General features: G+C 39.1%; 29 protein-coding genes. 22 read left to right on the forward strand and 7 right to left on the reverse strand.

The annotated features are described in order from the left end of the window. Positions 1-150: 150 nt before the first annotated feature. Entirely contained in the window at positions 151-441 is a 291-nt protein-coding gene (locus tag EZ456_RS23390) for a transposase (RefSeq protein ID WP_131534381.1), read from the reverse strand. A 325-nt stretch (positions 442-766) separates the two neighbouring features. Here EZ456_RS23390 and EZ456_RS23395 point away from each other — a divergent pair, with 325 nt between their 5' ends. From EZ456_RS23395 to EZ456_RS23430, 8 genes are all read left to right on the forward strand, one after another. Next, complete coding sequence (locus EZ456_RS23395; protein WP_131534383.1) at positions 767-1579, forward strand: phosphatase PAP2 family protein; 813 nt, start codon at positions 767-769, stop codon at positions 1577-1579. Between the two features lie 593 nt (positions 1580-2172). After that, the gene (locus EZ456_RS23400; RefSeq protein WP_205945160.1) at positions 2173-5325 is read left to right on the forward strand and encodes a SusC/RagA family TonB-linked outer membrane protein; all 3153 of its coding nucleotides are present in this window, start codon (positions 2173-2175) and stop codon (positions 5323-5325) included. 11 nt (positions 5326-5336) lie between these two features. Continuing rightward, positions 5337-6812 (forward strand): RagB/SusD family nutrient uptake outer membrane protein, encoded by a 1476-nt coding sequence (locus tag EZ456_RS23405; RefSeq protein ID WP_131534384.1) that lies wholly within the window; start codon positions 5337-5339, stop codon positions 6810-6812. Between the two features lie 25 nt (positions 6813-6837). Then, the gene (locus EZ456_RS23410; RefSeq protein WP_131534385.1) at positions 6838-8493 is read left to right on the forward strand and encodes an arylsulfatase; all 1656 of its coding nucleotides are present in this window, start codon (positions 6838-6840) and stop codon (positions 8491-8493) included. Positions 8494-8511: 18 nt separating this feature from the next. Then, positions 8512-10161, forward strand: a complete 1650-nt coding sequence (locus EZ456_RS23415; protein ID WP_131534386.1) for an arylsulfatase — start codon at positions 8512-8514, stop codon at positions 10159-10161. A 652-nt stretch (positions 10162-10813) separates the two neighbouring features. After that, on the forward strand, positions 10814-11077 hold the full coding sequence (locus EZ456_RS23420) for a beta-galactosidase (protein ID WP_131534387.1): 264 nt from the start codon (positions 10814-10816) through the stop codon (positions 11075-11077). A 171-nt stretch (positions 11078-11248) separates the two neighbouring features. Further along, positions 11249-12598, forward strand: a complete 1350-nt coding sequence (locus EZ456_RS23425; protein ID WP_131534388.1) for a Gfo/Idh/MocA family protein — start codon at positions 11249-11251, stop codon at positions 12596-12598. 115 nt (positions 12599-12713) lie between these two features. Beyond that, the gene (locus tag EZ456_RS23430; RefSeq protein WP_131534389.1) at positions 12714-13805 is read left to right on the forward strand and encodes a phosphotransferase enzyme family protein; all 1092 of its coding nucleotides are present in this window, start codon (positions 12714-12716) and stop codon (positions 13803-13805) included. A 923-nt stretch (positions 13806-14728) separates the two neighbouring features. Here the strand turns inward: EZ456_RS23430 and EZ456_RS23435 are convergent. The 4 genes from EZ456_RS23435 to EZ456_RS23450 form a co-directional block, all read right to left on the reverse strand. Further along, on the reverse strand, positions 14729-15199 hold the full coding sequence (locus tag EZ456_RS23435; RefSeq protein ID WP_131534390.1) for a GtrA family protein: 471 nt from the start codon (positions 15197-15199) through the stop codon (positions 14729-14731). Further along, positions 15196-15885 carry a CDP-alcohol phosphatidyltransferase family protein gene (locus EZ456_RS23440; protein ID WP_131534391.1) on the reverse strand — a complete coding sequence of 230 codons (690 nt, stop codon included), beginning with the start codon at positions 15883-15885 and terminating at the stop codon, positions 15196-15198. Before EZ456_RS23440 ends, EZ456_RS23435 begins: the two co-directional genes overlap by 4 nt. 157 nt (positions 15886-16042) lie before the next feature. Next, entirely contained in the window at positions 16043-16849 is an 807-nt protein-coding gene (locus tag EZ456_RS23445; RefSeq protein WP_131534392.1) for a phytanoyl-CoA dioxygenase family protein, read from the reverse strand. Positions 16850-17638: 789 nt separating this feature from the next. Further along, positions 17639-18400, reverse strand: coding sequence for an SDR family NAD(P)-dependent oxidoreductase (locus EZ456_RS23450; protein WP_262712025.1), 762 nt, complete (start codon positions 18398-18400; stop codon positions 17639-17641). A gap of 231 nt (positions 18401-18631) precedes the next feature. On the opposite strand from EZ456_RS23450, the gene EZ456_RS23455 reads away from it, so the two are divergent. Beyond that, the gene (locus tag EZ456_RS23455; RefSeq protein ID WP_225876610.1) at positions 18632-20941 is read left to right on the forward strand and encodes a TonB-dependent receptor; all 2310 of its coding nucleotides are present in this window, start codon (positions 18632-18634) and stop codon (positions 20939-20941) included. Between the two features lie 3 nt (positions 20942-20944). Next, positions 20945-22054, forward strand: a complete 1110-nt coding sequence (locus EZ456_RS23460; protein ID WP_131534397.1) for a PepSY-associated TM helix domain-containing protein — start codon at positions 20945-20947, stop codon at positions 22052-22054. A 109-nt stretch (positions 22055-22163) separates the two neighbouring features. Here the strand turns inward: EZ456_RS23460 and EZ456_RS23465 are convergent, their stop codons facing one another. Continuing rightward, the gene (locus EZ456_RS23465) at positions 22164-22580 is read right to left on the reverse strand and encodes an SRPBCC domain-containing protein (RefSeq protein WP_131534399.1); all 417 of its coding nucleotides are present in this window, start codon (positions 22578-22580) and stop codon (positions 22164-22166) included. Between the two features lie 453 nt (positions 22581-23033). Between EZ456_RS23465 and EZ456_RS23470 the strand changes: the two genes are divergently transcribed. Then, positions 23034-23315: a SelT/SelW/SelH family protein gene (locus EZ456_RS23470; RefSeq protein ID WP_131534400.1), complete on the forward strand. Its 282-nt coding sequence runs from the start codon at positions 23034-23036 to the stop codon at positions 23313-23315. A 77-nt stretch (positions 23316-23392) separates the two neighbouring features. Here the strand turns inward: EZ456_RS23470 and EZ456_RS23475 are convergent, their stop codons facing one another. Then, on the reverse strand, positions 23393-23575 hold the full coding sequence (locus EZ456_RS23475) for a hypothetical protein (RefSeq protein ID WP_131534402.1): 183 nt from the start codon (positions 23573-23575) through the stop codon (positions 23393-23395). A gap of 427 nt (positions 23576-24002) precedes the next feature. Between EZ456_RS23475 and EZ456_RS23480 the strand changes: the two genes are divergently transcribed. From EZ456_RS23480 to EZ456_RS23530, 11 genes are all read left to right on the forward strand, one after another. Beyond that, positions 24003-27998 carry a two-component regulator propeller domain-containing protein gene (locus EZ456_RS23480; RefSeq protein ID WP_165501399.1) on the forward strand — a complete coding sequence of 1332 codons (3996 nt, stop codon included), beginning with the start codon at positions 24003-24005 and terminating at the stop codon, positions 27996-27998. Positions 27999-28140: 142 nt separating this feature from the next. After that, positions 28141-29466 (forward strand): BNR repeat-containing protein, encoded by a 1326-nt coding sequence (locus EZ456_RS23485; RefSeq protein ID WP_131534406.1) that lies wholly within the window; start codon positions 28141-28143, stop codon positions 29464-29466. Positions 29467-29481: 15 nt separating this feature from the next. After that, complete coding sequence (locus tag EZ456_RS23490) at positions 29482-31653, forward strand: family 43 glycosylhydrolase (RefSeq protein WP_131534408.1); 2172 nt, start codon at positions 29482-29484, stop codon at positions 31651-31653. Continuing rightward, positions 31653-32786, forward strand: a complete 1134-nt coding sequence (locus EZ456_RS23495) for a glycoside hydrolase family 88/105 protein (protein ID WP_131534410.1) — start codon at positions 31653-31655, stop codon at positions 32784-32786. Before EZ456_RS23490 ends, EZ456_RS23495 begins: the two co-directional genes overlap by 1 nt. A gap of 12 nt (positions 32787-32798) precedes the next feature. Beyond that, positions 32799-34046 carry a DUF2264 domain-containing protein gene (locus EZ456_RS23500; RefSeq protein ID WP_131534412.1) on the forward strand — a complete coding sequence of 416 codons (1248 nt, stop codon included), beginning with the start codon at positions 32799-32801 and terminating at the stop codon, positions 34044-34046. Positions 34047-34122: 76 nt separating this feature from the next. Beyond that, positions 34123-35244 (forward strand): glycoside hydrolase family 43 protein, encoded by a 1122-nt coding sequence (locus EZ456_RS23505; RefSeq protein ID WP_131534414.1) that lies wholly within the window; start codon positions 34123-34125, stop codon positions 35242-35244. Positions 35245-35354: 110 nt separating this feature from the next. Further along, positions 35355-37196, forward strand: coding sequence for a glycoside hydrolase family 35 protein (locus EZ456_RS23510; protein WP_131534416.1), 1842 nt, complete (start codon positions 35355-35357; stop codon positions 37194-37196). A gap of 472 nt (positions 37197-37668) precedes the next feature. Further along, positions 37669-40683 carry a SusC/RagA family TonB-linked outer membrane protein gene (locus EZ456_RS23515; RefSeq protein ID WP_131534418.1) on the forward strand — a complete coding sequence of 1005 codons (3015 nt, stop codon included), beginning with the start codon at positions 37669-37671 and terminating at the stop codon, positions 40681-40683. An 11-nt stretch (positions 40684-40694) separates the two neighbouring features. Beyond that, a complete protein-coding gene (locus EZ456_RS23520) occupies positions 40695-42395 on the forward strand; it encodes a RagB/SusD family nutrient uptake outer membrane protein (protein ID WP_131534420.1) in 1701 nt (566 codons plus the stop codon). 33 nt (positions 42396-42428) lie between these two features. Continuing rightward, complete coding sequence (locus EZ456_RS23525; RefSeq protein ID WP_131534422.1) at positions 42429-45509, forward strand: SusC/RagA family TonB-linked outer membrane protein; 3081 nt, start codon at positions 42429-42431, stop codon at positions 45507-45509. A 9-nt stretch (positions 45510-45518) separates the two neighbouring features. Continuing rightward, on the forward strand, positions 45519-47261 hold the full coding sequence (locus EZ456_RS23530; RefSeq protein ID WP_131534424.1) for a RagB/SusD family nutrient uptake outer membrane protein: 1743 nt from the start codon (positions 45519-45521) through the stop codon (positions 47259-47261). The last annotated feature ends 290 nt before the right edge of the window (positions 47262-47551 follow it).

Here is a 47551-nt window from a genome sequence, read left to right on the forward strand (position 1 = left end):
CTGCGTAAATCTTGCTTATCTCTATCATAAGATGATTATCATCGATAAGCCGCTTACCCTGAGGGTTTTTTAACCAGTAATAAAAACTACTGTTGTTTATTCCAAATACCCTACACATCCTTTCAACAGAAAATATCCTTCGGTAATCTTTTATAAATCCGAATATCTCCCGTCTCCCTTGGAAAAGATGCCTACCGCCTTTTTTAATATATCACGTTCCAGCTGGGCTTCTTTAAGCTCCTTTTGAAGTTTCCGGATCAATTGCTGGTCCTCGCTAAGGCTTGTAGTATCAGCTTTTGYAATTCCTTCGCGCTCTTTCCATTTACTTAAAAGGTTCGAACTTATACCCAATTCTATTGCAACATCCTTTATCGAACCGCGGGCATGGGCCAGATCCAAAGCCATTCTTTTAAAAGGCTCATCAAATATTCGTTTGCTCATATATTCAAATTTAAAGTTTAATGTTTAAATTTGACAAATAAATCCCTCTAGTCAAATGTAGCAACTCCAGTTGTATCATAAATATAGATTTGTCATCCTGAGCCTGTCGAAGGACCCACTTAAATACTCTTTATGGTGTTTCGACAGGCTCTCCGTAGGAGTCCTTTGGACAACATGACAGCATCTAAGGTGAAATCGCCTTTATGATACACCCTCATCTTAATAGGACTTATTCTCAAACACCCAATTTGGAAAATAACTGTACCAACCGATAACTTCAGAATTTCTCCATAATTCGATTATAGTTTTGATTAAAATTTAAGCAATGAAGAGGTTTTTAGGAGCGCTGTTGATTATGGTAACTTACACAGGTCAAACTTATGCCACAGCCGTTATTGAGTACACTCAAAATATAGATTCGGTTAAAAACATCCCTACAGATTCTCTGGGGCGATGGTACACTGGCCATCCGATCCCAAAAAGAAAGTTTCAGGCAACGGCATTCATTGCGCCAGTTCTGCTTGCCGGCTATGGTTTTGCCGCCGTTTACGATCATGATGCATTAAAACAATTGGATGTAAGTACCAAGGCAGAATTACAGGAAGATCATCCTTTATTTGCTGCTCATGTTGATGATTATCTCCAATTTGCACCTGCTGCAGCGGTGTATGCATTGAATTTATCAGGTATAAAAGGTAAACACAATTTGTTTGATGCTTCGATGTTATATGTTACATCAGCTGCAATTATGGGTGTTTCTACCCATTTTGTGAAACAGGGCGTTGGTAGAGAGCGGCCAAATGAAAATGGTCAAAATTCTTTTCCCTCCGGGCATACCGCATCTGCATTTATGGCAGCAGAATTTCTGCGCCAGGAGTATAAAGATGTTAACCCATGGATTGGTTATGCAGGTTATTTTGTCGCCACTGCCACCGGAACACTGCGGATGTATAATAACAAACACTGGTTTAGTGATGTTGTGGCTGGCGCTGGATTCGGAATTGCGTCCACAAAAATATCTTATTTGGTATATCCATATATCAAAAGCCTTTTTACTACAAAAAAAGATAGGAATTTTACGTTTATGCCTTTCCATCAACAAGGCAGCACGGGTTTAATGCTTTCTGGCAGATTTTAGGTTATACCGCCATATTAATTGCGTAATATCTTATCAATTTAAATATTAATCTATAAATTCTATAGGATTTATAGAATTTAATATTATATTTGCCCACCACTGCAAATAACGATATGAATAAATTTTACTTTCTTTCATTTTCTACCTACGCTATCCACTGTTCGAATTACCACGAATCAATGCGAATGTGTTGTTGTTATGCGTAAACTTATTGTAACTATGGCTTTCTAAATGGCCAGGCGCTCAACAATAATGCTTTGACCTACCAGTCATAAACTAAAATATATCCTTATTATGAACCTTGCCTTATTTTACAGGACATCTCTTGTAATCATTCCTTTGTCTGGTTTTTTCAAGCCAGATCCGATAACAGATATGCAGAATAAAGTTTCATTTGGTAGGAAATGAGCAGGTATGGTATTGATAAAGGATAAACAAACCATTAAACAATAGGAGGATAGCATATATGAATTTTACAAACTAATAAGAATCGGGGAAACACAAATGTATCTCCCCTGGATTAAATCATCGAAACAGGTCTTCAATTGGCGTTGGCACCTGAATCAATTTACCACTTAACCTTAAACAAAAGTATGCAAAAATTTGAAGAAGTCAGGTGGCCCTATGGGTCGGCTTCGCAAGTCTCATTACCAGTTTTCGGACAGGAAAAGCCTGTTCGATCCAGATTATCAGTTCATTCCCTACGGATGTTGCGCCATTTAGGAATGTTGATTATCGCTCAATTTATTTTTTCAATTGCGGTTAAAGCACAAACCGTACCGCTCATTAACTCTACCCTCACCGGTTTGGTTACCGATTCAAAAACAAAAGAACCCATTCCAGGTGTTGTAATCCGAATCAATGGAACTACCCACTCTGCAGCAACCGACAATGAAGGTAAATTTAGGTTCGTAACCGGACAGAAGTTTCCTTATACCTTAACAGTAAGTTACATCGGTTATAAAACCATCGAAATTATTGCAAATGGAAGTCCGATTGAAATTAAACTAGAAGAAGCTGCCAACCAGCTCGATAATGTGGTGGTAGTGGGTTATGGAACGCAGAAGCGAAGCGATATTACAGGTTCCGTTTCTTCCATTTCTAAATCGGCATTAAAACAACCCTTGAGTTCGGTCGATCAATTGTTAAAGGGCGCTGCTGCGGGTGTGCAGGTAACCCAAACATCTGGCCAGCCGGGTGGCGGTGTAAGTATCCGTGTAAGGGGTGGAAGTTCTGTACAGGGCGGAAATGAACCCCTATATGTGCTTGATGGATTTCCTTTGTACAACAGTTCGGCTTCGGCAGGCACACTGAGTGGTACACCGCTTAACCCATTGGCCAGTATCAATCCTTCCGATATTGAAACGGTTGATATTTTAAAAGATGCTTCTGCAACTGCGATTTATGGTTCGAGAGGAGCCAATGGTGTCGTGATTATCACTACTAAAAAGGGAAAAGCAGATCGTAGTGCGGTTACTTACGAAGGCAGTTATGGTACGCAATCGCTTAGAAAGAAATTAGACCTTTTAAATGCACACGATTTTGCTTTGCTCCGAAACGATGCCCTGTATGATACCGATCCAACAAAAGGCCGTTTCCAGTATGTAAGTCAGGCGCAGATCGATCAATTGGGTGCAGGCACAGATTGGCAAGCTGAAGCATTCGAACGTGCATCAACACAGAACCATCAACTCACTATAAGTGGTGGTAACCCAAAAACACGTTACCTCATTTCGGGGAACTATTTTGATCAGGATGGTATTTTAAAGAACACCGATTATTCGAGGATCAGTATCAGGGCTAATGTAGATGCCCAACCTTTCGAAAAATTTAAAGTAAGCGCAAGTATTACCGGAAGTAAGGCAGATGCCAATGTATCTCCTTCGGGGATCATCAATGGCCTGTTAATTATGCCTGCTACCGCTTCTATTTATGATGCTTCTGGTGCTTACACCCTCCGTAATCCATTCGAAAATATATTTGCCAACCCAATTGCCTCATTAAAAGAGCAGATCAATAAATCAACCACCAATAAATTTTTAGGAACAGCATTTGGAGAATACACCATTATTGAAGGACTCAATTTAAAAGTATTACTTGGTGCTGATGTAAACAGTGTAAATGAAAAGAATTATATCCCATCAACCATTTATGAAGGAAGTACCATTGGTGGTTCTGCCGGAAAGGGAACTTATAATTCTTATTCCTGGTTAAATGAGAATACCCTTTCGTACAATAAAGCTTTTGGTAAACATGCTTTAGATGCTGTAATCGGTTTTACGCAACAGGAATTTTCGAGCGAAACCACCAGGGCAAATGCACAAAAGTTTGTAACCGACGATTTAACCTTTAACAGCCTGCAAAGTGGCGCAACTTTGGTAGCGCCCTATTCTGATGCCTCAAGATGGGTATTACATTCTTACCTGGCCAGGGTAAATTACAGTTTCGATAACCGTTATTTCTTAACCTCCAGTATCCGTGCCGATGGTTCATCACGTTTTGGCAAAGGAAACAAATGGGGTTATTTCCCTTCAGCGGCGGCTTCATGGAAAATCAGTAACGAGAAATTTTTTGAGTCCTTACAAAAAACAGTCAGTGAGTTAAAGGTACGTGCCAGTTTCGGTACAACAGGAAACCTGGAGATAGGCCAATACCAGTCTTTGGCAACCTTATATAGTCTTAATTATGTATTCGGTGGTGCTACCGCAACTGGTTTTGCACCTAACCGCATTGCAAATGATAAACTGGGCTGGGAAACTACCCATCAATACGATGCTGGTTTAGATATCGGTTTTTTTAATAACCGGATCCAATTAACCTTAGATGGCTACTACAAGAAAACCAAAGATTTATTGTTAAATGTAGAGATCCCCTGGACAACAGGTTATGGTACATCGCTACAGAATTATGGATCGGTATTGAATAAAGGATTCGAAATTGGCCTGAATACCCGCAACCTTACCGGAGCATTGATCTGGAATACCAATTTAAACTTTTCTGTTAACCGGAATGAAGTGCTGAGTATTGGTAATGGCGCACAGTCCTACATCAGCGGGAACTACATTGTAAAAGTTGGCGAGCCATTGGGTAGCTTTTATGGTAATGTAACTGATGGAATTCTACAAACTGGCGAAGAAGCTACTAAAGGTAAATATACCGGTAGCGCCGTGCCCAAACCTGGCGATAGATTGTACAAAGATATTAATGGCGATGGCCAGTTTACCACTGCTGCAGATAAAGCCATTATTGGCAATGCACAACCCGATTTCATTTTTGGCGTAACCAATAATTTCGAGTACAAAGGTTTCGATCTGTTAGTATTTGTACAAGGCTCGTACGGCAACAGTATTTTGAACTCGAATATGCAAACCTTAGAGCTGTTTACCGGGCAACAAAATGCCTCGGCTACCGCTTTAAACCGGTGGACACCAAATAATCCAAGTCAAACCATTCCAAGAGCCAAATTAGATCCTGCACCTGTATTTTCTGATCGTTTTATAGAGAGCGGTTCTTTCTTAAGGTTAAAAGATGTATCACTGGGTTATACCTTGCCAAAAAAGATCTCTGCTAAGGCAAAGTTATCAAATGTATATTTCTATGTAGCCGGGCAGAACCTCCTTACCTGGACAAACTATTCAGGCTTCGATCCTGAAATTACCTCTGGAAGTAATGTATCGCCAGGAACTGATGCGGGGATTTATCCCATCGCCAGATCGGTTAGGGCTGGCTTAAGGTTAACATTTTAATCTATATCTCAATGAAAAAGATAAACTTAATATATGCATCTATTTTAGCAGTGGCACTCTCGGCCTGCTCTAAGCTAGAAGAAGATCCAGAATCTGTACTGGTTACGGCACAGTTTTACCAAAACGAAGGTCAGGCGGTTTCTGCTGTTACGGCCAATTACCGCAAACTTTACGAAAGTGGCCAGTCGCTCTACAACAGTTTGATACAGATTGGGGTAGAAATGGCTACCGACGATTATGAAGCAGGCCCAAGGGCCAGAAATGCACATGTTAGGGCCATATCAGGCCTAACCCACGATTCATCAAACGATAGGATGGAGCAGTTATGGAAACAAAGTTACGATGCCATTAATGCTTCAAACATTGCCATAGATAAAATTGCTTTAATTGATGAGGCGAAAATTAGCTCATCCGTTAGAAAACGTTTAATTAACGAATCGAAGTTTTTAAGGGCTTTACATTATTTTAACCTGGTACGTTGGTTTGGCGATGTACCCATTGTACTGCACGAAAATACTTCTTTAGCGCCCGAAGATTTATATGTACCCAATGCGCCCGAGGCTGCGGTATATGCACAGATAATTCAGGATTTAAAAGATGCAGAATCGTTGCCTGCACCGGCTGAATATAGCAGCAAAGATTTGGGAAGGGCAACTTCAGGCGCAGCCAAAAGTCTGTTGGCAAAAGTATACCTTACCCATAAAGAGTGGGCTAATGCCGTACAAAAAAGCAAAGAGGTAATCGATAGTAAATACTATTCACTGTTTGCAAATTTTGCCGATGTATTTAATGTAGCCACCAAAAATGGTAAAGAGCATATCTTCTCGGCACAGTTTGTAGGTAACGCTGGCTTTCAAGGCAATAGTTTGGCCAGCCGTTCGGCACCGGCAGATGTACCCGGTATTAATGGCGATTATGCTGATGCCTTGCATACCACGGGCGGTTTGTATGCCAGCTTTGCCGATAACGATACCCGAAAGGCGATCACCTTTGTTACGCAGATGGTGAGCCCTACAAATGGTCAGTTATATACCTTTTCGCCGCAGTTTAATAAATATTACGATCCGGCTGTAGTGGGCAATCAATCTCAGTCTTCTAAAAATTTACCCATTATCCGTTATGCAGAAGTGCTTTTAATTTATGCTGAAGCATTAAATGAAGTAAACAATGGGCCAAATGCAGCAGCCTATGCCGCAATAGATGAAGTACGTCAGCGTGCAGGTATTGCCAAACTAGCCGATATTTCTCCGGCATTAACTGCAGATCAGTTTAGGGATGCTGTTTTTCAGGAGCGCAGAAAGGAGTTGGTTTTCGAATATCAGCGCTGGTTCGACCTGGTTAGAAGAGGAGCCGATTATTATGTGGCCACACTTAAAGCAGCCGGAAAAACTTTAGCAGCCAAGCGACACATCCATTTTCCGATTCCACAACGCGAGCTTAATCTCAACCCTAAATTAAAACAAAACCCAGATTGGGTAAACTATTAATCGTTTTATACTAAAATTTAATCACATGAATTTTAAACAAAAATATTTCCGGTTGCCCATCCTAAAGGCATGCCTGTTGGCTGCTGGTTTATTGGGGGTGCAGGTTGCATCTGCGCAGAAAAAGCAAAAACCCAATATCGTGCTGGTACTGGTTGATGATCTTGGCTTTTCAGATATTGGTCCTTTTGGCGCAACAGAAATAGAAACACCCAATTTAGATAAACTGGCTGCTGGTGGCCTAAAGCTGAAAGAATTTTACAACAATTCGATCTGTGCGCCTACCCGGGCATCACTGCTTACCGGGCAGTACCAGCATAAGGCTGGTGTTGGCTTTTTTAACAATAACCTGGGCCTGGCAGCCTATCAGGGTTTTTTAAACCACGAATCGCTAACCCTGGCCGAGGTACTTAAATCAGGCGGTTACACCACGCTCATGGCGGGTAAATGGCATGTGGGCGACGATCGGAACCAATGGCCAAACCAACGTGGTTTCGATCATTTCTTTGGCTTTATTGGGGGTGCCAGCAACTATTACGAAATCGGAGAAAAAGGAACTGAAACAGTACCATTGGTTAAAGATAATGAACCCTATTTCCTGGAGCCAGGGAAATATTTAACCGAAGAGATTACCAATAATGCATTGGGTTTCTTAGATGATCAGCAAAAAGCTAAAAAGCCTTTCTTTTTATACCTGGCCTACAATGCACCACATTGGCCACTCCAGGCACTGCCTGCTGATATCGCTAAATATAAAGGGAAGTACAAATTAGGCTGGGATTCGTTGCGCGTACAACGCTACCGCAATGCCATTAAAAAAGGACTTATTGGTGCCGATCAGAAAATTGCCGCGCACGATGACCAGGTAAAACCCTGGAACAAGTTAACGTATGATGAGCAAGCGTATTGGCAAACCCGCCAGGAAGTTTATGCAGCCATGATCGATCATGTAGATCAGGGTGTTGGCCGTTTGCTGGCTAAACTAAAGGAACTGAAACAGGACGAAAATACCATCATTATTTTTATTTCAGATAATGGCGCTCAGGGTGGCAACGGCACCAGGCCATACACCCAACGCATCACTGGTCCTGTTGGTACCGCCGGATCGTACGAAACGCAAAATAGCAATTGGTCGCAAACGGGTAATTCGCCCCTTCGCAATTATAAGGGCGCACCCTATGAAGGCGGCATTAGTGCACCCTTTATTGCCTGGTTTCCGAATAAAATTAAAGCCGGAACCATTGCCAAAGGAACAGGCCACCTGATCGACCTTGCACCAACGTTTTACGAACTGGCGGGTATTAACTATCCAAAACAGTTAAACGGCATAACCAGCAATGCCCTCGCCGGAAAAAGCCTGTTGCCTCTACTTAGTGGCATAACCGATACCGTGCAACGTTCAGTGCCCTTGTTTTGGGAACGTGGAGGCAATAAAGCCGTACGATGGGGTAAATGGAAACTCGTTTCTCCGGCAGGCTTAACCGAAAAATATGAGCTTTTCGACATCGAAAAGGATAGGGGTGAAAATGCCGATGTTGCCGCTCAGCACCCAGAGGTAGTAGCACAGTTAAAAGCCGCTTACGTAAAGTGGGCAGCAGAAAATGGAGTAGTAGATTACGAAACGCTTAAAACAGCACCTGCCCGCCCTGCTCAGGGAAACAACCGCGGCAATCAGAACTTTTAATATTAAATAAAGAAAAAGATGAACAAAGTAATATTAACCTGCATAGCTGCGCTAATGGCCATTGAAGGTTTTGCGCAAAATGCCAGGCCGGCAAAGCCTAATATTATTCTGATCCTGGCCGATGATCTGGGGTATTCAGATCTTGGCGCCTTTGGCTCAGAAATTAAAACACCCAATTTAGATCGACTCGCCAACGAGGGCCTTAGGCTAAAAGAATTTTACAACAACTCCATTTGTGCACCAACCCGCGCTTCCTTATTAACAGGCCAGTACCAGCACAAGGCAGGAGTGGGGTATTTTGCTAACGATTTGGGGCTTCCGGCTTACCAGGGTTACCTTAATAAAGAATCGCTCACCCTTGCCGAAGTTTTAAAAACCCAGGGTTATAATACGTTAATGTCGGGTAAATGGCATGTGGCCGGTAAAGAGGTGAGTTTTCCCTGGCAGCGTGGTTTCGATCACGTAATGATGTCGGAAAATGGAAGTTATTTCGATCAGGGCGATTACGAAGGGGGTAAAAAACGCGCCTATACCATTGATGGGAAACCTTACCCATTGGAAGCGGGTAAATTTTACCAAACCGATGTAATTACCGAGAATGCGGTAAATTTTTTAGATCAAAGTACTAAAGATAAACCCTTCTTCCTGTATTTAGCCTATACCGCACCGCATTGGCCTCTACATGCACTGCCTGAGGATATTGCCAAATACAAAGGCCGCTATGATAAAGGCTGGGATGTACTCCGTGCCGAAAGAATTAAAAAGCAAAAAGAACTGGGTATTATTGATGGTAATTCTACCATCTCAGAAAAAGATGCCGATATCTACAACTGGAACAAACTATCATTCGATCAGCGCAGCCAGTGGGCCAAAAAGATGGAGATTTTTGCCGCCATGGTCGATCGTTTAGATCAGGGCATTGGCCAGGTTTTAAATAAGTTAAAAGCAACCGGAGCCGATAAAAATACCATCATCCTGTTTATTTCTGATAACGGTGCCCCTGCAGAAGATCTGGTAAAATGGTATAAAGGTGCCGTGCGCAATTCGGGCCCAGTAGGTACTATTGGTTCTTACGAGTCGCAAAGCAAAAACTGGTCTTATGCTTCAAATTCGCCATTAAAAGCCTTTAAAGATTACATGTACGAAGGTGGCATAAGTTCGCCGTTTATTGCCTGGTATCCGGCTAAAATTAAACCGGGCAGCATTAAAAAAGGTACAGGCCATATTATCGATATTGCTCCAACTTTTTACGATCTGGCCGGGGCTACCTATCCGAAAAGCTATCAGGGCATTACGCCGAATGCATTGGCTGGTAAAAGTTTGTTGCCGGTGTTGTTTGGTAACGATAACGAACTGAAACGTGATGAACCGCTATTTTGGGAACGTGCGGGCAATCGCGCCGTACGCGCTGGTAAATGGAAATTGGTATCTACCTGGCCAGGCTACAATTGGGAACTGTACAATTTAGAAACCGACCGCGGCGAAACCACCAACGTAGCCAGGCAAAACCATGAGGTGGTGAGCAGGTTATCGGTAGCCTATTTCGACTGGGCAAAAAGAACAGGTGTGGTCGATTTTGCTACGCTTGAGGCCAAAGAACCACAGTCGATGAAAGAGTTCAGGAAAAGTAAGGTACAAGAAGTTGTATCAGAAGGTTTTGGTTTTTAATATTTTATCATAACATCAACTCCCCTCCTAATTTAGGAGGGGTTGGGGGTGGTCTGCAATTAGTTTGTGTATTTTCATTTGAAAACGAACGTTCGTACCGCTGTAGGTACTGCAGCCCCGTTATTCACTCCAATCTTTTTATTGCAAAATCTACGCAACCAGCGGTAAGTATAGGAAGGATTACCCTTAAGCAATAAAAAGGATTTCCGTTGCTACTGGGTTTATGAACCAAGGGTTTGTGGTTTTTACGCCCATGAACATTATATTCATGTGTTCAATCTTTGTTTTATAGCGATTGCCAAAGATTTTTTGTCATCTGCTCAATGATTTTACGGATTTTTTCTTGTAGCTGCAAATTTTTAATGCGTTCTCTAAGTCACGAACAATTTCTTTTGTTGTCTGTAACTGCAATCAATTTGTCGTCTTAAAATTTCTTCGTCTTTTATAATCATCAGCTGATGATTTTTTATTGTAAGGTAAGATGTAGTAACTAGAATATAGTTGTATTACACTTGGTGTTATCATGGAATAAACTTTAAACAGTTTCTAAAAATTAGTCAATCGTTTGCGCTGTTATTTATGTTGTAATGCTCATTTGCTTATTCTACTTTTAAAGAATACAAATCAACAAAACCGAAAAGAACCAGCACAAATGCATACCCATTTGCTTAAAAAAACATTTGTTTTAGGGCTATTAATAACCATATCCATTAATAGCTGGGCTCAAAAACAAAACACCTTTATAATAGGTGCCGAATCTTTTGAGCTTAATGGCAAGCCAAATGTAATACGCTGTGGTGAAATGCATTTTGCCCGTATACCAGAAGCCGATTGGAAACAACGTTTGCAAATGGCCAAAGTAATGGGTTTAAATAAGGTTTGTGCTTACTTATTTTGGAATATACACGAAAAATAACCTGGTCAGTTTACCTGGGGCAAACACTTTTTAAAAATCTTTATCCCATTAATGCGCTGTGGATGAATGCGTTTTGGTGTATAAAAGTACGAAAGAATAGCAAGTAAAACGTTTGTTCAGTATTAACCGGATCAATTAAAAAAACTAAACAATAAATATTAAACAACACAAATGGAACGTAGAGATTTTATCAAAAATGGTGCATTTACGGCTGCGGGTTTAACCATCCTGCCAACTGGAAGTTTATTTGCATCATCAGACAGTGGAAAAGTAAGAGTAGGTTATATCGGTGTTGGTGCACGTGGTATGAGCCATATTTCTGAAGGTGCCTTAAGAGACGACGTAGAAATTGTTGCAATTTGCGATACCCAAGAAAGCTCACTTAAAGTTTGCCGTAATTTTATAGCCAAAAAAGGCAGACCAGCAGCAACAGAGTATACTGGTGGCTTAGATGCTTATAAAAAACTTTTAGACCGTAAAGATATTGATGCCGTAATTATTGCAACACCATGGCAGTTTCACAGAGATCAGGCAGTTGATGCGATGAAAGCTGGTAAATATGTAGGTTGCGAAGTAATTGCAGGTTTAAGTGTTCAAGATCACTGGGATATTGTAAACACTTCTGAAAAAACAGGAATGCCTTACATGACCTTAGAAAACGTTTGTTACCGTAGAGATGTAATGGCGGCTTTAAATATGGTTAGACAAGGTCTTTTTGGCGAATTGGTGCACCTTGAAGGTGGTTACCAACATAACTTAAGAAACGTACTTTTTAATAACGGTAAAGATTATTATGGAGGTGGGGTAGAGTTTGGACCAAAAGCACTAAGCGAGGCACAATGGCGTACGCAGTTTAACATCGATCAGGATGGCGATTTATATCCAACCCACGGTGTTGGCCCATTAATGCAATATGCTAATATTAACAGGGGAAATAGCTTTACCAGCCTGGTATCGTTCAGCTCTAAAGCAAGAGGTTTGGCCGCATACGTAGAAGAAGTTTCTCCTGGCCATCCTAACGCTAAAATTAATTATAAAAATGGTGATGTGACCACTACAATGATCAACTGTGCAAATGGCGAAACCGTATTGTTAAGTCACGATACCCACTTACCTAGGCCATATTCTATCGGTTTCAGGGTACAGGGAACAAAAGGTCTTTGGATGGATGTAAACAAATCAGTACACATCGAGCATAAATCGAAAGATCATGCTTGGGATAAAGCTGAAGAATGGTTTGCTAAATACGATCATCCCCTTTGGAAAAAATATGAAGCAGAAGCTGTAGGCGCTGGTCACGGTGGTATGGACTGGTTTGTCTTTAATGGATTTATCCAGGCGGTAAAACAGAAAAAACAAACACCGATTGACGTATATGATTCAGTTACGATGAGCGTGATTATGCCACTTTCTACCAAATCTTTAAAAGAAGGGAATATGCCGCAAAAATTCCCTGATTTTACAAAAGGAAAATGGAGAGATCGTAAAAATACTTTCGCTTTAGACGATAGCGGTTTTTAGTCTCGATTGCGGGTATTGCTTATGGCGTACCCGCATATTTTAATACGCAACTTTATTCAGGTTGATCAAATGGTTTTCCTGGAACAATTTTTATTCAAATATATATTAACATCTTATGTTTCAAGCAGTTTTAGGTGCTTATGGACTTAACGCAGAAAAATTTAAAATTGAACCTTTCGGCTCGGGCTTAATTAACCATACCTGGAAAGTTTACGGTGAGGGATTAGCCTATATCTTGCAAGAGGTGAATACGGAAGTTTTTCGCCAGCCTCAAAATATTGCTCAAAATATTGAGACAATAAAAAAATATCTTGATCAAACAGCCCCTAAATATTTATTTGTTGCCCCAATTGCGGCTGCAAATGGAGACGATTTTGTGGTTATTGAAGATCATTTTTATAGGATTTTTCCATTTGTGGAAAATTCTTGCTCTATTGATTTTGTGCATCAGCCTGAGCAGGCCTACCACGCTGCTAAGCAGTTTGGTAAATTTACCAGGATGCTTTGTGCCTTCAACGTACAAAAATTAAAACCCACTATCGAAGATTTTCATAACCTGCCTTTACGTGTAGAGCAGTTTAAAAAAGCTTTAGAACAAGCTGGCGATGAAAGGATTAGTGAGGCAAAGTTTGCTATAGAAGAGATTATCAGACATTACGATATAGAAGAGCAATATGTACACATGGTAGATAGCGGTGCGCTTAATTTACGTGTTGTACACCACGATACCAAAATTAGCAATGTACTGTTACAGGCCGAAACTGGCGTGGGTTTATGTGTAATCGATTTAGATACTGTAATGCCCGGATACTTTATTAGCGATGTAGGTGATATGATGCGGACTTATCTCTCAGAAGCCAATGAAGAGGAAAAGGAGTTTATCAAAATAGCCATTAGAGAAGATGTTTTTGCCGCAATACATAAAGGCTACATGGAAGAAATGGACCAGGTTTTAGCCTTTACCGAAAAACAGTTCTTTATTTATTCAGGTAAATTTATGATTTACATGCAAGCGGTTAGGTTTATAGCCGATTTTTTAAACGGCGACATTTACTATAAAACGAATTATCCAGATCACAATTTGGTAAGGGGCTTAAATCAGATCGATTTACTGAATAAGTACATTGCCAAAGAATCGAAATTTGAAGAAATTATTAAGAAGATTAATGAAAATAGAGTGAGCGACTCTAAAACAATATTAAACTAATAAGGTAAAGGCAAGGTGTTCAGTTTTTATGCTTCATCGTTTGGGCTGGACATCCTTTTTGCCTTTATGAGGTTCGTCATCTCGACTGTAGCGCGGTCACGGTGTTAAAGCCTACAGTGTATACATTTTTGTTAGTCTGGATTTGTTTTTTAGTATATGTTTTTAAGACGCTCGTGCTGATCCGATAGCTATCGGATTTATTTCAGCATCTTTCCTGCTATTAGTTGCTCCTGCTTCCTTCAGAGACAATAATTTGGAACAAATGTTGGTTTTTTCCGCTCTTTGCCGCGGGGGCATGGTAGTTTTTCGCAGATCATGTTATTTTTATTTGTGCTCAAGAATGCTGGCGCATTTTGGAGCGCCAAAGTACCCAAAGCGCTTTGTCAATCCAGCAATGAGCCTTTTTGCACAATCCCACGCACATCAAAAAAACAGCGGCACTTCGTTTAATCAGGTATTGTCTGTGTTTTCTTTGGTCTAATTGAGCCCTTCGGGGTTTGTGTTCAATTCTTTTCAAAGCTTTGAATTGTTGCTTATGAACACAAAACCACTGCGTTTCAGGTTTGTTAGTGCCAGTTTGCCTGAACTGCTCCTGTTTTTTGATTTTCCCGGCTCTTGGGATTGACGGTATTCTTCGGTATAACCTGTGTGTTATTAAAGCAAGCTAGTATTACGCAAAAAAAAGCATCAAGAACATGTGTCGACAGGATAGGATAATAAATCGGAAAGGAGATCTGTCTAATTAGATTTCGCTTTGCTAAGCGATCGCGGTTTTCGACTACGCGCGCTGTACCTCGCCTGAAAGGATGACAATCAGAGACCATCTAGAATGTTCTTATTAACAAATAAAGCGCAAACGTTTGTTAATATATTTGGGTAGAGAAAATTATGCTACAAATTACAGAAAAGGTAAATGGAAGCCATTAAGCTTTTTGTTGTTGGCCAACTGTTTCACAATAATCTTCTTCGTCTATTTCATAATCGCTTAGTTGATTGGTTTTAAATACCCAATATTTCATTAGCGGATAGTTAAAACCATAAGAAACTATACTATCAATTAAAAGCCTGCCTATTTTATAATCTACACTTAAGCTTTGCTGCAATAAATAGGTACCTGTTGATTTTAATGAAATACTGCCCAAAACCACGGTAAAAAAACGGATGAGCTGTCCACTGGTAGAACTGTGATACCCATCGTTGCTTTTAAAAGCCCAAAAACGGTTAATCCAAAAATTAACAATCCCACCCACTGTTCCTGAAATTAAAATCGAAATGGCAAAGTGGATATGCAAGCATTCGGTTAGCAGTACCATTAATCCATAATCGGTAACACCACCAGAAAAGGCCGATACCTGGGCTTTCAGAAAAAGCTTAACAGATGCCCAGCTGATCATTCTTTTTCCTCCCTGTCTTTGGCATCGCCTGCTTTTAAAAGTTTTAGGGTATCGATAATATTGATTACCGATAACAATATGGTTACGGCGATGGCAAAATAGATGATGCTGCCCACAATCAAAGTTTCTATAATGAGGATAAGTGAAATCATTACGCGCAACTCCGTTGGCCCTAAATGCCCTGAATCGATTTGATAAAAACCTGTTATTTTATAGCGGAGCTGACTAATAATCATCGACCAGCCATAAAGCACCACGAATAAAAATGCGAAAATCTGTGTTGTTCCGGGAGCGTAAAAGTAGTAGCCTAACCCGATGAGGATAATGCTGAGCCAATCCATAACAATGTCGAGTGCAAATCCATACCATTTTCGGGCTATTTTACGATAATAGGCCAATCTGCCATCAAGCGAGTCGCCAAGCCAATTGATGATGAAGCCTAAAATGCCCATCAGTAAATAATTTCTCGAATAAAAACTGCCCAAAATAAAAGCCAAAAAAACGATTAATGATCCAAACATGCCAATACCCGTCATCATATTTGGCGTAATTAAGCCTGGAACTTTTTTAAGCAAAAATAAGATCAGCCTTTGCTCACCCTTACGTAGGATATTGGTTCGTTCGCGATCTGAAAATACCCGTTTGCTATCTGTATTACCCTCTTCCCCTTTAATAATATCCTCCAATTTAATATCCCATTAATACAAAGCCAAAAAACATAGCGGTTTCTGGTCGATAAAATTTTAAACTGATTTTCTTCGGTATTCCTTTAGCGAAACCGCTTATCTGCTTTAGCTTCCCTGATCTGACCAGGTAACTGAATACGAGCACAAATAACATAAGCTATTTAACTATGCCCGCGAAACGTTGGTAAAATACGGTTGGACTATTCTCATTTTTTGGTGCGTACTTACCAGCGATAATTGGAACATAGATTACACGTCTTCTGCTTTCCTCGCCTCGAATGGCCGATTCTGCAACCCTGTGCCACAGCCTTCCATCATGGATGGTTAAATCTCCTGCTTCGGGCAATATCGATACCTCTTCAGCATCAGGTTTGTTATCCAGGAAGTATTTTTTGCGAAAGAGCATTTGGTAAATACTCTGTTTATGAGTGCCGGGGATGATTTTTAATCCACCATTTTCTGGTTTTAAAGTACTGAGGTGAATGCCCACATTTAACATCGGGTTTAGTTTGGCACCATAAAAAATATCCCTCAAACCATCTGTATGCCAGCCCATTTTGCTGAATTTGCTTTCTGGGCCGTTAATGTAATGGTTAAACACCATGCCATCTTTTTCTTCGGTACCCAAGCGTGCACCTTCACCCGCCAATTGAAGTAATGCATTAAACCGTGGATCTAATAACAAACCGCTTAAAGTTTGATGTTGTTGGTTTATAAATGCAAAACGCTGCACAATTGCCGAGCCATCAAGATCTTTCCCATATTTAATCGGTACACCATTTACTTTTTTGATATCTTGCTTAATCCATTTTTGTTCAACCTGTTTAGAAGCATCAATAATTGAATTTACGGTTTCGGGTTTGATGAAATTTTTGAAATGGATAAATCCATGAGTGTTAAAAAAGTCGAGCTGTTGTGCTGTTAATTGTTCGGATAGGGTAAAGGTTGGATACGATGTTGCCATGTGTCGAAATTTAAAGTTAAGAAAAGGATAAATTGGAATAAGAATTATGCGCAGCAACAGCACATTCGCATTCGCGAGTGGTTCGGTACTGAAGGAAAATAAAACACTAATGTTTTATTCGACATAATCTATAGAATTAGTAGTATTTAGTACAAACGTAACATATTTTTAATATTCCAAAGAATTTAATTAGAAATATTTTAAAATATTTTTTTTCAGGAAGCTGGTCTAGCTTATTTAACTACAAAGGATGCAGAGGGAATGCGCAGCGCGCGTAAAGCTGGGTGCTTATGTTTTCATCTTCTATTCTTTACCACCGAGTTCACAGAGAAAAGATCACAGAGGGCATAGGGTGCCTGCTGTGTTAGATATTACCATCTAGTACTGAGATTCGTTATCAAATTGAAATAGACCTTTTATTATTTTGAGCGCAATACTTGTGCAAAGCAACATGTGAGTCCCCGTTTTCCGCTTTACGCTTCGCTTCGTCGCACCTCCTTGCTGCAGGGTAACACTGCACCCGGGGCTAAAGGGCTAGATTAGCATTTAATTTTTAGGGCTTTTGGTCCACCAACGCTGTTCCTAAACCCGATTGGCGTGGATGCCGATTCTTCATCGGCAGAAACAAAAGCGGGACTGAAGCTGCCAAGCACACCGAACTGCTCATTTCCAAATCAATTTTAGTATTATAGTCGTGGTGTTTGATGTTACCATCCGACACTCATACATCGACCAAGATAATTCATAAAAGCAAACTATACGATCAGTCAGATCTGACTGCACATAGAACTAAGTCTTGTAAATCCCTGCGGCCATTTTTTCGATAAATCCCTTTGGCAAGATTCTATTGGCATATACACTGATGATATTGGTAAAACCTGGAATAATTTCAGATTTTCCGGCTAATAATCCTTTAATGGCAATTTCTGCCACTTCATCGGGTTCCATATTAAATTTTTCTGCCATTTTGTTAAAGGCATCCAGTCCGGCTCGGTGGGCAAAACCGGTATCAACAGGGCCAGGGCTTAGGCAGCTCACCGAAATAGGGCCATCTTTGAGTTCGAATCTTAATGCCCTTGTAAAAGATAAAATAAAAGCTTTAGTTGCCGAATAAATGGCCAAGGTTGGTACCGCCTGGTAGGCTGCAGTACTGCAAACGTTGAGTATATATGCTTTTTTTTCTGCTGAAAGGACTGGAAGCAATAAATGGCACAATGAAGTTACCGTAGTCATGTTTAATTGACACATTTCTAACTGGGCAGCTAGATCAAGTTCTCCAAATTTACCCCACAAACCATAACCTGCATTATTAATCAGGATATTAACGACGTAATTTTTTTCTGTTATCCAGTTGTATACTGCTTTTGGGGCTTGAGCCTGGCTAAGATCGATTGCAAAGATATCTACTTCAACCCCATATTGGCTTTTAATAGCTGTTTTTAAAGCATTTAATTCATCAACTGAGCGCGAAATAAGCAACAGATTGATTTTTCTCTTGGCCAGCGCAATGGCCATCGATTTGCCAATACCTTTGCTGGCTCCGGTTATCATTGCGTACTTAATCTTTGTTTCCAACATCCTTTTACTCAAAACAGTTTAACGCAAATATCAAATAAATTAAATCTTATGCCTTATTTATTTTAAAATGATGCATGATTAAACGCCAATAAGATATCTTTTTTGAGTTATTATTTTTAACAAGTCTAAATAATGTTAGCTTTGCCGAAATTTAAAAATTGCATGAGACACCAATACCTAAAATTTTTTGCCACAGCGCTTATAATGTTATCTACAATCACCCTCTTTGCACAAACAGGGAAAGGAACAATCAGCGGGAAAGTTGTCGATTCATTAGGCAATAGTGTACCTTTTGCCAACATACAGGTTAAAAAACAGAATCTTAAAACCACTTCAGATAAAACTGGTGCATTTAAATTAATAGCTGTTCCTGCCGGAAACCAACAGGTCAGGGTTTCGATCACCGGTTACGATCAATTGGAGCAGGGTGTATTGGTTACTGCAAACGATACAACTGAGGTAACATTTGTTTTAAAAGAACAGCGCTCAGAACTTAACGACGTAATTGTTTCGGCAAGTAGAAGGCCAGAGTCATTATCGCAAACACCATCTTCGGTAACGGTGCTTACTGCTAAGGAATTGAATACACAATCAACTATTAGCCCAAATTTGGCAAACATACTTTCATACAGTGTACCGGGATTAGGTTTTTCTACCAACCAAACGGGTAACTCTGGTCAGACTTTGCGTGGTAGAAATGTTTTGGTATTAATTGATGGTATTCCACAATCTACTCCACTACGAGCAGGGGGGAGGGATATCCGCAGTATAGATCCTTCGGTTATTGAGCGCGTTGAAGTAATTAAAGGTGCTACGGCAATTTATGGTAATGGTGCAGAAGGTGGTTTAATTAACTACATCACTAAAAAGGCCGATAAAGGCAAATCGTTTGGAGGCTACTCTCAGGTAGGAATTACTGGGAATTTAGAAGGCGATAGCACTATTGGCTACCGTTTTTCGCAGCAGCTTTATGGTAAAGAAGGTAAATTTGATTATCTGGTAAGCGGCATGTTCGAAAAAACAGGTGTTTTTCTTGATGCTGAAGGCTTGGTAATTTCACCAGAATATGGATTAGGCGAAACTAAATCTTATAATGGCTTTGTAAAACTGGGATATAATTTTACTCCGAAGCAACGTTTACAGGTGATGTATAATTATTTCAGCTCCAGACAGCATTCTAAATATTTAACCAAAGATGGTGTTTATGGTCAGTCGCCAGCTATCGGTGTTTATGGAACCAGACTGGGCGAAGATGAGGGGACAAGATTTAACCATAACGCTAATGTACAGTATACCAATCAGCAGATTTTCGGTAAAACTGATTTAACCGCTAATGTATACTACCAGGATTTTTATACCATTTATTCAAACTCAGCATCATTTTTCGGAAGCGGTCAATCAGCCATTACTTCAACCAAAAAGGGAGCAAGGGTAAACCTCAATACCCCATTTAACATTACAGAGCAGGTGCCAATGCAGTTGAACTATGGTTTGGATTTAATGAATGATAAAACTGCTCAGAGTTTAACTGACGGTCGCTTATGGGTGCCCAATATGAACATGGTAAACTTTGCACCATACTTACAGGCTTCTGCAACTTTAATCAATGATTTAACGATAAAGGGAGGCTTAAGGGTTGAAAATATTAACATTGAGGTAGATGATTTTAATACCCTGGCTACAGGTGCAAATGGGGCAGGAAGCATAGCGGTACAAGGCGGAAAATTAAACTACAATGCTTTGGTGTTTAATGCTGGTGCACGTTATTCAAAATTCAAGTTTTTTAACCCTTTCATCAGTTATGCACAGTCGTTTTCGGTATTCGAACTAGGTAGGGTGTTAAGGGCAGCAAAAAGCAATACCTTATCGCAGTTAGAAACTAAACCAATCATTGTAAACAATTATGAGGCTGGTTTTAGCAGTACCGTAGGTAAACTGAATTTCAGTGCAGCTTATTACTACAGCACTTCTAAACTGGGGGCCAATCTTTTAGAAGTTAATGGTACCTATATCTCTCAACGTATTCCCGAGCGAGTATATGGATTTGAAATCCAGGCAGATTATCAGGTTTTACGCGAACTGAGCATCGGTGGTAACTATGCACAGGTAGAAGGAAAAGGCGATGTAGATGATGATGGCAATTTTAACGGAGAGAAAGATGTGTATTTAAACACAACGCGTATCCCCCCATCAAAAACCACAGTCTATCTTAAATATTCAGGTATTAAAAACTTAAGTTTGGATGTAAACTGGATGCGTGTAGGAAATCGCGACCGCTTTAAAACCAATGCAGCTGGTAAATATTTAATTGGCGAAGGTCCGGTAAAAGCCTTTAATTTATTTAATGTTGCAGCAGTGTATCAGGTTACACAGCCTTTAAAATTATCGGTAGGTGTAGAGAATTTATTGAATAAAATTTATTACCCTGCCATTTCTCAGTTTTATGGCAGCAATGTAAATTATGTGAGAGGGAATGGACGCAGATTTAACCTATCGCTAGGCTACGCTTTTTAGACAATGAAGAACAAGTATTTTAAAAATACCATCAGGAACATTCACCTCTGGCTCGGCCTGGCGACTGGTCTGGTGGTATTTGTTATTAGTGTAACTGGTGCACTGTATATCTTTGAAGAAGAGATCAGAGCTTTAACACAAAAAGATTTCCGCTACGTAGGGCTTCAACAGAAGCCTTTTGTAGGTTTAGATCATGTTATTTCCACCTTCGAAAAATTATCACCTAAAGACCAACTAAGGCTGATCAGAATTGAAGATGGGTTTTCAAATGCAACAGTAGAAATTACCACAAAAAAAGGTATTGTTTATTATTTTAACCCTTATAATGCCGCTTTGGTAAAAAAAGGTGGCGAAGATTGGCTTCAAATTGTAGAACATATCCATACCTCACTATTGTTAGGTAAAACCGGAAAGTTTATTATGCAGTGGTCGGTGGTTATTTTTGTGCTGATGCTCATTACCGGACTGGTGCTCTGGTTTCCTGGCCAAATGCGGTTATTAAAACAGTCTTTAACCATTAAAAGGAAAGCCTCATTTAAACGACTAAATTACGATTTACACAACGTATTGGGCTTTTATGCATCGGTTGTGCTATTGGTTACTGCTTTGAGTGGTTTGTATTTTGCTTTTAAAGGCGTGAAAAATGCAGCTAGCTTTTTTACCGGGAGTAAATTAGGGCAAGGCAAAGCCATCGTTTTAGCCAAACCTACGCATATCGATTCCTTACCTACACGTTACAATAAAATTTATACCGAAGCAAAAATTAAATACCCTGGGGCTATTTCAACTAGTTTTTCGTTGCGTGGTAAAGGTGAACTGCGGTTAAGGATGATCTATCCGTACCGTTGGGCACGCAACCAGAATACTTTTTTTTATGAGGAAGCTACAGGCACAATGACTAGGGCTAAACTGTATAAAGATTTTAATGGGGCCGATTTAATAGAAGCCACCAATTACGATCTGCACACGGGAAGGCTTTTGGGGCTTCCGAATAAAATTCTTTCTTTTTTAGCAGCTTTGGTTGCAGCGAGTTTGCCGATTACAGGTTTTATCATCTGGTGGAAGAAAAGGAGAAAGCCCAGGAAAGCGAAACCTGTTCTTGCCAAAGGATAAACAGTGTACCGTCAACCTATTGGAATAACTGCTATCTGATCCCGGTTAATATTTCGCTTAAAGCCGGTAATAATACCTAAACCAGTTCTGTATTAGAATTTAAAGCCATTTAGCTAAGCTGTTCAGCATATGCTTTAAGCTGGTTCAGTCCCGATTGACAGAATTCCTGTTGCATGGTCAAATCAAGGTCTGCAACAGGTTCAAAGGTCTCGGTAACGGTAACAGGGTTATGTCCAGCGAAGGTGATCACGCTATTTCTATTATCATCCAATGTATAAGCAATGCGCTTATGTTCGATAATTTCAGTATAAGTTCCTTTGAAATCGAAACGCTCGCTTCCGTCTCTCTTGGCCATGACATATAAAAAGCCTCCGCCTTCTATGAGATTATTTTCAATTTTCTCATTGACCCATTCATCAGATGGAGCATTCCATTTAATGATGTGTTCGGGTTCATTCCATATTTTCCATACCAGGTTAATCGGTTGGTTTATCTCAATACTGGCTTTTAAAGCATTCTTATTCATGTAGACTAAATATGTCCAAAATTAAATTTTTCTAATCTGCTTTTAGGTGGCCATTAAAGACAAATTAAAGGGTGATTTGAGCGGAATTAAAAATTTATTTAAAGAAGCTAGCGATTTCACTATCTGTTTTCCAGACTTAAGCTGTATGATTATCTAGATAAAGCAAACAAAAATCGCCTCACCGATGTAATTATAATTCCTCTAACACGGGAGTAATTGGAAAGGGGTAACATGGATGTGGCTACCCTTTTCTCTTTTGACAACATTTTAAGGGGCTAACTTGTTTAGTTCATTTTGTTCAGTGTTGTTCGGCAGTCCTTAAAAGAGGGGAAGCTTATATGTTATGCCTTCCTTTTTTCTCCCATGTCGTCCTTCATCCATTTTCCATCTTACATTTTCCCTTATCCGTTTTCCATCCCTCCATATTTTTTGTACCCTTGTAAAAAAATAAAAATGGACAAAGCACTTGTTAATATAACCTATTGCCCTAAATGTGGCTGGATGCTACGTTCGGCTTACATGGCGCAAGAAATTTTAACCACTTTTGTAGATGAGTTAAAGGGGGTAACTTTAATTCCAAGTGAAACATCGGGTGTTTTTACTGTTGAAGTTGGCGAGAAACTAATTTTCGATAGAAAGCAGATGCAACGTTTTCCTGAAATTAAAGAATTAAAACAGCTTATTCGTGATGAAGTGAATCCGACCATGAACCTTGGGCACTCTGATCTCAAATAACCTAATCAGCAGTTAATATTACTGATGCTCAAAATCTATCTACAATAGGTTTGAATGGCTTTTTTTGCAAAAGGTTATTACCTTAAGGCTAGTATAAGTTTGCCCGATTTGATTCTGAAATAATAAGTTAAAAAAGTTCTGCCTTTTAAAACTTCAATACTTTTAATGGCACCAGAACTACCCATTGTATCCGAAATAACATCGCCAACTTTTAGTTGTTCCAATCTTTGGATTGGAGTCATAGCATCAATACGTGTCATAGCGCACAAAAATAGACTTGGATAGTATTTTTTAATAGGACTTTTGTATCATAGTGCAAATATCAAGTTAATTTGTAGTTGAAAATAATACGAATTTATTCTTACTTGCAATAACGATTGTCGTTAACTCTTTTTTGGCTAAGTTGCAGAATTAGCCCAAGCATACCCGAATTGGGTTGCATTTGCTGGTGTTGTTTTATATGATGAGGTTATTAAAATACAGGCAAAAAAGAAAAATTGCCAAGAATATTACCTCAATAGTACTGTGTTTCAGTACGGAAAAAAATCTTCGCGTTGCCTGTACAGGAATGCTAGCTTATTTTTTAAGAAAATATGTATATTCGTTTCATACCAAGTATACCACGGTACGGTTTTCTCTATGTCCCTTATTCAAAAAAAAACTGCTTGCTTTATACTTTTTTTATGGATGGGCACAGGTATTTGTTTTGCCCAGTCTACAAATATTCCCCTTAAATATTTGGGTGTAGAAAGTGGCCTGTCTAATAATGTGGTAAACTCCTTGTATCTAGATCATTTTGGGTTTATGTGGATGGGTACCTATGATGGATTAAACCGTTACGATGGCTATCATTTTAAGGTTTTCAGAAATGGATGGGGAGATGAACATTCATTGGTAAATAACCATATTACGGTACTGAATGGAGACGCTAAAAACAGGGTTTGGGTAGGTACGCAAAAGGGCATTTCTTATTATGATTATGCCGATTCCAAGTTTCATCAATTGATTTATCTGGATAAGGGAAGAAAAAATGAGGTAAGTTATGCTATTAATTCCATTGCAATAAGTCCGGCTTTAGCTGTTTATGTAGCTACTGAAGAAAAAGGCCTGTTCATGCTTAAAAAGAATAGCAGCCTAGCAGAACGGATCCCATTTGGTAAAAATTTCGATTTTACGGTAAAAGCGCTGTATATTGATGAACAACAAAGCCTTTGGCTTTTTATAAAAGATGTGGGGCTTTGTAGGTACGATAATGATAAAAATGCAATCCGTTTAGTAACTACTGCCCTAAGCTCTGTAACATGCATTACAAAAGGTACTAACCAAACGCTTTGGGTTGGAACAGAACGGGGCCTTTTTCAGTTTGATAAAGCTAAAGGTAGCCTCACCAAGTTTAACCAGCATTTAAGCAATGAGAATATCATGAGCTTGTTGTTTGATCGGCAACAAAAACTCTGGATTTCGACTGATGGGGGAGGAATTGCCGTTTACAACGTAAAAAATCAAAAGACGAATTACCTATCTGCAGGAAAAGAAAAAGGCTTACTGAGCAGTAATTCTGTAGCCCAGGTTTACGAAGACCGCGAATCGAGAAAATGGATTGCAACCTTACGTGGTGGGGTTAATATCATTGATCCTGAGAACGAGCAGTTTACCACCATTAAACATGATCCATTAAAAAGTAATTCCTTAATTAACAATTTTGTACTCTCCTTTAGCGAAGATGAAAACAAAAATATATGGATCGGGACTGATGGGGGTGGTTTAAGTGTTTGGAACCGAAAGCAAAATACTTTCACTAATTATGCTAAAACCAGCGATCCAAATTCCTTAACCAGTAATTTTGTTACCAGTATTTTAAACGATGCAGACCACAATGTTTGGGTGGCCAGTTTTAGCGGCGGGATAGATCGTTTTAATAAAACAACCGGAAAATTCGTCCACTATAACTGTTATAACACCTTTAAAGGTGTTGATGACATTAATATTTGGAAGCTTTATCAAGACAAACAACAAAATATTTGGGTAGGTACCACAAAAGGTGGTGCATTGTATCGTTACAATAAAAGCGCCGATAAATTTGAACTTTTTGACCATAAACTAAAAGACATTCACAGCTTGTTCCAGGATTCGAAAGGCAGACTTTGGGCAGGGAATTATACCGAACTGATTGAAATCGATCCAATAAACAAGAGACATAACTACACGAAGATTAACTTTGCCATTAGGTCCATTCAGGAAGATTTTAATCATCAAATATGGATCGGCACCGAAGGTGGAGGTTTATTGCTTTTTGATCCGCAAACCAAAAAAATAAAGCGGTATATCCAGAGTGATGGATTGCCAAGTAATTCGGTGCTCAATATCCTCCAGGATGCGCAAGGTAATTTATGGTGCAGTACCTACAATGGCTTATCAAAATTTGATGTTACACACCATAGCTTTAAAAACTATTTTGCTACCGATGGTTTACAAAGCAATCAGTTTAATTATAATGCAGCATTAAAACTTGCAAATGGTAACCTTTTATTTGGTGGGATTGGTGGCTTCAACTTGTTTTCGCCCGATAGCATAAAGAAAAATAAACGGATACCTAAAATGGTACTGACCGATTTTAGGATCAATAATATTCCGCTTGATCAGGATTCAGGTTATAACGATATTTCTGTTGTTAATTTAGCACGCATAGAGATCCCATTTAGTGCTGCGGTGATTTCTATCGATTATGCGGCAATAGAATTCTCTTTTCAGGATCAGATTTCTTATGCCTATTACCTCGAAGGTTGGGACAGAGACTGGAATTATGTAAACAAATTAAGTACAGCCTATTATTCCAGGTTAAATGAAGGTGAGTATAAACTACACATTAAAAGTACGGATACCGAAGGTGCGTGGAGCAACAATGAAAAGATCGTAATTATCAGGATTTTACCGCCTTGGTATCGAACTTGGTGGGCCTATACCATTTACCTCATTATAGGATCTTCCTTGTTTTATCTTTTTCAAACCTATCGCAACCGACAGAGAAGATTAAAACACGAGGTAGAGATTACTAATCTTAAAATGGAGCGTGAAAAGGACCTGAATGAGAAAAAACTGAATTTCTTTACCAATATTTCGCACGAGCTGAGAACGCCGTTAACCTTAATTGTTAATCCGATTAAAGATATTATCCATAAAAAAGACCCAGGCCAAGAGAAGAACGATTTAAATATAGTTTACCGCAATTCGAGGCGTTTGTTAAGTTTGGTCGATCAGTTATTGCTATTTAGAAAAACGGAAAGCGAAAATGACGCCTTAAAAATTGTAAGAATTAATCTGTACAAGTTTACGAACGAAATTTTTCTATGTTTTAATTATTTGGCAAAGCAGAATCACATCGAATATACTTTTGAGTGCGAAGAAGAAGAACTAGATATTTATGCAGATAAAGATAAACTCGAAATTGTTTTTTTTAACCTGCTCTCTAATGCACTCAAGTTTACCCCAAAAGGTGGTTTTGTGAAATTTAGTGTTAAAACACTTGGCATGCGTGTGCAGATTGAGGTGAGTGATAGTGGTCCAGGGATTCCGGCACATGTGGGTGAAAAGTTGTTCGATAAATTTTATAAGGTAATGTCGAACGAATCGTTAAAGATGGGCTTTGGTATTGGGCTTTATCTGGCCAAAAACTTTGTAGAATTGCATAAAGGGAAAATTTCGTTCCGTTCCAATCAGGGGATGGGTACCATATTTTTGATTGATATTCCGGTTGGCGAACCAAATTTGCAACACAGTGGTGTTTTTCAAAACGAATTAACTTATGTAAATGAGCTCATTGCGCAAGAGGAAGAAGCAGAAAATAACGATGCCGAGAATGTGGGTAACCTCGAATTGCTCATCTCAGATTTGCATTCAATTTTGGTTATTGATGATAACCCCGATATTATTGAATACATCAAGCACATTTTTCAGGATAACTTCAAAATTTACAAGGCCGAAAACGGTACAGATGGATTGAAACTCTGTAAAGAATATTTACCCGATATTGTAATCTCAGATGTAAACATGGATGGCCTTAACGGCATCGAACTCTGTAAGGCAATTAAAGATGATTCAGCACTGAGCCATATTCCGGTAATTCTGTTAACGGGCGACCCTAGTCCGGAGATAAAGCTTAAAGGAATCGAAGTTGGTGCCTACGATTTTATCAGTAAACCATTCGATAAAGAGCTTTTTACGGCCAAAATTAATAGTATTATTAAAAACAGGACCAATCTTCAATCTTATTTCTACAATGAAATAACCCTGAAGAGTGATGCGCATAAAGTATCGCAGGAGGATAAGGGCTTTCTTCAAAAATGCATTACGATTATTGAAGAAAATCTAATGGAAGACAGTTTTAACGTAAAAACACTGGCATCTGATCTTGGAATGAGCCATTCTAATCTCTACAAAAGGATCAAAGCTACTTCAGGCCAATCTATAAATGGTTTTATCCGTTTTATCAGGTTAAGAAAAGCTGCCGAATTGTTAATCAATACCAATTTGAATATTAACGAAGCTGCCTTTAGGGTAGGAATAAATGATAGTAAATACTTTAGAGAGCAGTTTCAAAAACTGTTTAAGTTAACGCCATCAGAATTTATAAAGAAACACCGAAAAAGTTTTCATAAATACTATAATATCAATGCCACTACATAAAAGTTACGCTATTTTAGGCATATAAAGGCATTTATCTTAAAACGCCCCCTGCAAAGTATGATTTAGCCCCCTGTGTAAAGCTTAAAAAATTCGGTACTTCGGCTTCACCAAATATAAGAAACCGAGGATCCTAAACCATATAATGTATCAATCCCTAAATAAAAGTATATTGCTAATCTGTGCATTCATCGGCATCAACCTGGTGAGTGTTGCACAAGAAACACAACTGAGTACCATTGCCAGTAATGGCTGGGCGAACAACTCGGTAAATACGGTTATTTTTCGTAAAAATTCTTTAATCAGCTTTAACGATAGCCAATATGCTGCTTATTATGATCATGAACAAAATGTGGTATTGGCCAAACGCAAAATGGGGTCAACCCGGTGGATATTAGCCACCACGCCCTATAAAGGCGATGCTACTGATGCTCATAAATCAATTAGTATCATGATAGATGGAGATGGTTTCCTTCATATTGCTTGGGGCCAGCATAACAATACGCTAAATTATGCCAAATCGGTTGCAGCAGGTTCCCTAACCTTAGGGAATAAAGAAGTTATGCTTTCTGCAAAGGAAAATAAAGTTAGTTATCCTGAGTTTTATAAGCTGGCCAATGGCGATCTCTTGTTTTTTTATCGTGATGGAGGCTCTGGAAACGGAAATCTGATGATAAACCGTTATAGCCTGAAGACCAAAAAGTGGACACGTGTACAGGATGGTATGATTGATGGCGAAGGGCAACGAAATGCATATTGGCAGGTTGCCGTAGATCAGGTTGGAACCATCCATTTATCGTGGGTGTGGCGCGAAAGCCCTGATGTAGCCAGTAACCATGATTTGTGCTACGCCAAATCTACTGATGGAGGTTTAACCTGGATAAAATCTACCAATGAAAAATATAATCTTCCCATTACGGCGGCCAATGCTGAATATGCAATTAGAATTCCGCAGAAAAGTGAGCTGATCAACCAAACATCGATGTTCGCCGATGCCAAAGGCAATGTATTTATAGCTGGTTATTGGCGAGATACAAATGCAACCATACCGCAATATCATTTGGTTTTTAAAACCGGTCGCAATTGGGAAGCAACTAATCTTAATTTTAGAAAAACGGCTTTTAGTTTAAGTGGTGGGGGTACCAAACGGATTCCGATTTCGCGACCTCAAATTGTCGTTTGGCCAAATGGAAAACATTATGCTGCAGGTTTATTATTTAGAGATGCAGAACGAGGTAATAAGGTTTCCATTGCTTTGAATGATCAGCTTGGGTCAGGAAATTGGAAGGTTAAAGATCTCACCCTAAAAAGTATTGGCGATTGGGAACCCAGTTACGATACCGAACTTTGGAAAAGTAAAGGGATTTTGAGCCTGTTTCTACAAAATGTTACCCAGATAGATGGGGAAGGAAAGGCCAATCAGGCACCAACAATAGTGCAGGTTCTGGATTGGAAACCAAAAAATAAATAGTAAATTAATCTTAAAATGAAACATCCCATTATAAAATATAACTTTTCCCTAGTTGCTTTTTTGTTCTTGGTATCCGTAAATCTGGTACAGGCACAAAGCAAAAAATCGGCTAAAGTATCCAAAGAAAACACAGCGTATTTATTTACCTATTTTACCGGAAACGATAAAGCAGAAGAAGCGATCCGTTTTGCCGTGAGCATCGATGGTTACCATTACAAAGCTTTAAACAAAGATAAACCAGTCATTTCTTCCGAAAAGATCAGCAGTACTGGAGGCGTACGCGATCCGCATATTTTGCGCGGCGAAGATGGCAAAACCTTTTATATGGTAGCTACCGATATGGTTTCGGCAAATGGTTGGAATGCCAACAGGGCAATGGTATTGCTTAAATCAAATGATCTGATCCATTGGACATCCGCAGTTGTTAATATTCAAAAACGTTTTCCAAATAATGAAGATCTACTACGCGTTTGGGCTCCACAGACCATTTACGATAAAACTACCAAAAAATATATGGTTTATTGGTCGATGAAGCATGGTGATGATCCTGATAAAATTTATTATGCTTACGCCAATGCTGATTTTACTGACCTGGAAACCGTTCCGAAGCAGCTCTTTTTTAGTCCAACCAATGGCTCCTGTATAGATGGTGACATTATTTACGATAAAGGGAAATATAATTTATTCTTTAAAACAGAAGGAAATGGCAATGGAATTAAAAAAGCAGTTTCTAATAAACTAACCGAAGGTTATGTATTACAAGACAAATACCTGCAGCAAACCAAAGAGGCGGTAGAAGGAGCTGGCGTTTTTAAGCTGAACCATGGTGATGAGTATATACTGATGTATGATGTTTACATGAAAGGCCGTTACCAGTTTACCAAAAGCAAAGATCTGGCAAATTTTAGTGTAGTAGATCAAGATATCACAATGGATTTTCACCCCAGGCACGGAACTATTTTGTCTATTAACCAACAAGAGATAAACCGTTTGCTCAGTAAGTGGTATACCGTCGAATCTGTTTTGCTAAGCGCACAAAATAAGGCAATCAGCCAAAATAATATTGTTTTAGATAGTGTGAACCATAAACTTTACTTACCAGTAAACTATGGAACGGATTTAAAAGCTTTTGATCCTCAGTTTAATACCTTTAATCAAATCAGCATCGCGCCAAAAGGAAAACTCGATTTTTCTAAAGGTCCTGTAATAATTAAGATGAGTATTGCCGGTCAGCAACCTAAAACTTACGAGGTAAACGTTTCTGTAGCAAATAATCCTGTTCTAAAAGGCTATTATGCCGATCCGGAAATTTTATACTCCAATAAAACTGGCAAATATTACATCTATCCCACCAGCGATGGTTTTAACAATTGGAGCGGTACCTATTTTAAAAGTTTTTCATCAACTGATCTGGTTAACTGGACCGATGAAGGTAAAATATTAGATCTTGAAAAAGATGTTTCCTGGGCTAAAAAGAATGCCTGGGCACCTACCATTATCGAAAAGAAAGTGAATGGTGGGTATAAGTATTTCTATTATTTCACAGCTGCGCAGAAAATTGGGGTTGCCGTTGCTGATCATCCGGCAGGTCCGTTTAAAGACAGCGGTAAGGCTTTAATTTCGAGCAAACCAAAGGGGGTTAAAGGTGGTCAGGAGATAGATCCTGATGTATTTAACGATCCTAAAACCAATAAAAGTTATCTGTATTGGGGAAATGGGTATATGGCTGTTGCACCATTAAATGATGATATGGTTTCTATTGATACCAGTGAGATTAAAATCATTACACCAAACAACGGTTTTAGAGAAGGTACCGAAGTTTTCTATCGTGAGGGAAAGTATTACTTCTTATGGTCGGAAGATGATACCCGGAGCGAAAATTATAGGGTACGGTATGGCTTTTCTGATTCGCCTACAGGAAAAATAACCATTCCAGAAAATAATCTGATTCTGGCAAAGGATATGGCCCAAGGTATTTATGGAACCGGGCACAACAGTGTAATCAAAGTTAACGGAAAAGACGAATGGTATATGGTTTACCATCGTTTTACAAGGCCAAAAGGCATTTCCATGGGAAGAGCTGCAGGTTATAACCGCGAGGTTTGCATCGATAAGATGGAATTTAATACAGATGGAACCATTAAACCTGTAGTACCAACTGTAAACGGCATTAAACCAATACACTAATGAATTTAAAAATATATCAAGCTCTTTTCTTATTGTTGTTTTTTAGCAGCATTGTGGTAAATGCACAAACTTCAACTTCAAAAGAGGAAGTGCTCGAAATGATCAACCGCGCAAATACCTATTGGCAAAACAACAATAAACCTGAAGTGCGTGCTTTTTGGGATCATGCTGCTTACCATACCGGGAATATGGAAGTTTATGGAATTACCAAAAACGAAACTTACCGTAAATATTCAGAAGATTGGGCCGTTCATAACAAGTGGATGGGTGCAAAATCAACTGATAAATCCAACTGGAAATATAAATACGGCGAAACAGATGAACATGTACTGTTTGGCGATTGGCAAATCTGCTTTCAAACCTATATCGATCTGTACCACTTAAAACCCGAAGCATATAAAATTGCAAGGGCAAAAGAGGTAATGGAATACGAAATGAGCACACCGAATAGCGATTATTGGTGGTGGGCTGATGGCTTGTATATGGTAATGCCTGTGATGACAAAAATGTATAAGGTAAGCGGTGATCAAAAATACCTGGATAAACTGTACGAATATTTTATGTATGCCAACAGCATCATGTACGATAAAAAGGAAAAACTTTATTACCGCGATGCCAAATACGTTTATCCGAAGCATAAAAGCGTAAATGGCAAGAAAGATTTTTGGGCAAGAGGTGATGGTTGGGTGTTTGCAGGTTTGGCAAAAGTGTTAAAAGATCTGCCCCTTAACGATCCACACCGAAATGAATACCTAACCAAATATCTAAATATGGCCAAGGCAATTGTTAAAAACCAGCAGTCAGTAGGGTATTGGACCAGAAGTATCCTCGATTCTCAACATGCACCAGGACCAGAAACCAGTGGTACAGCCTTTTTTACTTATGGGATACTTTGGGGGATAAACAATGGTTATTTAAAAGAAAAAACCTATTTGCCTGCAGCACAAAAAGCATGGGCATATCTAACCAAAACCGCATTACAACCTAACGGTAAACTGGGTTATGTACAGCCGATAGGAGAAAAAGCTATTCCGGGTCAGGTGGTTGATGTAAATTCTACTGCGAATTTTGGTGTAGGTGCCTTTTTATTAGCTGGTTGCGAAATGTACCGCCATTTATCAAACAAAAACTAAATTTTAACACAAATGAAATTAAGAAATATCTGCATTACAGCTTTACTCATCACGTTGATTGGTGGAACTGCTTTTGCCCAAAAGAAAGGCAAAAATACCAAAAATGTGGTATTAAGCGAACGGCAGTTTTGGTTGCAGCAGATGGACAGGATGGTAAAACCAGTGTTGTATAACCTGGCTAAAGACAGCCTGCGTATTGCGATGCCAAAAGTTACTTCTATCCATATTGATAATAAAGAACACCGCATTAAAGTACAGTATGTTGAGGTTTTAGGTAGGGTTTTAAGTGGTATTGCGCCATGGTTACAGTTAGATGGAGGTTCGGCAGAAGAAGTGGCTTTAAGGAAACAATACCGCGAGTGGGCCATTCAAGGGTTAAAAAATGCATTGGATTCTAATGCCAAAGATTTTATGAATTTCGACATTGGTGGACAACAACTGGTAGATGCTTCTTATGTTGCATTAGCTTTGGTACGTGCACCTTGGTTATGGGAAAATCTGGATAAGAAAAACCAGGAACTGATGATGAAATCAATCATCACCACCAGAAGATTTAAACCTGTTTTTTCTAACTGGCTATTATTTTCGGCAATGAACGAGGCTTTTTTAGCCAGATTCGGGTACAGTTGGGATCCTATGCGTGTTGATTATGCCCTGCAGCAAATGGAACAATGGTACACAGGCGATGGAATGTACACAGATGGAACATCCTTTGCCTTCGATTATTATAATAGTTATGTTATCCACCCTTATCTGGCTACTTTAGCCAATATCATCGGTGCTAAAACGAACAGTTATAAAGAGATGTTCGAGAAGATTAAAAAGCGCAATGAACGGTATGCCATCATTCAGGAAAGATTAATCAATGCCGATGGGACTTATCCTGCAACTGGTCGCTCTATCATCTATCGTGGTGCAGCATTTCACCATTTGGCCGATATGGCCTGGAGAAAAGCATTACCAAAACAGCTAAGTCCGGCTCAGGTACGTTGCGCTTTAACCGCCGTAATCAAAAAAACTTTAGAGAGCCCCACTACCTATAAAAATGGTTGGTTAACCATTGGTTTATATGGCGATCAGCCAAATCTTGGCGATTTTTATAACAACCAGGGCAGCCCGTATATTGCTTCAAATATCTTTTTGCCCTTAGGTTTGCCAGAATCAGATCCTTTTTGGGCCAACCCAGCAGAGAAATGGAGTGCACAAAAGATCTGGAGTGGCGAGAATTTTGAAAACGATCACAGTGCCAGTTTAAAATAAATAGCAGATCGCTATACAATAAAAAAAGATGTAAGTAAATTACCGTCTTTGTAACGTTAAAAATTATTTGATTAAGATGATGAATAAGAAAATCAGTTTTGTTTTAGGATTTATCGCCTTTAGTTTGGGCTTAAGTAGTTATGTTTCTGCACAACAAACATATACTTCTTTTACTCCTGGTAAACTTTGGAAGGACGATAAAGGCGTTCATATTAATGCCCATGGCGGGGGTATTGTTGAATATAAAGGAGTTTATTATTGGTTTGGCGAGCATAAGATTGAAGGTGAAAAAGGGAATACAGCACAGGTAGGCGTGCATTGCTACTCATCAAAAGATTTATATAACTGGAAAGATGAGGGTATTGCGCTTCCGGTTTCCGAAGATCTGAAAAGTGATATTGCCAAAGGGGCTATTTTAGAACGCCCAAAAGTGGTGTATAACAAGAAAACCAAAAAGTTTGTAATGTGGTTTCACTTAGAGCTTTTAGGCAAGGGTTATGCAGCAGCAAGATCGGGTGTTGCAGTAGCCGATCGTCCAACCGGGCCATATACTTTTATCAAGAGTTATCGTCCAAATCCAGAGAAAATGCCTTTCTATGTAGCAGGAACAGCAGAAAAAGATATGGTAAACTGCCAGCAACCAGCCAATAAAAGTGATGGCTTTTTCTGTAGGGATTTACCTGGTGGGCAAATGGCGAGGGATATGACAGTTTTTGTAGACGATGATGGCAAAGCCTATCATGTATTCTCTTCGGAAGAAAACTTCACCCTTCATTTGGCCGAATTAACCCCCGATTATTTGGGACATACAGGGAAATTTATCAGGATTTATGTTGGGCAGCAAACAGAAGCACCAGCTTTGTTTAAGAAAAACGGAACTTACTATATGGTGGGTTCGGGCTGTACAGGCTGGGCGCCAAATCCGGCAAGATGGTTCAAAGCAAGTTCCATCTGGGGACCTTGGACTTATATGGGGAATCCATGCCAGGGCGAAGGGGCGAAGCTAACCTATGGTGGGCAGAGTACGCATGTATTACCAGCGCCAGGAAAAAAAGGAGAATTTATTTTTATGGCCGATAAATGGGAGCCCAAAAATGCCATTGATGGTCGTTATTTATGGTTGCCGATTAAATTTGAGAACGATAAAATTTCGATAAACTGGGCAGACGAATGGGATTTGAGCGTGTTTAAAAAGTAGAGAAAAAACAAAATTTTTATATAAACCATAGATGATGAATTGCGTAAAAATACGCAAATGGGATTCTTTTTGTCCAAAATTCGGGTCATCTTAAAAACAACTCTTAAAAAATGAAAGCAAAATTATTATGGTTGGTGGCGATATGTTTCTCCTTATCAGCTTTTGGCCAGCAAGCTAAACACACGTTTAAGCTAGGAGAAACAAATTTTTTATTAGACGAAAAACCCTTTCAGATTATCTCTGGTGAGTTACATTACCCACGTGTACCAAAAGAGGCCTGGCGGGCCCGTATGAAAATGGCCAAAGCAATGGGGCTAAATACCATTGGCACCTATGTATTCTGGAACCTGCATGAACCGCAAAAAGGAAAATTCGATTTTTCAGGGAATAACAACATCGCCGAATTTGTTAAAATCGCTCAGCAAGAAGGCCTTTGGGTTATCTTAAGACCAAGCCCATATGTTTGTGCCGAATGGGAGTTTGGTGGTTATCCATATTGGCTTCAGAATGAAAAAGGTCTTGTGGTAAGAAGTACCGAAAAACAATATTTAGAAGAGTATAAAAAGTATATTATTGAAGTAGGGAAGCAGTTGGCACCATTGCAGATTAACCATGGTGGTAACATCATTATGGTGCAGGTAGAGAACGAATATGGCTCTTACGCTGCTGATAAAAACTATTTAGATATCAACAGAAAAATGTTTATCGAAGCAGGCTTTGACGGATTGCTTTATACCTGTGATCCTGCTGCTGATGTAAAAGATGGCCACTTAGCAGGTTTGTTACCTGCAGTAAACGGAATCGATAATCCTGCAAAAATTAGGCAGTTGGTAAATGAAAATCACAATGGCAAAGGCCCGTATTTTATTGCAGAATGGTACCCTGCATGGTTCGATTGGTGGGGAACACCTCATCACACTGTTCCGGCAGCGCAATACACCAAAAAGTTAGATTCCGTTTTAGCGGCAGGCATTTCCATTAATATGTATATGTTCCATGGTGGTACAACCCGCGATTTTATGAATGGGGCCAATTACAAGGACATTTCTCCTTACGAACCACAAACCAGTAGTTACGATTACGATGCGCCTTTAAATGAGGCTGGGAATGTAACTGATAAATTCAGAGAGTTTAGAAGCGTGATCGAAAAACATCTTCCAACAGGACAAACTTTACCGCTAATCCCAGCTGCAAAACCAAGTATTGCAATTGCACCTTTTAAACTGATTAATAAAGTTGCCTTGTTTAATACATTGCCAAAAGCCGTGAAAAATAGCACACCTTTAACTTTCGAAGACCTTAAACAGGATTACGGTTACGTATTGTACCGCACCACCATTCGGGGAGGTAAAAAAGGCGAACTGCAGCTTAAACAATTACGAGATTATGCCCTCATTTTTATCAATCAAAAAAGGGCAGGTATTTTAGACCGCAGACTAAATCAAAATACATTGGTATTAGATCTTCCGGCAGGAGAAGTACAGCTCGATATTTTTGTCGAAAATATGGGTAGGGTAAACTTTGGAAAGTATTTGTTAGAAAACAAAAAAGGAATTACTGAACAGGTAACTTTTGATGGTGCCGAAGTTAAAAACTGGTCGATGTATGGCTTCCCTTTTAATAACATAAATGGTTATAGTTCCAAAGCTGCCCCTTCAAAAGAAACCGGAAACGGACCAACATTACAAAAAGGATCGTTCCAAATTTCGACTGTTGCCGATACCTATTTAGATATGACCGATTGGGGAAAAGGAGTAGTATGGGTTAACGGACACAACTTAGGAAAGTATTGGGCAATCGGTCCACAACAAACATTATATATCCCTCAAGAATGGTTAAAAAAAGGCAAAAATGATATCGCTGTTTTAGAACTGATTAAACCTGATCAGCATATTTTGAAAGCAATAGATCAACCAATTTTAAATACGCTTAAAAAATTAAACGTAGATTAAACGTTTAAAAATCTTAAAAATAGGGGTTAAAGGCCAGATTTTAACTAAAAATAACAATTTAACCCCTACTTATTACCGTATTACCCCTCACTCTATCGGGGTAATAAATGGTTACTTTGTTAGAACCAAATCTTTATCCCATGAGTGATTTTTATAGCAGATCAGATTAATGGCCTTGAGCACATTTTTTTAATCTATGTTAAACTGTCACTTCCTAATTTTATAATAAATTAACCAATAGCAATATGAAAAAATATTTACTACTAATCTAGTTCGGTTGTATCCCTGTTAAGCCTCCAAAGCTTCTAAGCCTAATATAATTTAGGATAATACCATAGCATACTTTAATGAAAACGTGTACGGCCAGGGTTTTACCCATATCCTTAATTTATAAACCACACAATATTACCAAATAGCCACATGCTACAAAGCAATGCGTGTATTGTGTAATACAACTAACTAATATAAAATTATGAGTGAAAAAAAAACGCTTAAAAACCTAGGGTTCGTATTTATATCGTTGGCCTTTCTGATTTTAGGTAATCAGAGTTTCGCAAACACACAAAATTTAGTAAATCGACAGGATAGTACGCAACTTAAGAGCATTATGTTTACAATCCTGGATGAGAATGATTTCCCGTTAGTAGGAGCTGATGTTGCAAACATACGTTTAAGCAACAATACCAAAACAGATAGTTCTGGAACAGCAAAGCTAAATTCGGAGAAGAATGATGTTATACGCGTTCAATATAACGGTAAACTGCTAAAAGAGTATATCGCTAATGGAAATCTAAACCAGATTATCCGTATTGATGGAAATAATATTATGGTAATGCTGCAAAAGAAAGTGGTTTTAACGAATGATATTAAAATCTCCCCAAATTTGACAACATCATCTACACAGGCGGTATATAATAACAACCTTGTTAAATCAACGGTAACCAGTGTGAAAAATGCATTAACCGGTCGGCTGGCAGGTTTATATACAAATCAAACCAGCGGACGTCCTGGACTTGAAGAAGTATCTGTATTGTTGAGAGGGCAAAACCCGATTATTTTGGTTGATGGGATACCACGTGATCTTACGATGATCGACCTGGAAGAGATTGAATCTGTAACTGTACTTAAAGATGCTGTTTCTACCGCAATGTTAGGATTGAGATCATCAGGAGGGGCGATAGCAATTACAACAAAAAGAGGCTTTATTGGTGCGCAACAAATTTCGTTAACAGCGCAGACAGGTCTTCAAAGCCCACTTAAAATGCCTAAAACATTGGGTGCTTTTGATTATGCTAACCTATATAACGAAGCAAGGCGAAATAGCGGCGACCAACCGGTTTACACCCAATCTGATCTTGATGCATTTAGAACAGGATCTGATCCTATTGGGCATCCAGATGTGAACTGGCAAGATCAGGTATTAAAAGATAAATCTACATTCAGCCGCTACGATCTTAATTTCCGCGGCGGTGGAAATACCGCTAGGTATTATGTTGGCTTAGAATATCAGAACCAAAAAGGCCAGTTTAACGAAAGTGATATGAACGAATATTCTACCAATACGAGTTTTAGCAACTATACGGTCCGGTCTAATGTAGACATCAATCTTACCCCAAAAATGACGCTCGGGCTCCATCTTTTTGGTCGGATTGGAAATTACACTCAACCCGGAAATACAGCGGCTACTATTTTTAGCTCTATACTGAACACGCCTAACAATGCATATCCAATTTTCAATGAAAATGGTAGTTATGGAGGAAATACACAGTTCCAGAATAATATTTACGCGCAAACTGTTAACTCTGGCTATCGCTTAAATTACAGAAGGGATATCATTACGGACTTAACATTAAGACGAAATTTAGATGATGTTGTACCTGGCTTATGGGCGCAGGCATTAGTTTCATTTTATTCTGGTTTATCAGAAAATACAGATAGAAGTAAATCATTTGCGGTTTACAAGCAAACTGGCGTAGGTTCAGCCGCATCGTACCAGCTTTTTGGCGCCAATGGAACACAAAATAATGGTACCTCTACCGATTATCAAAACAGACAATCGTATCTAGAAGGAACAGTTGGTTACAAAAGAAATTTTGGCCTGCATCAAATTGATGCTCAGATTAGAGCAACCAGCGATAATGTAAATAGCGGAGGCGACCTTGGCTTGAACTATTACGGAGGTTCTGGCCGGGCTGCTTACAGCTTCGACGAGCGTTATACCGCAGAGGTAGCATTCGGGCTTAACCGAACCAATAGATATCCAAAAGGATCTCCCATGGGATTCTTTCCGGCAGCAGGTTTGAGTTGGAATATTACCAAAGAAAAATTCATGCCCCAGTTGTCTTGGCTAAATGATCTGAAGTTATTTGCCAGTTACGGACGTACCGGTAATGATGCTGCAGGTTATTTTGTTTTCCAACAATTTTATGTAGGTAGTCCAAGTTCATATTTCTTTGGTACAAGCGCTTCGAGTAGTTCTGCTCTACGTCAGGATGTATTGGCAAATCCAAATGTAACCTGGGAAAAAGGGGATAAATTAAATTTAGGTTTAAAAACCACATTATTTAGTAACCACTTGTTTTTACAGGCCGAGTACTTCAATAACAAATATTCAGATCTGCTTACTTCACCTAATTTATCTACCATTGTGGGTACAACTGTAAGAAACCTAAATGTGGGTATCAATCGCTATAGCGGATTTGAACTTCAGTTAAATTGGCAACAATCATTCGGCGATTTTAGTTATTTTATTTCTGGTAATGCCAGTACTTTAAAATCAAAAGTAATTTACCAGAATGAAGTATTTAGGGAATATAGCTATCAAAGCCGTACCGGACAACCTGTAGGGCAGCAGTATGGCTATATTGCTGATGGGCTTTTTCAATCGCAGGCAGAAATCAATGCCGCTGCAAAAATTGCAGGATATAATCCTGTTCCTGGTGATATTAAATATAAAGACTTAAATAGTGATGGTATTATTGATCAGTTCGATCAGGCAAAAATCGGTACAGATAAACCATTAGTTTATTATGGAGCAAATATTGGTTTCTCTTATTCAGGCTTCGATTTTAGTGTGCTATTGCAAGGGGTTGCAAACAGAAATCTGCTGCTAACAGGTAATAGTGAATGGGAATTTCAGAATGGTGGCTTCGGTCAGGCTTATGAACATAACTTAGACCGTTGGACCCCGGCAACTGCAGCAACAGCCACCTATCCAAGAGTTACTGTTGGTAATAACTTCAACAATAACATCGTCTCTTCATTTTGGATGCACAGTGGCAATTATCTGCGATTGAAAAATATCGAACTGGGTTATACCATTTCACCACGGTTTACCAATAAAGTAAAAGTTTCGAGTATCAGATTATTTGTAAATGGTACAAACTTGTTTACAAGCGCTTCGTTTGATCGCGTTGATCCAGAAACCAACGGTGGAGTGTATCCAATCCAAAGGGTAATTAATGGTGGCTTAAGTGTTAAATTTTAATCGTTAAACAGATGAATACGAGAATAATGGTTTTCATGATGATCTTAATAGCTATGGCATCGTGTAAAAAATATGAAGAAACACCTTTACAAGGAATTAATAAAGATAATGTTTACGATCCATTGGATAAAAACGGTGATTTTGCCAGACAGGTACTTTCAGATTTATATACCTCATTACCTGATGGTTTTAATAGGATAAGTGGAGATGGTACTGTTGGCGATTTCCTTGATGCAGGCAGTGATGACGCGGTTCCATCAAGACAGAATAAAGTGGTCGAATATTATAGTAATGGCAGGTTAAATGCAACTAATAATCCAGATAATAACTGGGAAAGTGCTTACCGTGCAATTCGTGCAGCAAACGATTTCTTAGCCAATGTAGACGTTGTTCCTGTTGATGCCAATGCGCCAAAAACACTTCAATATTGGAAAGCTGAAGCACGTTTTATCAGGGCAATGAATTATTTTGAAATGATTAAAAGATATGGAGGTGTGCCATTAATTGGCGATAAAGTATTATCTCCTGATGCTAACTTACAGATTCCACGTAATACTTTCGAGCAATGTGTAACCTACCTGGTAAGCGAATGCGATGCCATTAAAGGTTTATTGCGTGTGGAGCCTGTTGCTGATTCTGACTTAGGTAGGATTACACGTGGTGCAGCTTATGCACTCAAAGCAAGAGTGCTGCTTTATGCGGCAAGTCCACTTTTTAATGGTGGAGGAATAGCTGGCGATGCTACTAAAAAAGCTTTAGCAGGTTACCCTACGTTTGATGCTACAAGATGGACACTAGCTTTAAATGCAGTACAAGAATTAATTAATTTAAATGCTTACCAGCTTACCACAACATTTAATGCTGCCTTTATCGGTAGAAAAAATACAGAGGTTATATTGGCAAAACAAAGAGCTAAAACCTTCGATCTGGAAACCAACAATGCGCCTGTAGGTTATACTACGCCATTGAGCAATGGCTTTACCAGCCCAACACAAGAGTTAGTAGATGCATTTCCGATGTTAAACGGATTAAGTATTACAGATCCAGCTTCTGGTTATGTGGCTGCTAATCCTTATGCAGGAAGAGATAAAAGGTTAGATAATACCGTTTTCTATAATGGGATCAGATGGTTGAGTCGTAATGTAGAAACTTTTGAAGGAGGTAAAGATAAACCAGGAGGTGTAGCTGTACAAACCAGAACAGGTTACTACTTAAAGAAATACATGGCAGATTTTTCTGCAGCAACAGCCTATGCTACGCAAGACCATAACTATATTATCTTCCGCTACGGAGGAGTCTTACTTGACTATGCAGAATGTTTAAACGAAGTGGGGAGAACAGCAGATGCCTATTCGCCATTAAGGTCGCTTCGTTTAAGAGCTGGAATTACTGCTGGAACTGGCGCAGATACCTATGGAATTAAGTCAGGCATGTCTCAGGCAGATATGCGTGCTTTTATCCAGAACGAAAGAAGGGTGGAGATGGCTTTTGAAGAACAGCGTTTTTGGGATATCAGACGTTGGAAAATTGCAGGTCAGGTTCTAAATGGCGCACTTCATGGTACACAGATAACCAGATCATCAGCAGGAGCTTTAACCTACGCGCCATATACAGTAACCAATACCACATTTAATCAGCGGTTTTACCTAATGCCTATCCCATATTCAGAGCTGATCACAAACAGAAGCCTGATACAGAACGAGGGTTGGTAATCATTAACAAATAAGTTAAAACTGAAAGCATTTATGAGAAAATATATATTCTTTTTAGCATTTACCATTTTGTCGAAGTTCCTCTTTGCGCAAAATGTTAATATACAGGGCCAGGTTAGCGATAAGGATGGCGGAATTCCTGGAGCAAGCATTATTGAGAAAGACGTTCCCGGAAACGGCGCATCCACTGGAACGGATGGTAAGTTTCGAATTACCTTAAGAGGTAAAAGCCGCATATTGGTAGTTAGTGCCATTGGTTATCTGGCAAAAGAGGTAACAATTGGCCAGTCAGCTAACATCAACATATCTTTAGAATCCGATGTAAAAGGTTTAGAAGAAGTAGTAGTGGTAGGTTATGGAACTACTAAGAAAGCCACTTTAACAGGAGCAATTAGTTCTGTATCGGGGCAGGATATCCGAAGAAACCCTTCGGCAAGTTTGCAGAATACTTTAGCAGGTCGGTTACCGGGTTTTAGTTCACAACAAACCAGTGGTCAGCCAGGATCTGATGGAGCAACATTTTTTATCCGCGGAACAGGTTCTTACACTGGGTCTAACCAACCGCTTATTATTGTAGATGATATTGAGTTTACCTATGCACAATTTGCTCGTTTAGATGCAAATGAAATTGAAAGCCTGAGTATCTTAAAAGATGCATCAACAACTGCTGTTTATGGCATTAAAGGCGCCAATGGTGTAGTTTTAGTTACAACCAGACGCGGGGTTGTTGGTCCGCCAAATATTACTTTCCGTAGCGAGTATGCTCTTTCACAGCCAACAAGGTTACCAAACTTTCTTAATGCTTACGAATCGGCAACACTTTTTAATCAGGCCAGAAAAAATGATGGACTACCTGTTCAATATACAGATGCTGATCTTGAGCATTGGAGAACTGGAGATGATCCTTATGGTCACCCCGATATAAATTGGAAGGAGGTTTTATTCCGTAAGTTTAGTTACCAATGGCGCAACAACTTCGATATTAGTGGTGGTAACGATGTAGTAAAATATTTTGCCTCCTTAGGTATGGTTACGCAAAATGGTATTTTAAACGATTTTGGAGCGGGTGAAGATGTAAACAATAACTTTTATTACAAAAGATATAATTACCGCTCAAATATTGATATCAAGGCAACAAAAACCTTAAATGTTAAGCTCGATTTATTTGGGAATATCGGAGAAAGAAATAGTCCGGTAATTCCTAATATAAATGGTATTCAGAATATCTTTTATTTTTACAACAGCTTTTTAACGCTGGCACCGTTCGCTTACCCTATTAATAATCCTGATGGAAGTTACGGCTACAGTTATGCACAACCAAACCGCTACTCATCACCTAATATTGTGCAGGCATTAACATTAGGAGGCTATAGCAGAGATTTCGAAAACAATATGAATATCAATGCTGCTGCTACACAAAAACTGGATTTCATCACAAAAGGACTTTCTTTAAGAGGGGCAATTGCCTATGGTAGTACTTATACCTACACCAGGGGATTATCAAGAGGAACTTTCCCTGCATTTATTTACAATACAACTGATGGAAGTTATACGCCAAAAGATCCAAACGTTTTTAGGGTAGGTACTTATTCGTTAAATTATAGTCCGGGGTCTACTACCAGAACCATTAATCCACAGGCCTCGTTAAACTACGATCGTACATTCGGTTCACACCATGTAGCGGGTTTGGCTTTATACAATAACAGAAGCTTTTTTGGATATCGGGATCCGGCCAATACAAACCGTATCCTAAACTTTATCCCAGTTCCAACAAGTGGTTTTTCTGGTCGTGTAGGTTACGATTACAAAGGGAAATATTTGGCCGAATTTAATGCAGGTTATAATAAATCAGAAGTTTTTGCATCGGGTAAAAAGTATGGGTTTTTCCCCGCTGGATCAATCGGTTATAACATTTCAGAAGAAAATTTTTTTAAAGAGAATATCAAGTTCGTTGATCGTTTAAAATTCAGGGCATCGTATGGGCTTGTTGGAACCGATGATATTGGTAATTACGCATACGCTTATTTACAGACTTATAACAACAGTGGTAACGTTTCATTCGGAACCTCTCACAATGCTTATAATGCCATATTCGAAGGCCGCTTGGCCAATTCAGATGTAACCTGGGAGAAAGTTAAGAAGCTAAATATTGGTATGGATTTAAGTATGTTTAAAGGACGTATTACTTCAACACTTGATGTATTCAATGATGATCGATATGATATCTTAACCAATAGAGGAACAGTATCTTATGTGTTTGGGCAATCTTTGCCTCCAGTTAACCTTGGAAAAACAAATAACAGAGGTTTCGAACTCGAAGTTGCCTATAATGATAAAATTGGAAAAGATTTCAACTACCGTGTTGGCGGTAATATCTCTGTAGCTAAAAATAAAATTGTTTTCCAGGATGAAGCCTTACCATTATTTCCATATCAACAATATACCGGTAATCCGATCAATACACCCAGACAGTTTAAATTCTTAGGTTTTTACCAAGATGCGGCGGATATTGCAAATAGTGCCAAGCCATTAACCGGAGTAAAACCTGGAGATATTAAATACGCAGATTTAAATGGCGATGGTGCAATTACCGATGCTGATCAATCTTATTTTGGGTACTCAAATACACCTAATACCATTGTCGGTTTTAATTTAAGTGCAAACTATAAAACCTTAAGCTTAAATGTGCTTTTTCAGGGTGCATTAAATTTTAATGTAGCTGGTGTTCGTGAGTCTATCCAGGCTTTTGGATCTAATTTGCAGGCTATTCACCAACAAAGCTGGACACCAGAGCTTGGTCAGAATGCCAAATATCCAATTTTATCAACCTCTCCCAATGCGATTTCCATCCCTACAGCACCTTCCGACTTTTGGAATGTTAGAGGAGATTATTTACGTCTGAAATCAATTGAATTAAGTTATGGAATTCCACAGAGTTGGGTAAATAAGGTGCGGTTAAAGGGCGCAAGAATATATGTTAATGGTACAAATTTAATTACCTGGACAAAACTTGGCTCGTTGTACGAATACGATCCAGAAATATCAAGCAACAATACCAACACCAATTATCCGCCACAAAGGCTTTACAACATGGGTTTATCGGTAACATTTTAAGTTTAAGCTATGAAAAGATATATTTTAATTGTTTTAATTTTAGTGGGATTAATATCCTGCAAAAAAGCAACCAGTTATCTCGATCAACAGAATGCTGGTCAAGATGTAACAGTCGTATTTAGCGATAGTGTAAGAACCCTGGGTTTTTTAAACGGAATTTATCAGGGACGTGGCTTTTCGTTTAACAAAGGCCGCTGGGATAGTCATGGAAACCTTGAAGAGGCTACCGATGATGCCGAATACCGTTATAGCGGATCAGGGCAATATGCTGTAATTTTGTATTCCGGAAACGTAAATCCGCTAAACGTAGTAAAAGGTACAACGACTGATTTTTATGTTCAGCCTTATTTACAGATCCGTGCAGTGAATTTATTTTTGTCGAAATTGCCAACAACACCATTAGCCCCTTCAACACAAAAACGTGTTGCTGCTGAAGCCAGATTTTTACGCGCATGGTATTACCATTATTTGGTGAAATCTTTTGGGGGCATTGCACTTCTTGGCGATAGGTTGTTTGATAAAGATGATATCATCGATATTCCAAGAAATACTTACGAAGATTGTATAAATTATATTGTAAGTGAATGTGATGCTGCTGCGGCAAATCTTCCATTAGATCAGTTAGATCAAGATTATGGAAGAATTACCAAAGGGATGTGCCTTGCATTAAAATCGAGGGTATTGCTCAGTGCAGCAAGTCCTTTATTTAATGGTGGTGGTATAGTTAAAACAGGTGCAATTGCCAGTGTAATTGCTTATCCTACTTACGATGCTACCCGTTGGGCAAAAGCAGCACAGGCTGCAAAAGATGTAATCGACATGAATAAGTATGAACTTCTTGTCGATAATACTACTGCTCCAGGCTTCGGTTTTTATAAAACTTTCATTAGTAGGGCAAACAGTGAAATGATATTTACATTTACACAAGCGCCAAATAAAGATTTTGAAGGACATTTTCTTCCACCATCACGTAGTGGAGGATTTTATTCTACACCTACACAAAATTTGGTCGATCAGTTCGATATGCGTAATGGAAAGCAGATTACTGATCCCACTTCAGGATATAACGCTGCAAATCCATATGTTAATCGCGATCCGAGATTCGGATACACAGTTATCTACAATGGTTCTAACTACGCAAACAATAGTGGTGCTCAGGCTCCTGTATTTACCTACGTAAACGCACCCTCAGATGGTAATGGAATTGGAACAACCTCAGGGTACTACGGTCGTAAAATGTGTGATGTTAACGTATCATGGGGTGGAAGTGCTAATGCTGATAGAGGCTATCCTTTGATGAGATATGCAGAGATATTGCTGAATTATGCTGAAGCGCTTAACGAATTGGGACAAACTAACGATGCACTTACTTATATTTTCAAGATCAGAGAACGTGCCGGTATTTTACCAGGTACCGACGCTAGATTTGGTATTAAAACAGGTATCAGCCAAGCAGAACTCAGAGATTTGATCATTAAAGAACGCCGTACAGAAATGGCTTTTGAAGATATGCGGTTTTACGACGAGAGAAGATGGAAAATTGCTGAGATAACTCAAAATGCTTTCAATAAAATTATGTTGATTACCCCAAAAAGTGGCACAACTTCTACTTCTACAGATGGTACTTCGTATAATTATCAAATTACAAACTCGATTAGGAGACATAACTTTCGTGTGGCAAATTATCTTTTGCCAATTCCACAGAGCGAAATTTTAAAACTTCCTTCGTACCTGCAAAATCCAGGTTATTGAGCGACATGAATGATTTGCGTGAGCAAATCAATGCTGTCTGATTGATGAGGGAGGGCCCCTCGGTATCGGCTTACAGGAGCAGGTACCAAACCTCCTCTAAGCTGCTTGGATTAAGTGTCCTGGTAGTGAGCGTTAGAGGAAAAGGCATCTTAGAGGTGTCAGGTGAGTATAAAGAAGATGAATGCAAATGAACTGCCGAAGAGGCGTCGAAAGGATTAGATGATGTCAAAACTAAAGTACAGTAACACTTTATTATCAGCAGAGAGGATGACCTGTTTACCGTCTCTGTG

The organism is Pedobacter psychrodurus (genome assembly GCF_004331735.1).
GTDB classification, from domain to species: Bacteria; Bacteroidota; Bacteroidia; order Sphingobacteriales; family Sphingobacteriaceae; genus Pedobacter; species Pedobacter psychrodurus.

Bases quoted from the DNA above. Each gene is read 5' to 3' on its own strand.
- EZ456_RS23395 (WP_131534383.1), top strand. From the start codon at position 767: ATGAAGAGGTTTTTAGGAGCGCTGTTGATTATGGTAACTTACACAGGT.
- EZ456_RS23400 (WP_205945160.1), top strand. From the start codon at position 2,173: ATGCAAAAATTTGAAGAAGTCAGGTGGCCCTATGGGTCGGCTTCGCAA.
- EZ456_RS23405 (WP_131534384.1), top strand. From the start codon at position 5,337: ATGAAAAAGATAAACTTAATATATGCATCTATTTTAGCAGTGGCACTC.
- EZ456_RS23410 (WP_131534385.1), top strand. From the start codon at position 6,838: ATGAATTTTAAACAAAAATATTTCCGGTTGCCCATCCTAAAGGCATGC.
- EZ456_RS23415 (WP_131534386.1), top strand. From the start codon at position 8,512: ATGAACAAAGTAATATTAACCTGCATAGCTGCGCTAATGGCCATTGAA.
- EZ456_RS23420 (WP_131534387.1), top strand. From the start codon at position 10,814: ATGCATACCCATTTGCTTAAAAAAACATTTGTTTTAGGGCTATTAATA.
- EZ456_RS23425 (WP_131534388.1), top strand. From the start codon at position 11,249: ATGGAACGTAGAGATTTTATCAAAAATGGTGCATTTACGGCTGCGGGT.
- EZ456_RS23430 (WP_131534389.1), top strand. From the start codon at position 12,714: ATGTTTCAAGCAGTTTTAGGTGCTTATGGACTTAACGCAGAAAAATTT.
- EZ456_RS23435 (WP_131534390.1), bottom strand. From the start codon at position 15,199: ATGATCAGCTGGGCATCTGTTAAGCTTTTTCTGAAAGCCCAGGTATCG.
- EZ456_RS23445 (WP_131534392.1), bottom strand. From the start codon at position 16,849: ATGGCAACATCGTATCCAACCTTTACCCTATCCGAACAATTAACAGCA.
- EZ456_RS23450 (WP_262712025.1), bottom strand. From the start codon at position 18,400: ATGATAACCGGAGCCAGCAAAGGTATTGGCAAATCGATGGCCATTGCG.
- EZ456_RS23455 (WP_225876610.1), top strand. From the start codon at position 18,632: ATGTTATCTACAATCACCCTCTTTGCACAAACAGGGAAAGGAACAATC.
- EZ456_RS23460 (WP_131534397.1), top strand. From the start codon at position 20,945: ATGAAGAACAAGTATTTTAAAAATACCATCAGGAACATTCACCTCTGG.
- EZ456_RS23465 (WP_131534399.1), bottom strand. From the start codon at position 22,580: ATGAATAAGAATGCTTTAAAAGCCAGTATTGAGATAAACCAACCGATT.
- EZ456_RS23470 (WP_131534400.1), top strand. From the start codon at position 23,034: ATGGACAAAGCACTTGTTAATATAACCTATTGCCCTAAATGTGGCTGG.
- EZ456_RS23475 (WP_131534402.1), bottom strand. From the start codon at position 23,575: ATGACACGTATTGATGCTATGACTCCAATCCAAAGATTGGAACAACTA.
- EZ456_RS23480 (WP_165501399.1), top strand. From the start codon at position 24,003: ATGGGCACAGGTATTTGTTTTGCCCAGTCTACAAATATTCCCCTTAAA.
- EZ456_RS23485 (WP_131534406.1), top strand. From the start codon at position 28,141: ATGTATCAATCCCTAAATAAAAGTATATTGCTAATCTGTGCATTCATC.
- EZ456_RS23490 (WP_131534408.1), top strand. From the start codon at position 29,482: ATGAAACATCCCATTATAAAATATAACTTTTCCCTAGTTGCTTTTTTG.
- EZ456_RS23495 (WP_131534410.1), top strand. From the start codon at position 31,653: ATGAATTTAAAAATATATCAAGCTCTTTTCTTATTGTTGTTTTTTAGC.
- EZ456_RS23500 (WP_131534412.1), top strand. From the start codon at position 32,799: ATGAAATTAAGAAATATCTGCATTACAGCTTTACTCATCACGTTGATT.
- EZ456_RS23505 (WP_131534414.1), top strand. From the start codon at position 34,123: ATGATGAATAAGAAAATCAGTTTTGTTTTAGGATTTATCGCCTTTAGT.
- EZ456_RS23510 (WP_131534416.1), top strand. From the start codon at position 35,355: ATGAAAGCAAAATTATTATGGTTGGTGGCGATATGTTTCTCCTTATCA.
- EZ456_RS23515 (WP_131534418.1), top strand. From the start codon at position 37,669: ATGAGTGAAAAAAAAACGCTTAAAAACCTAGGGTTCGTATTTATATCG.
- EZ456_RS23520 (WP_131534420.1), top strand. From the start codon at position 40,695: ATGAATACGAGAATAATGGTTTTCATGATGATCTTAATAGCTATGGCA.
- EZ456_RS23525 (WP_131534422.1), top strand. From the start codon at position 42,429: ATGAGAAAATATATATTCTTTTTAGCATTTACCATTTTGTCGAAGTTC.
- EZ456_RS23530 (WP_131534424.1), top strand. From the start codon at position 45,519: ATGAAAAGATATATTTTAATTGTTTTAATTTTAGTGGGATTAATATCC.